Annotated in this window: 58 protein-coding genes (1 of these 58 running past the window's edge); 31 read left to right on the top strand and 27 right to left on the bottom strand. The window is 62.4% G+C overall.

The window, feature by feature from the left end; genetic code table 11:
- Window positions 1-32: 32 nt before the first annotated feature.
- The 6 genes from mdcE to BFP99_RS01420 form a co-directional block, all read right to left on the bottom strand.
- A complete protein-coding gene (gene mdcE / locus BFP99_RS01395; protein WP_065946509.1) occupies window positions 33-803 on the bottom strand; it encodes a biotin-independent malonate decarboxylase subunit gamma in 771 nt (256 codons plus the stop codon).
- Window positions 800-1,642, bottom strand: coding sequence for a biotin-independent malonate decarboxylase subunit beta (locus BFP99_RS01400; protein ID WP_065923834.1), 843 nt, complete (start codon window positions 1,640-1,642; stop codon window positions 800-802). Before BFP99_RS01400 ends, mdcE begins: the two co-directional genes overlap by 4 nt.
- Window positions 1,635-1,934: a malonate decarboxylase subunit delta gene (locus BFP99_RS01405; RefSeq protein WP_065923835.1), complete on the bottom strand. Its 300-nt coding sequence runs from the start codon at window positions 1,932-1,934 to the stop codon at window positions 1,635-1,637. Before BFP99_RS01405 ends, BFP99_RS01400 begins: the two co-directional genes overlap by 8 nt.
- Window positions 1,934-2,767 (bottom strand): triphosphoribosyl-dephospho-CoA synthase, encoded by an 834-nt coding sequence (locus BFP99_RS01410; RefSeq protein WP_065923836.1) that lies wholly within the window; start codon window positions 2,765-2,767, stop codon window positions 1,934-1,936. The genes BFP99_RS01405 and BFP99_RS01410 overlap by 1 nt, the downstream gene beginning before the upstream one ends.
- Window positions 2,768-4,438 carry a malonate decarboxylase subunit alpha gene (gene mdcA, locus BFP99_RS01415; protein ID WP_065946510.1) on the bottom strand — a complete coding sequence of 557 codons (1,671 nt, stop codon included), beginning with the start codon at window positions 4,436-4,438 and terminating at the stop codon, window positions 2,768-2,770.
- 306 nt (window positions 4,439-4,744) lie between these two features.
- Entirely contained in the window at window positions 4,745-5,005 is a 261-nt protein-coding gene (locus BFP99_RS01420) for a DUF6124 family protein (RefSeq protein ID WP_065946511.1), read from the bottom strand.
- Window positions 5,006-5,565: 560 nt separating this feature from the next.
- Here BFP99_RS01420 and BFP99_RS01425 point away from each other — a divergent pair.
- Window positions 5,566-5,844, top strand: coding sequence for a type II toxin-antitoxin system RelE/ParE family toxin (locus BFP99_RS01425; protein WP_065923839.1), 279 nt, complete (start codon window positions 5,566-5,568; stop codon window positions 5,842-5,844).
- Between the two features lie 14 nt (window positions 5,845-5,858).
- Window positions 5,859-6,146, top strand: coding sequence for a HigA family addiction module antitoxin (locus BFP99_RS01430; RefSeq protein WP_065923840.1), 288 nt, complete (start codon window positions 5,859-5,861; stop codon window positions 6,144-6,146).
- A 164-nt stretch (window positions 6,147-6,310) separates the two neighbouring features.
- Here the strand turns inward: BFP99_RS01430 and BFP99_RS01435 are convergent, their stop codons facing one another.
- The 6 genes from BFP99_RS01435 to pilG all read right to left on the bottom strand — a co-directional run bounded on the left by BFP99_RS01435 (window position 6,311) and on the right by pilG (window position 16,080).
- Window positions 6,311-6,766 (bottom strand): chemotaxis protein CheW, encoded by a 456-nt coding sequence (locus BFP99_RS01435; protein WP_065946512.1) that lies wholly within the window; start codon window positions 6,764-6,766, stop codon window positions 6,311-6,313.
- Window positions 6,759-12,578 (bottom strand): Hpt domain-containing protein, encoded by a 5,820-nt coding sequence (locus BFP99_RS01440; RefSeq protein WP_065946513.1) that lies wholly within the window; start codon window positions 12,576-12,578, stop codon window positions 6,759-6,761. Before BFP99_RS01440 ends, BFP99_RS01435 begins: the two co-directional genes overlap by 8 nt.
- Window positions 12,579-12,675: 97 nt before the next feature.
- The gene (locus BFP99_RS01445) at window positions 12,676-14,727 is read right to left on the bottom strand and encodes a methyl-accepting chemotaxis protein (RefSeq protein ID WP_065923843.1); all 2,052 of its coding nucleotides are present in this window, start codon (window positions 14,725-14,727) and stop codon (window positions 12,676-12,678) included.
- Complete coding sequence (locus BFP99_RS01450; protein WP_065923844.1) at window positions 14,724-15,248, bottom strand: chemotaxis protein CheW; 525 nt, start codon at window positions 15,246-15,248, stop codon at window positions 14,724-14,726. The genes BFP99_RS01445 and BFP99_RS01450 overlap by 4 nt, the downstream gene beginning before the upstream one ends.
- Window positions 15,249-15,260: 12 nt before the next feature.
- Window positions 15,261-15,626 carry a twitching motility response regulator PilH gene (gene pilH / locus BFP99_RS01455; RefSeq protein ID WP_014720320.1) on the bottom strand — a complete coding sequence of 122 codons (366 nt, stop codon included), beginning with the start codon at window positions 15,624-15,626 and terminating at the stop codon, window positions 15,261-15,263.
- 46 nt (window positions 15,627-15,672) lie between these two features.
- Window positions 15,673-16,080 carry a twitching motility response regulator PilG gene (pilG, locus tag BFP99_RS01460; RefSeq protein WP_027606081.1) on the bottom strand — a complete coding sequence of 136 codons (408 nt, stop codon included), beginning with the start codon at window positions 16,078-16,080 and terminating at the stop codon, window positions 15,673-15,675.
- Window positions 16,081-16,320: 240 nt separating this feature from the next.
- Here pilG and gshB point away from each other — a divergent pair, with 240 nt between their 5' ends.
- The 7 genes from gshB (at window position 16,321) to BFP99_RS01495 (ending at window position 22,309) form a co-directional block, all read left to right on the top strand.
- Window positions 16,321-17,274, top strand: coding sequence for a glutathione synthase (gene gshB / locus BFP99_RS01465; RefSeq protein ID WP_065923845.1), 954 nt, complete (start codon window positions 16,321-16,323; stop codon window positions 17,272-17,274).
- 77 nt (window positions 17,275-17,351) lie between these two features.
- Window positions 17,352-18,257, top strand: coding sequence for an energy transducer TonB (locus tag BFP99_RS01470; protein ID WP_065923846.1), 906 nt, complete (start codon window positions 17,352-17,354; stop codon window positions 18,255-18,257).
- Window positions 18,258-18,345: 88 nt separating this feature from the next.
- Window positions 18,346-18,915 carry a YqgE/AlgH family protein gene (locus BFP99_RS01475; RefSeq protein ID WP_027606084.1) on the top strand — a complete coding sequence of 190 codons (570 nt, stop codon included), beginning with the start codon at window positions 18,346-18,348 and terminating at the stop codon, window positions 18,913-18,915.
- Window positions 18,915-19,352: a Holliday junction resolvase RuvX gene (ruvX, locus tag BFP99_RS01480; RefSeq protein ID WP_065946514.1), complete on the top strand. Its 438-nt coding sequence runs from the start codon at window positions 18,915-18,917 to the stop codon at window positions 19,350-19,352. The genes BFP99_RS01475 and ruvX overlap by 1 nt, the downstream gene beginning before the upstream one ends.
- A gap of 153 nt (window positions 19,353-19,505) precedes the next feature.
- On the top strand, window positions 19,506-20,012 hold the full coding sequence (gene pyrR, locus BFP99_RS01485) for a bifunctional pyr operon transcriptional regulator/uracil phosphoribosyltransferase PyrR (RefSeq protein WP_065923847.1): 507 nt from the start codon (window positions 19,506-19,508) through the stop codon (window positions 20,010-20,012).
- A 24-nt stretch (window positions 20,013-20,036) separates the two neighbouring features.
- Window positions 20,037-21,041 carry an aspartate carbamoyltransferase catalytic subunit gene (locus BFP99_RS01490; RefSeq protein ID WP_027606086.1) on the top strand — a complete coding sequence of 335 codons (1,005 nt, stop codon included), beginning with the start codon at window positions 20,037-20,039 and terminating at the stop codon, window positions 21,039-21,041.
- Entirely contained in the window at window positions 21,038-22,309 is a 1,272-nt protein-coding gene (locus BFP99_RS01495; protein ID WP_065923848.1) for a dihydroorotase, read from the top strand. The genes BFP99_RS01490 and BFP99_RS01495 overlap by 4 nt, the downstream gene beginning before the upstream one ends.
- Window positions 22,310-22,435: 126 nt before the next feature.
- Here the strand turns inward: BFP99_RS01495 and BFP99_RS01500 are convergent, their stop codons facing one another.
- Window positions 22,436-22,864 carry an NINE protein gene (locus BFP99_RS01500; protein WP_027606088.1) on the bottom strand — a complete coding sequence of 143 codons (429 nt, stop codon included), beginning with the start codon at window positions 22,862-22,864 and terminating at the stop codon, window positions 22,436-22,438.
- Window positions 22,865-23,114: 250 nt separating this feature from the next.
- On the opposite strand from BFP99_RS01500, the gene BFP99_RS01505 reads away from it, so the two are divergent.
- Window positions 23,115-23,750, top strand: a complete 636-nt coding sequence (locus tag BFP99_RS01505; protein ID WP_027606089.1) for a C40 family peptidase — start codon at window positions 23,115-23,117, stop codon at window positions 23,748-23,750.
- A gap of 78 nt (window positions 23,751-23,828) precedes the next feature.
- Here BFP99_RS01505 and BFP99_RS01510 read toward each other — a convergent pair whose 3' ends face one another.
- Complete coding sequence (locus BFP99_RS01510) at window positions 23,829-24,863, bottom strand: type IV pilus twitching motility protein PilT (RefSeq protein ID WP_065946515.1); 1,035 nt, start codon at window positions 24,861-24,863, stop codon at window positions 23,829-23,831.
- A gap of 57 nt (window positions 24,864-24,920) precedes the next feature.
- On the opposite strand from BFP99_RS01510, the gene BFP99_RS01515 reads away from it, so the two are divergent.
- The 9 genes from BFP99_RS01515 (at window position 24,921) to BFP99_RS01555 (ending at window position 31,556) form a co-directional block, all read left to right on the top strand.
- Window positions 24,921-25,607, top strand: a complete 687-nt coding sequence (locus BFP99_RS01515) for a YggS family pyridoxal phosphate-dependent enzyme (RefSeq protein WP_065923850.1) — start codon at window positions 24,921-24,923, stop codon at window positions 25,605-25,607.
- Between the two features lie 33 nt (window positions 25,608-25,640).
- Entirely contained in the window at window positions 25,641-26,459 is an 819-nt protein-coding gene (proC, locus tag BFP99_RS01520; protein WP_027606092.1) for a pyrroline-5-carboxylate reductase, read from the top strand.
- A 25-nt stretch (window positions 26,460-26,484) separates the two neighbouring features.
- Window positions 26,485-27,072, top strand: a complete 588-nt coding sequence (locus BFP99_RS01525) for a YggT family protein (protein WP_065923851.1) — start codon at window positions 26,485-26,487, stop codon at window positions 27,070-27,072.
- A gap of 126 nt (window positions 27,073-27,198) precedes the next feature.
- Complete coding sequence (locus BFP99_RS01530; RefSeq protein WP_027606094.1) at window positions 27,199-28,338, top strand: homoserine O-succinyltransferase MetX; 1,140 nt, start codon at window positions 27,199-27,201, stop codon at window positions 28,336-28,338.
- Window positions 28,339-28,345: 7 nt separating this feature from the next.
- Window positions 28,346-28,966: a methionine biosynthesis protein MetW gene (gene metW, locus BFP99_RS01535; RefSeq protein WP_017735309.1), complete on the top strand. Its 621-nt coding sequence runs from the start codon at window positions 28,346-28,348 to the stop codon at window positions 28,964-28,966.
- Window positions 28,967-28,987: 21 nt separating this feature from the next.
- Window positions 28,988-29,422: a DUF4426 domain-containing protein gene (locus BFP99_RS01540; RefSeq protein WP_027606095.1), complete on the top strand. Its 435-nt coding sequence runs from the start codon at window positions 28,988-28,990 to the stop codon at window positions 29,420-29,422.
- Window positions 29,419-30,015 (top strand): RdgB/HAM1 family non-canonical purine NTP pyrophosphatase, encoded by a 597-nt coding sequence (gene rdgB / locus BFP99_RS01545; protein ID WP_027606096.1) that lies wholly within the window; start codon window positions 29,419-29,421, stop codon window positions 30,013-30,015. Before BFP99_RS01540 ends, rdgB begins: the two co-directional genes overlap by 4 nt.
- The gene (gene hemW, locus BFP99_RS01550; protein WP_065946516.1) at window positions 30,012-31,214 is read left to right on the top strand and encodes a radical SAM family heme chaperone HemW; all 1,203 of its coding nucleotides are present in this window, start codon (window positions 30,012-30,014) and stop codon (window positions 31,212-31,214) included. Before rdgB ends, hemW begins: the two co-directional genes overlap by 4 nt.
- Window positions 31,215-31,232: 18 nt before the next feature.
- Window positions 31,233-31,556, top strand: a complete 324-nt coding sequence (locus tag BFP99_RS01555) for a DUF3392 domain-containing protein (RefSeq protein ID WP_010207241.1) — start codon at window positions 31,233-31,235, stop codon at window positions 31,554-31,556.
- A gap of 81 nt (window positions 31,557-31,637) precedes the next feature.
- Here the strand turns inward: BFP99_RS01555 and trmB are convergent, their stop codons facing one another.
- From trmB to BFP99_RS01575, 4 genes are all read right to left on the bottom strand, one after another.
- The gene (gene trmB / locus BFP99_RS01560) at window positions 31,638-32,363 is read right to left on the bottom strand and encodes a tRNA (guanosine(46)-N7)-methyltransferase TrmB (protein WP_065946517.1); all 726 of its coding nucleotides are present in this window, start codon (window positions 32,361-32,363) and stop codon (window positions 31,638-31,640) included.
- Window positions 32,364-32,372: 9 nt separating this feature from the next.
- A complete protein-coding gene (locus tag BFP99_RS01565) occupies window positions 32,373-33,167 on the bottom strand; it encodes a thiazole synthase (RefSeq protein ID WP_065946518.1) in 795 nt (264 codons plus the stop codon).
- A gap of 60 nt (window positions 33,168-33,227) precedes the next feature.
- Complete coding sequence (gene thiS / locus BFP99_RS01570) at window positions 33,228-33,428, bottom strand: sulfur carrier protein ThiS (protein WP_049711100.1); 201 nt, start codon at window positions 33,426-33,428, stop codon at window positions 33,228-33,230.
- Window positions 33,429-33,507: 79 nt separating this feature from the next.
- Window positions 33,508-33,882: a DUF423 domain-containing protein gene (locus BFP99_RS01575; RefSeq protein ID WP_065923855.1), complete on the bottom strand. Its 375-nt coding sequence runs from the start codon at window positions 33,880-33,882 to the stop codon at window positions 33,508-33,510.
- 74 nt (window positions 33,883-33,956) lie between these two features.
- Here BFP99_RS01575 and mtgA point away from each other — a divergent pair, with 74 nt between their 5' ends.
- Window positions 33,957-34,679 (top strand): monofunctional biosynthetic peptidoglycan transglycosylase, encoded by a 723-nt coding sequence (gene mtgA / locus BFP99_RS01580; RefSeq protein ID WP_065923856.1) that lies wholly within the window; start codon window positions 33,957-33,959, stop codon window positions 34,677-34,679.
- A 46-nt stretch (window positions 34,680-34,725) separates the two neighbouring features.
- Here mtgA and rpoH read toward each other — a convergent pair whose 3' ends face one another.
- The 4 genes from rpoH to ftsY all read right to left on the bottom strand — a co-directional run bounded on the left by rpoH (window position 34,726) and on the right by ftsY (window position 38,776).
- On the bottom strand, window positions 34,726-35,580 hold the full coding sequence (gene rpoH, locus BFP99_RS01585) for an RNA polymerase sigma factor RpoH (RefSeq protein ID WP_003176698.1): 855 nt from the start codon (window positions 35,578-35,580) through the stop codon (window positions 34,726-34,728).
- Window positions 35,581-35,709: 129 nt separating this feature from the next.
- Window positions 35,710-36,732 (bottom strand): permease-like cell division protein FtsX, encoded by a 1,023-nt coding sequence (gene ftsX, locus BFP99_RS01590; protein WP_065923857.1) that lies wholly within the window; start codon window positions 36,730-36,732, stop codon window positions 35,710-35,712.
- Window positions 36,729-37,400: a cell division ATP-binding protein FtsE gene (gene ftsE / locus BFP99_RS01595; protein ID WP_003213784.1), complete on the bottom strand. Its 672-nt coding sequence runs from the start codon at window positions 37,398-37,400 to the stop codon at window positions 36,729-36,731. The genes ftsX and ftsE overlap by 4 nt, the downstream gene beginning before the upstream one ends.
- Window positions 37,397-38,776, bottom strand: a complete 1,380-nt coding sequence (gene ftsY, locus BFP99_RS01600; protein WP_065946519.1) for a signal recognition particle-docking protein FtsY — start codon at window positions 38,774-38,776, stop codon at window positions 37,397-37,399. Before ftsY ends, ftsE begins: the two co-directional genes overlap by 4 nt.
- 498 nt (window positions 38,777-39,274) lie before the next feature.
- Here ftsY and BFP99_RS01605 point away from each other — a divergent pair, with 498 nt between their 5' ends.
- The 4 genes from BFP99_RS01605 (at window position 39,275) to BFP99_RS01620 (ending at window position 43,787) form a co-directional block, all read left to right on the top strand.
- On the top strand, window positions 39,275-40,630 hold the full coding sequence (locus tag BFP99_RS01605; protein ID WP_065923859.1) for a M16 family metallopeptidase: 1,356 nt from the start codon (window positions 39,275-39,277) through the stop codon (window positions 40,628-40,630).
- Entirely contained in the window at window positions 40,623-42,113 is a 1,491-nt protein-coding gene (locus BFP99_RS01610; protein ID WP_065946520.1) for a M16 family metallopeptidase, read from the top strand. Before BFP99_RS01605 ends, BFP99_RS01610 begins: the two co-directional genes overlap by 8 nt.
- Window positions 42,113-42,730 (top strand): 16S rRNA (guanine(966)-N(2))-methyltransferase RsmD, encoded by a 618-nt coding sequence (rsmD, locus tag BFP99_RS01615; RefSeq protein WP_027606107.1) that lies wholly within the window; start codon window positions 42,113-42,115, stop codon window positions 42,728-42,730. Before BFP99_RS01610 ends, rsmD begins: the two co-directional genes overlap by 1 nt.
- 61 nt (window positions 42,731-42,791) lie before the next feature.
- Window positions 42,792-43,787 (top strand): hydrolase, encoded by a 996-nt coding sequence (locus BFP99_RS01620; RefSeq protein ID WP_065946521.1) that lies wholly within the window; start codon window positions 42,792-42,794, stop codon window positions 43,785-43,787.
- A gap of 57 nt (window positions 43,788-43,844) precedes the next feature.
- On the opposite strand, the gene BFP99_RS01625 is transcribed toward BFP99_RS01620, so the two are convergent.
- Together BFP99_RS01625 and BFP99_RS01630 are read right to left on the bottom strand one after the other, a co-directional pair.
- Window positions 43,845-44,699: a sulfurtransferase gene (locus BFP99_RS01625; protein ID WP_065946522.1), complete on the bottom strand. Its 855-nt coding sequence runs from the start codon at window positions 44,697-44,699 to the stop codon at window positions 43,845-43,847.
- 33 nt (window positions 44,700-44,732) lie between these two features.
- Window positions 44,733-45,404, bottom strand: a complete 672-nt coding sequence (locus BFP99_RS01630; RefSeq protein WP_065946523.1) for a TetR/AcrR family transcriptional regulator — start codon at window positions 45,402-45,404, stop codon at window positions 44,733-44,735.
- Between the two features lie 146 nt (window positions 45,405-45,550).
- Here BFP99_RS01630 and BFP99_RS01635 point away from each other — a divergent pair, with 146 nt between their 5' ends.
- The 5 genes from BFP99_RS01635 to BFP99_RS01655 all read left to right on the top strand — a co-directional run bounded on the left by BFP99_RS01635 (window position 45,551) and on the right by BFP99_RS01655 (window position 50,145).
- Window positions 45,551-46,978 carry a coniferyl aldehyde dehydrogenase gene (locus BFP99_RS01635; protein ID WP_065946524.1) on the top strand — a complete coding sequence of 476 codons (1,428 nt, stop codon included), beginning with the start codon at window positions 45,551-45,553 and terminating at the stop codon, window positions 46,976-46,978.
- A gap of 28 nt (window positions 46,979-47,006) precedes the next feature.
- Window positions 47,007-47,552, top strand: a complete 546-nt coding sequence (locus BFP99_RS01640; RefSeq protein WP_065946525.1) for a twin-arginine translocation pathway signal protein — start codon at window positions 47,007-47,009, stop codon at window positions 47,550-47,552.
- A 37-nt stretch (window positions 47,553-47,589) separates the two neighbouring features.
- Window positions 47,590-49,185 (top strand): GMC family oxidoreductase, encoded by a 1,596-nt coding sequence (locus BFP99_RS01645; RefSeq protein ID WP_065923865.1) that lies wholly within the window; start codon window positions 47,590-47,592, stop codon window positions 49,183-49,185.
- 114 nt (window positions 49,186-49,299) lie between these two features.
- On the top strand, window positions 49,300-49,779 hold the full coding sequence (coaD, locus tag BFP99_RS01650) for a pantetheine-phosphate adenylyltransferase (protein WP_003176711.1): 480 nt from the start codon (window positions 49,300-49,302) through the stop codon (window positions 49,777-49,779).
- Window positions 49,780-49,893: 114 nt separating this feature from the next.
- Window positions 49,894-50,145 (top strand): YfhL family 4Fe-4S dicluster ferredoxin, encoded by a 252-nt coding sequence (locus tag BFP99_RS01655; protein ID WP_003195146.1) that lies wholly within the window; start codon window positions 49,894-49,896, stop codon window positions 50,143-50,145.
- Window positions 50,146-50,256: 111 nt separating this feature from the next.
- On the opposite strand, the gene mutM is transcribed toward BFP99_RS01655, so the two are convergent.
- Both mutM and BFP99_RS01665 read right to left on the bottom strand, forming a co-directional pair.
- Window positions 50,257-51,069 carry a bifunctional DNA-formamidopyrimidine glycosylase/DNA-(apurinic or apyrimidinic site) lyase gene (gene mutM / locus BFP99_RS01660; protein ID WP_065946526.1) on the bottom strand — a complete coding sequence of 271 codons (813 nt, stop codon included), beginning with the start codon at window positions 51,067-51,069 and terminating at the stop codon, window positions 50,257-50,259.
- Window positions 51,070-51,090: 21 nt separating this feature from the next.
- Window positions 51,091-51,903, bottom strand: a complete 813-nt coding sequence (locus BFP99_RS01665; RefSeq protein WP_169898796.1) for an HDOD domain-containing protein — start codon at window positions 51,901-51,903, stop codon at window positions 51,091-51,093.
- A 187-nt stretch (window positions 51,904-52,090) separates the two neighbouring features.
- On the opposite strand from BFP99_RS01665, the gene BFP99_RS01670 reads away from it, so the two are divergent.
- Both BFP99_RS01670 and BFP99_RS01675 read left to right on the top strand, forming a co-directional pair.
- Complete coding sequence (locus tag BFP99_RS01670) at window positions 52,091-53,287, top strand: class I SAM-dependent rRNA methyltransferase (protein ID WP_065938099.1); 1,197 nt, start codon at window positions 52,091-52,093, stop codon at window positions 53,285-53,287.
- A gap of 207 nt (window positions 53,288-53,494) precedes the next feature.
- Window positions 53,495-54,670 carry an MFS transporter gene (locus tag BFP99_RS01675; protein WP_065946527.1) on the top strand — a complete coding sequence of 392 codons (1,176 nt, stop codon included), beginning with the start codon at window positions 53,495-53,497 and terminating at the stop codon, window positions 54,668-54,670.
- A 108-nt stretch (window positions 54,671-54,778) separates the two neighbouring features.
- On the opposite strand, the gene BFP99_RS01680 is transcribed toward BFP99_RS01675, so the two are convergent.
- Window positions 54,779-54,983, bottom strand: the end of a protein-coding gene (locus BFP99_RS01680; protein ID WP_065923869.1) for an REP-associated tyrosine transposase. 254 nt of this gene lie beyond the right edge of the window; the window shows 205 of its 459 coding nt (coding positions 255-459); its start codon lies off the right edge, out of view — the gene reads right to left on this strand; it ends in the stop codon at window positions 54,779-54,781.

Here is a 54,983-nt window from a genome sequence, read left to right on the forward strand (position 1 = left end):
CGGGGTCATGCCCCAGAGCAAGTCGTGGGCGTTCACCATTGTTCCCGCAGCAGTTGGCGAACCTGGCTGGAGGCTGCCCGATTAGTCGCGCCGAGGCGTCCGCGCAGATCGGCGCTGCCGATGTCCTTGATCGCATTCACCAGGCAATCACTGACCCGCGCTACATCGTCCGCCGTGGGCTGTTCAATCTGGCTGACCGACAAGGTCTCCCACAGCAAGCCGAGGCTGGCATAGCTGTCGATGTCATAGGCCATGGGCGGCACACTGGCGGCCAGGGCTTCCAGCTCTTCGACGCTGCGCAGGGTCACCCGCGCGGCCGAGGCCTTGCCCATGGCGTGCACCATTACGCCGGGGTCGCGCAGGGCAATCAGGCGGTTGGCCTGGTAGCCATGGGCCAGGAACGCACCGGACATGGCCTTGCCCACCAGCAGCGCAATCACTGGGTGGCCGGCGAGGCGCGCGCGGGCATAGCTGTCGGCCGCAGCGGCCAGGGCCTGGTGGATGCCGAGGGCTTCTTCGCGACGGCCATAGGCTTGGCTGGGCACATCGACGATGGCGATGATCGGGCGCTTGTCGCCGCGGGCGATGGCCTCATCGACGGCCTTGGCCAGGCCCCAGCCCTCGAGCAGGCCGACTTCGCCATTGCGCGCCCGAGGGAAGCGGTTTTGCGCGTCGGTCACCACGGCGACAAAGCGCACCTGTTGCTCACCCAATACACCGTCGGCCACCCTCAGCGACGCCGGCAAATCGTCTACAACTGGAGCGCCGGCGCTCAATGCGTTGAACCACTGCAAGCCTCTCATGAGCGTTCTCCCTGATACAGCTCGCGCACCGTCGCCGGGTCGATTTGCGCTACGGCGTCCAACTCGGCCAAGCGTGTGAGGTAATAATCAGCCTGGCGACTGCGTTGTTGGGCGGGCACGCCTTGCTGCAACAACGCGCTGACCGTCTGCTGGATCTGCGCCGCATCGTCGGCCACGTAACGGTCGGCCAGGCCGCTGTTGAAACGCTGTTCGCCGCCCGTGAGGCTCCAGATAAAAGGACGGTCGCGAGAGTCGTACTCTTCCAACCCGGCTTCCTGTTCGATCACCTGCGGACCGTTCAGGCCCAGGCGCGCTTCGCGGGTGACGACGAGGTAGCTGCACAGCCCGGCGGCGATGGACATGCCACCGAAACAGCCAACGCTGCCCGCCACTACGCCGATCACCGGCTGGTACTGGCGCAGGTCGACAATCGCCGCGTGTATATCGGCAATCGCGGCCAGGCCGAGGTTGGCTTCCTGCAAGCGCACGCCGCCGGTTTCCAGCAGCAGCACGGCGCGGGTCGGGATGCCCTTGCGGTTGTCTTCGGCGGCCAGTTCCAGGGCGCCGGCGATTTTCGCGCCGCCCACTTCACCGAGGCTGCCGCCCTGGAAGTTACCTTCAATGGCCGCAATCACTACGGGCAAGTCGCCGATGCTGCCCTTGGCGATCACCACGCCGTCATCGGCCTGGGGCACCACCCCTTGGCGGCTGAGCCAGGGCGACATGACCCTCTGGAACGGGTCGATCAGTTCGCGAAAGGTGCCGGCATCCAACAAGGCCTTGGCCCGCTGCCGCGCACCCAGTTCCACGAAGCTGTGTTTAGCCAGCAAGTCAGTCATGGCCGATCTCCTCGAATCCCTGTTCCAGGCGCAAACGCACCACGCCGGGGGTGGCGCCGAAATCGTGGATATCAATGTTCAGGGCCGGTGGCGTCTGCTCTTGGAAAATGCGTTCGAACAGGTGCTGCCAGCGTTGTTCGGCGCCATTCACCGAGGTCTGTACCTGGATGGTCAACGTGCCGGCCGTGCCCGGCTCCAGCAGCACTTCCAGGTCGCCCGAGCCGACGCAACCCACCAGCGCACGGCCTGTTGGCGGCTGCCCGGCGGGGAATTCAAAGGATAAGGTTTCCATCACAACGCTCCGTCGAGGCGGTCGATAAACAGGCAGGCGGCCAACAGGTCGGCGGCGCCACCGGGGGAGGCATTCAGGGCCAGCAGTTGATGGTCCAGCTCATGCAGTTGGCGGCGCCCGGCGAGGCTTGCGCTGCCGCCGGCGTCGAGCACGGCCTGGGCACCGCGCTGCATGGCATGCAGGCCTTCCAGGCCGGCGCGATAGAGCACGCAGGTGTCGGCCAGGTCGGTCATGATCGCGAGCAAGGCGTCAAGACGCGCGTTCTGTTCACCGACGTTCTGGCGGCGGCTCTGGCGCAGTTGCGGCAGACCGCGTTGGGTCACGGCGGGGAAGCCCAGTTGCGCTTCTTCACGGGCACCACGTGCGCCGTAGCGTTGCGCGACCTGGGCGCCGTGGCTCATCGATTGGGGCGCGTAACGGTCGTTGAGCAGGGCCAGTCTGGCGGCGTTCAGCGTTATGGCACGCGGTTCCAGGGCAGCCGCTGCAGTCAGCAGGCCGAGGGCCCAGATCGCGCCGCGATGGGTGTTCACGCCGTGGGTGGTGACGAGCATCGCCTGCTCGCCTTCGCGCCCGATACGGCCGAGGGCTTCGCGCAGGGGCAAGCCGACTTCACCGAGTTCAAGCGCCGCCTCGGCCATTGCCTTGAACATCGGCCACAGCGACAGCGCCGAGGCGTGCATCAGCCCCAGGTGCAAATCACTGTGGGCGCCGTTGCCGCGACGGTCCACCAGGGCGGGCTTGGGCGACAGGTCGGCTTCATCGATCAGCGCATCGACGGCCATATCCGCCAGGCGATCCGCGAGGCTGAGTTCGTGCAGTTTAAGGGCGCGCATTTACCAGCTCCTGAATTTGGCGGGCGGGTTGTACAGGCCACCGGACCACTCCACCAGGTCGGCCACGCTCTTGGCGGCCAACAACTCGCGGGTGGCGTCGGTGCGGCGGATGCCCAAATCTTCGGGCAAGGCGATCAGGCCTTCGCGACGCATGCGTGCGGTGTCCTTGGGGTTGTGGCGCATGCCGATGGCGGTCACCCCGGCGACGGCGGCGATCATCGCCTGGCGCTCTTCCAGGGACCGCGCCTTATACAGGTAGGCGATGCCTTCTTCGGTGAGCAGGTGGGTGACGTCGTCACCGTAGATCATGATCGGCGCCAGGGGCATGCCGCTTTTGCGCGCCACTTCGACCGCATCCAGGGTGTTGACGAAGGTGGGCTTGCCGCCTTCCTGGAAGGTCTCGACCATCTGCACCACAAGCTTTTTGCCGCGCTCCAGCAGCGCTTCCGGCGCGTCGCCGTGGCGCATGTCCAGCCATGCCGGCGTACCGTGACGACGGCCACGCGGGTCGTGGCCCATGTTCGGCGCCCCGCCAAAGCCGGCGAGGCGGCCACGGGTCACGGTGCTGGAATGGCCGTCGCCGTCGACTTGCAGGGTAGCGCCGATAAACAGGTCCACCGCGTATTGGCCGGCCAGCTGGCAGAACATTCGGTTGGAGCGCATCGAACCGTCGCGGCCGGTGAAGAACACATCCGGGCGCGCGGCGATGTAGTTCTCCATGCCCAGTTCGGTGCCGAAGCAATGCACGCTTTCCACCCAGCCGCTTTCGATGGCGGGGATCAGCGTGGGGTGCGGGTTGAGGGTCCAGTTGCGGCAGATCTTGCCCTTCAAGCCCAGGGATTCACCGTAGGTGGGCAGGATCAATTCGATGGCGGCGGTGTTGAAGCCGATCCCATGGTTGAGTGACTGCACATTGTGTTTTTCGTAGATGCCGCGGATCGCCATCATCGCCATCAACACATGCACCGGCTTGATATGGCGCGGGTCGCGGGTGAACAGCGGCTCGATGTAGAACGGCTTGTCGGCCACCACCACAAAATCCACCCAACTGGCGGGGATGTCGACGCGGGGCAAGTCGCTGACGTCATCCACCAACTGGTTGACCTGCACGATCACGATGCCATCGCTGAACGCGGCGGGTTCGATCAGCGCCGGAGTATCTTCGGTGCTGGCGCCGGTGTAGATATTGCCGGCACGGTCAGCCATGAAACCGGCGGAGAGTACGACGTTGGGGATCAGGTCCACCACCAGCCGTGCATAGAGTTCGATGTAAGTGTGGATCGCGCCGATTTCCAGCAAGCCGTCTTCGAGCAGTTGGCTGATGCGCAGGGATTGGGTGCCGGCGAAGGAAAAGTCCAGCTTGCGCGCGATGCCCTTTTCAAACAGGTCCAAGTGCTCGGACCGCCCGACGCTGGGCATGATCATGTGCAAATCGTGGAGTTTGGCCGGGTCAGTCTGGGCCAGGGAGCGCGAGAGGAAGTCGGCCTGCTTCTGGTTGTTGCCTTCCAGCACCACGCGGTCGCCGGGGAGGATCAGCGCCTCAAGCGCCTCGACAATCCTGTCACTGGGCAACACGGCCCCGTCTGCGATTTTTTTGACCAGCCCCAGCCGCCGCTGCTTCTCGTCGCGCCGCCGCGTCCAGCGCGAGTCGGGGTTTATTGTTGTTGTCATGGTCGCTCCACGGGTTTGCTGTCGTGGGCTGTACCTTAGGAGTGATTCAGGGGGCCATCAATCAAGCTGGGCGGCGGATCGTTACGGTTGGAGTAATGGAGCATCAGCAAATGCTGACCCGAGCCAAAAGATGATCTAAATGTGGGAGGGGCGGTGCGACGATTCGACTTGCCCCCGATGGCGGTGGGTCAGCTAAGTGATGTATCAACTGACACTCAGCCATCGGGGGCAAGTCGAATCGTCGCACCGCCCCTCCCACATTTGTTCAGTGATGCCTGTTAGATAGCGGTCCCAAACAGGGGCTGATCAGTCCCTGTTTGGGACCTTTTCCAGCGAAGGGCTGACCTGCTCCAGCGCCCGATCCACCAGCAACTGCCCCAACTCGGTCATTTGCTGGATCCCGAGCATGATGGCGCGCTGGGAAGTGTCCAGGTCGAAGGCCAGGTTGCAGGTGAGTGCGTTGAGGGAGGACAGGGTTTCGCTGGCGTTGACCAGCAGGGTTTCGGTGTTTTGGTGGAGGTTTACGGTGAAGAGGCTTGCGGGCGGATTGGGGGTAGGTTTAACCATGATTTACAACTCCGATATGTGATGGAGACTGCCCTTTTCCGCTTGCACGCGAATTAAGGTGGCAGCTGTGCGCAGGTGTGCAAGACCGGGCATATCGGACCCCGGCAGACCCCGAAGGATCTCCCACGCACAGCCGCCATAACAAATACAGCAGGCATAAAAAACGCCCGTTGAATGGCTATGGGCGTTGGTGCGCCGACATGTAACCGGACTTGCACGTCCGTGTCACCGTTTTTTGCGATGACGGGACGAAGACTAGGCGCGCTGACTGCACGCGACAAGTTCATGCACAACCCAAAATCTTGCAGGAAAAATCCGAAGCCCCAGCCGCAGCCGCCAGCCAGCGCAAGACCAAAGCCCTGCAATAGGGTGACGCGGAGCGTGGGAACGATCATCGACACTCAGAAGAGAATTATCTGACAGACTTTTCAGGTTGTTGCTCGGAACCGTTGTCCCTAGGCTTTTCGCTCCGAATAGCTACGGGCAGGCATCATGAACCCGATCGTTAATCCCGATGCAAGGCCATTGCAGAGCGTGATGTATCACATCACAATCGCGCCATGATCGTCAGCTGGAAACATAAAGGACTCAGGGCGTTCTATGAGACCGGTTCAACCAGAGGCATCAACGCAAATCATGCAAAGCGCTTGCGCCGCATGCTGCTCATTCTGGACAAGGCCGAGCACCCAGATGCACTGGATCTGCCCGGCTGGCGCTTCCACCGTTTGAAGGGCGACCTGATCGACTACTGGTCAGTCAGCATAAGTGGTAACTGGCGCATCATTTTTCGGATGTTCGACGATCAGGTCGAACTGGTTGATTATCTTGATTACCACTGAGTAGAGGTATCGATATGGGTATGCACAACCCACCTCACCCAGGTGAAATTCTGCTTGAGGACGTGGTCCCAGCCTTGGGCATCACCATCACCGAAATGGCTAAACGTCTTGGCTTTGCCCGCGAAACTTTTTCAAGGATCTTGCATGGCCACGCTCCCGTCAGCCCGGACCTTGCCGTCCGGTTGGAGCGAGCCGGCGTAAGTACTGCACAACTATGGCTATCGATGCAAAGTGCCTACGACTTGTGGCAGGCCGAGCATCGGGAGCAGCCGTTAATTGAGCGGTTTGCGCGGATTGATTGAGGGCTTGAGCAAGTCTCCCTGCGTAGCAGCTGTCGAGCCCTGGCGAGGCTGCGTCAGCGGTGTGTCAGACGGGCCGCAAACGCAGCCTCGCCGGGGCTCGACAGCTGCTACGCAATATCACATTCAGATGCCCCTCCCACAGGGGATCCTCACATGACTTAGATTCACGCCAACCCGGACTCCGCCAGCAACGCCTCGAGCCCCATCAAATCCGGCACCTTAGCCACATGTTCCCCCACCTGCACCGCCGCCAGTTCCAGCGGGCACAGCGGCACGTCCACGTAGCTCAATTCGCTATCGAGCTTGTACGACCGTGGAATACCCTGGATCACCAGCGCAATAAACTTCAACGTCGGTCGGCCGCCCAGTGCATTCAACACCACGATCCGCGAGCGTTCGCCGGTCACGCCGGCCTCGCCGCACGCCGCTTCAAAGCTGATCAACGGGATTTGCCGATCCCGCCACGTCACTTGCCGCAAATACCACGGCGGCGCATCGCTGGCCGGTTCGCCGCGTTGGAAGTCGATCAACTCGGCGATGGCGACGTTGGGCAGTATCAGGTGGCGGTCGGCCAGGGGCAGGAGCAGGCCGGTGAGTTGGCTGGTGCGGTGGTCAAGCACGGGATTTGCTCCAGTAGGCGATGCTTTCGAGCAGCACCGATTCCTGGTACGGCTTGCCCAGGTAGTCGTTGACGCCGATGGCCATGGCGCGGTCGCGGTGTTTCTGGCCGGTGCGGGAGGTGATCATGATGATCGGCAGGCGCATCAGCCGGGGGTCGTTGCGCACCTGGATGGCGACTTCGAAGCCGTCCATGCGCGGCATTTCGATGTCGAGCAGCATCAGGTCGGGGGTATGTTCCTCGAGCACGGCAAGGGCGTCGATGCCATCCTTGGCGGTGAGTACGTTCATGCCGTTGCGCTCCAACAGGCGGCTGGTGACTTTGCGCACGGTGACCGAGTCGTCCACCACCAGCACCAGCAGCGGGCGCTTTTTCAGCGGGTCGTTGAGGATCAACGGAGCATCCACCGCCTGGGCCGGCAAGGCCGGTTGCCGGGCGCGGATGTGCGCGAGCAGGTCGATGATCAACACCACGCGCCCATCCCCCAGGATGGTCGCGCCGGATAACCCCTGCACCCCGGAAAACTGCGGGCCCAGGCCCTTGACCACAATCTCCCGGGTGCCGGCCATGGCGTCCACATGCACCGCCACACGGCGCTCGTTGCACTGCACCAGCAACACCGGCACGGGTTGATACTGGCCCAGTAATTTCGGGCGACCGACGGTGTGCAGCAGGTCACCCAGGTAAAACAGCTCGTAGCGTTGGCCGGCATATTCATAACACGGCGGATCCTGCTGGTAGTGCCCCGCCAGCTCATGGGGCAGCACCCGCACCAGCCCTTCGATGGTGTTGAGCGGGATCGCGTATTGATCGTCCGCGCAGTGCACCATCAACGCCCGATTGACCGACACGGTAAACGGCAGGCGGATGCGAAAGTGCACGCCCTCCCCCGGTGTCGAGTCAATGAACATCGAGCCGCCGAGCTGGCGCACTTCTTCGTGCACCACGTCCATGCCCACGCCGCGCCCGGAAATCTGCGTGATCTTTTCCGCCGTGGAGAACCCCGGCTGCAGGATGAACTGCAACACATCGCGGTCGCTCATCTCTTGATGAGGGGCGAGCAAACCGCGCTTGATCGCCTTGCGCCGCACCGCTTCCAGGGGCACGCCGGCACCGTCGTCGCGCATGTCGAAAACGATATCGCCGCCTTCGTGGGTCAGGTCCAGGGTGATGCGGCCCTTCTCCGGCTTGCCGGCCAACAGCCGCGCATCGCGGGACTCCAGGCCATGGTCGACGGCGTTGCGCAGCATGTGTTCCAGCGGTGCCGCCATGCGCTCCAGCACATTGCGGTCCATCTCGCCCTCGGCATTGCCGACGATGAATTCCACGTCCTTGCCCAACTCGCCCGCCACCTGGCGCACGATGCGTTTGAGGCGCGGCAGCATGCGTTCGAAGGGCACCATGCGCGTGCGCATCAGGCCTTCCTGCAACTCGGTGTTGATGCGCGCCTGTTGCTGCAACAGGCCATGGGCGTCCTCGTTGCGGCGGTCGAGGGTGTCCTTGAGGTCGAGCAGGTCGGAGGCCGATTCCGACAGCGCCCGGGACAGTTGCTGCAACTGCGAATGACGGTCCATTTCCAGCGGGTCGAATTCTTCATAGCCCAGGCGCTCGGCCTCGGCCTGTTGACGACTGAGGATGCGCCCCTGGGTTTCGGTGTCGAGGCGGCGCAGTTGGTCGCGCATGCGTTCGATAGTGGTTTCCACCTCATGCAGGGCAATGCGTGCGTCGTTGACTTGCTGCTCGATACGGCCACGGAAGATCGAGGTCTCGCCGGCCAGGTTGACCAGGTCGTCCAGCAGGTCAGCGGAAATCTTCACCATGTCGGCGCCGGGATCAACCACCGCTTCGACCTTGCCTGCGGGCAGCGCCACGGGCGTCACGGGCTCATCGCTGGGGTGCACCAGGCTCTTGATACGTTCGATGAGCTTGTCCACCGACCCCACCGGCAGCCCATCCGCCACGGCGTCGATCATCTGCGCCAGGCGGTCGTGGCAGCCCTGCAGCAACGCGAACAGTTCGGCGGACGGCGCGAGCAAACCGGCGGACAGCCCTTCGTAGAGAAATTCCAGCTCATGGGCCAGGTCACCGATCGGCCCGATCTCGACCATGCGCGCGCCGCCCTTGAGGGTGTGCAGGTCGCGCAGCAGGGTTTCGACTTCCTGGCGATTGTTCGGCTCGGCCTGCCAGCGCAGCAAGGCGCTGCCGGAGCTGTCGAGAATGTCGGCGGCTTCTTCGAGGAAGATGTCCAGCAACTCGGGGTCGGTGCCCGGCGTTTCCGCAGGTGGAGCGGCCTGTGCAGCCGGCATGCCGCCCTGGCGTAGCGCGCGCAACCTGGCGACCAGTTCGGCGCTGTCGCTCAAGGGTTGATGGTGCTGCAGTTCCTCCAGTTGCAAGGCCAGTCGCTCATGGCTGGCCATCAGCACCTGCGACAGCTCGCTGGAGTAGCTGTAGCGCCGATCCACCAGGCCTTCGTACACGCACTCCAATTCATGGGCAAGGTCGGCCACCGGTCCGATGTCGGCCATGCGCGCGCCGCCCTTGAGGGTGTGCAGGTCGCGCTGCAGGGACGACAACGGCGCGGCACTGTCCGGCTCCAGCAGCCAGCGCTTGAGCGACTGCCCCGCACTGTCGAGGATATCCACGGCTTCTTCGAGGAAGATCTCCACGAGTTCATCGTCGATCCACGTTTCATCCTGCAGTTGCGCGGTGGCGGCGCCCAGTTCGGAGATGCTCAGGGTACGGCTGCCGTCGCTTTTGATCAGGCCGGTGGCAGAAGGGTCCAGCGCATCGTCCAGCAGTTCGCGCAGGGCGTGTACACGTGCCGGAGCCGGGATGATTTCCTGGCCGGCGGCCAATTGATCGAGCATGCTGATCAGCGCCTCATGGGCCTGTTCGGCCTCATGGAAAAACCGTTCGCTGACCGCCAGGCTGCTTTCTTCCACGGCGCCGTAGAGGTCGAGCAAGGCTTCGCAGAGTTCATCGATGGCGTGCAGGTCAGCAACATGCGCGCCCTCCCCCAACGTGGTCAATTCATCCAGCAGCGCGGTGAGTTCCTGGCGTTCGCCGGGGTGTTGCTGCCAGCGGCGCAGCAGGCTTTCGGCGTCGAGCAGAATGTCCATGCCCTGGGCCAGGAAGTTGGCAATCAGTTGCGGGTCGCGCTTGATCCGCAACCCCGTGTTGGGGGCGTCGAGCAGCGCGGCCAGTTGATGGTCGAGCAGGGCCTGGGTACGGCGGATCAAGTCATCCGCGCCCTTGATCGGCACCAGGGGATCGCGGTCCAGTTGACGCAACCCGCGCTGGAACAGGCCTTCGGCTTCCAGCAGCAACTCGACTTCGTCCAGGTCCAGCGGCAGGCGATGGGCCTTGTATTCGCGGGTCAGGTGATCCAGTGGGCGCACCAGCTCGGCGATGGGCAACACGCCAGCCATGTAGGCGCTGCCCTTGAGGGTGTGCAGGGCCCGTTGCAGTTCATCGCTGACTTGCAGCGGCACATGCTCGGCGGCCTGTTGCAGGAAGTGGTTGAGGCTGTCCAGATGGCTCTGGGCTTCGTTGCGGAAGATCTCCAGCAACATCGGATCGTGGGGTTCGGCGCCTGACCCTGCGCCGTTGGCCCAGGCGTGGGCGCGGGCGGCCAGGGCGTCGACCTCATCGCGCTGGTGTTGCTCGCCCGTCGCGAAGTCGGCGATCAATGCCGGCAGCAGGGCCACGGCGTCATCCAGCACCTGTTGGATCTCGGGGCCGAGGGCCACACTGCGCTCGAGCACACGGTTCAGCAGGTTTTCCACGGCCCAGGCCAGCTCCGCCAGCACCAGGGCGCGTACCATGCGGCCGCTGCCTTTCAGGGTGTGGAAAGCGCGGCGCATTTCGCCCTGGGCGGTTTTGTCCGCGCTGTTGGGCAGGTGACGGTGCAGCACCTCAAGGACTTCCTCGGTTTCTTCGAGGAAGACATCGCGCAGTTCATCGTCGATGGGCGCTTCATCGGCCGGCGGCGGCAGCAGGCTACCGGGGCGTTGCAAGGCCGGCGGATTGAGGCCCGAAGTGGGGTTGGCCAGTGCGTCGAACTGCGACTGGCTGGGCGCAACCTCGCTCGACAGCGCGCCATCGGGTGCTGCCAGCGCCTGGCGCCAGGGTTTTTCGGCAGGCAGGTAGCCCAGCGCAGCCAGGCTTTGGGTGGCCATTTCCAACACCCGTTCACCGGCGGCGTCCGGGTCCTGGAGCATGCGCTCGAGGTAATACTCCAGGCTGCTGATCACGTCAGCGAAATGCCCCAGTTGTACCTCCGACGGCGGGTTGTCGTTGACCATCAACTGTTCGTCGACATAATCGGTGCAACCGCGCATCAGGCTTGCCGCGCGGGGCAAGGGGATCATCGCCAGCGCGCCGCGCACCTGGCTCAGCAGTTCCGGCAGGGATTCCAGGCGCTGGCGGTCCCAATCGGCTTCGATACAGTCGATCACCAGCTCCTTGGCTTGCTGCAGGCACTGGCAGGATTCGCGGATGACCAACTGGTGGATCTGGGTCAGGTCGGTGGTGGGCAGGCGGCTCTCTTCATGGCCTTCCGGCTCGACGGTGCCGACCATTCCCGCCAGCGTGGCTTCCACATAGAGCAGCGCGCCGGCGACGTCCATCAACACCGCATCGTTGGGCTCGCGATGCCCCTGGGCCAGGCTCAATACCACGGCCAGCTGGTCGATGATGACTTTGCGCGGCTGGCCAAACCCCAGCACCGCGAGGGTATCGGCAATCTGTCGCAGGGGCGCCAGCAGCGCGTCGAGGTCGCTCGTGTGCTGGCGGTCGCTGCGCACGAACAGGTCGAGGCGCTCTTTGACCCGGACCAACTCTTCACACAACGCACCGAGCACCGAGCCCATGGCGTTGCGATCCGGCCCGGCAAGGCGCGCGCGTTCGGCGTCCACCACCGTGCTGTCGGGCAAGGCCTCATCCAGGCTGTAGCGCTCTTTCAGACTCTGCATGCGCGGGGTCGGTCGGGTGACTTTGGCGACGTAAAACAACAGGCTCTTGAGCAGTTCATCCGGTGCGGGTTGGTTGATCCCGCCGATGCCCTGTGCCAGCAGGCGCTTGAGCTGCTTGTCGCTGGCCTTGAGCAGGCTGCGCAGCGCCGGGCTGTTGGCGACTACGCCGGTGAGCATGCCCTCGACCAGCGCCGACGCCACTTGCCACAGCGGCAACAGCGGCGCGCCCTGGCACAGCGCCTCAAGGCGCGCGAACACCCGCGCCATATCTTCCAGGTTGCTCGGCCCGTGGTCTTCACGCAGCAGCCCGGCGAGGGCTTGCTGCAACAGTTGATGCCACTGGCGCAGTTGCGCCTGGAGGTCGGCCGGCGCTCGTTGAGCCAGGGCGTCATCGGGAAGCGGCGCAATCGACAGCAGTTGCGGGCTGAACAAGCTGGTTTCCGACAGCAGGCTTTCGCCGTGGGCACTGCGCAGGTCGTTGAGCAGCGGCAGCACCACCAGCGGTAAATCACGGCGAGCGCTGTGCACCCGGTCAAGGTACAACGGCAGTTGGCCCAGGGCCTGTTGCAGCAGGCGGATACTTTCCTCGCGCTGGCCGACATGCCCGGCCTGGAGCGCCAGGGCCAGTTCTTCGATCTCTTCGGCCAGCAGCGCCGCGCCGTAGAACTCGACCATTTGCAGCGCACCATGCACCTGGTGGATAGCGTCCAGGCACTGGCTGATCACGCCATCGTCGTGGGTCTCGACAAATGCATCCAGCGCCGAACGGGCCTGTTTCAGGGTTTCGGCAATGTCGCCCTTGACCCATTCGAGGGCCACGTAGTCGTGCCGATCAACCATAACTGCTCCGCTTAGAATTCGTGGGTTGCCTGGATCTCAAAGCCAATGGAGATCGAGTGTGGGAGGTGGCAAGCCCCTCCCACATTTTGACTGCATTTCAATCATCAGCCTGTTTGGCCGCTGGCAGGGTGAAACCCGACACCGACCTGCGCAACTGGCTGGCCATCTTCGCTAAGTTGCCGATGCTTTCGGCGGTAGCGGTGGAGCCCGATGACGTCTGCGTGGTGATCTGCTGGATCACGTTCATGGTCAGGGAGATCTGTCCCGCCGATGAGGTCTGTTGCTGCGCCGCGTTGGAGATGCTCTGGATCAGCGCGGCCAGGGTTTTCGATACGCCTTCGATCTCTTCCAGCGCCACCCCGGCGTCCTGGGCCAGCCGTGCACCGCGCACCACTTCGGTGGTGGTCTGTTCCATGGAGATGACGGCTTCGTTGGTGTCGGCCTGGATCGCGCGCACCAGGGTTTCAATCTGCCGGGTGGCCGCCGACGAACGTTCGGCCAGCCGCTGCACTTCATCGGCCACCACCGCAAAGCCGCGTCCGGCATCACCGGCCATGCTCGCCTGGATCGCGGCGTTGAGGGCGAGGATGTTGGTCTGGTCGGCAATGTCGTCGATCAGGCTGACGATGTCGCCAATCTCCTGGGACGACTCGCCCAGGCGCTTGATGCGCTTGGCGGTGTCCTGGATCTGTTCGCGGATGTTGTCCATGCCGTGGATGGTGTTGTGCACCACCTCGTTGCCTTTGTTGGCGATTTCCACCGAACGTTCCGCCACCGCCGATGATTCGGCGGCGTTGGCCGACACCTGGTCGATGGACTGGGCCATCTGGTTGATCGCGGTGGAGGCTTCGGCGATCTGCTGGGCCTGATGCTCGGAGGCCTGGGCCAGGTGCATGGCGGTGGCCTGGGTCTCTTGCACGGCACCCGCCACTTGCCCGGCGGTGAGGTTGATGGTGGCCACCAGGTCGCGCAGCTGGTCCACGGAATAGTTGATTGAGTCGGCGATGGTGCCGGTGAAGTCTTCAGTCACCGAGGCGGTCACGGTGAGGTCGCCGTCGGCCAGGTCTTCGATTTCATCGAGCAGGCGCATGATCGCGTTCTGGTTGCGCTCGTTCTTCTCGGCGGTCTCGTGTAGTTGGCGGTTGGTTTCGCGCACCATCACCAGGCCGATCAGGATGATCGAGGCCAGCGCCAACAGGCCCAGCACATAGCCGCCGATGGTGTCGAAGCTGCGTCCGCTGGCGAGGTTTTCAAAACCGGTGGCCAGGTGCGAGGCTTCATCGAGCAGGGTTTGCGACAGGTTGAAAATATTGCTCGCCGAGGCGCGGACCTGGAACAGCTGCGGCGAGGTTTCGAGGATTTCATCCACGGAGCCGGAGACAAACTCGAACAACTCGGCGATTTCCGCCAGCCGCGCGCGGGCATCGCGGTCTTCTACCTGAGTGATGCGCAGCCCGGGGTTGCCGTTGAGCATGCCATTGAGCACCTGCCCGAAGCGATTGGCGTCGCGGCCAAAGGTGTCGGCGGCCTGGACGGCGGTTTCGTCACCGGCCAGCACCGTGTTGACCGCGCCCAGGATACGCTCGGCCAGCAGCGACTGGCGCTGGGCCAAGGCCACCTGGCTGGCCGGCGCGCCGCGTTGCAGCAGGATGTCGACGACCTTTTCCGACTCCATCTGCAATTGCGGTACGGTTTCGGCGAGGGTCGCGGCCACTTGGTGCAGGGACAGCACGGTCTGTTCGCTGGCGAGGATCGCGTCGGTGTTTTTCAACAGCGCTTCCCAGTCCGTCTGCACCGCGCGCATTTCGGCGCGGACCGCACTGGGCGCAGCGGGCAGGCCGGTTTCCGGGTCGCCTTTTTTCAGGTAACCCCAGCGCTGGGCAAAATCGTTGCGCGCGTCGCCCAACAGCTTGAATGCGGCGGCCTTGCCGGCGGCGGCCTCGGTAGCGTTCTTGGCGATGCGTTGGGACAGCACGCGCAGTTCACCGGCGTGGCCGATGTACTGCTTGTCGTAGGTGGACTGGGTGTTGAGGTAAGCAAAGTTGGCGAACAGCAGCATGATGAATACGATCAGCGCGATAAACAGCACGATGATCTGTGAACGGCTGCGCGAGCCGGCCTGGGGTTTGGGCGTAGTAGCGGTGGTCATGCGGCGACATCCATGAAGCCAGGGGCCTGGGCCAGGGCGAAGGGGCTGAAGACCTGCCACAGCGGCTCGCCGTCGAATTGGCCCTGGATAAATGGCGCGCCGGGGCTGGGGCTCGCCAGCAAGGCGTCTTGTGCAAAATGCTGCATCCCCACCACCTCGTCTACCAACAGCCCGACAAACAGATCGTTGTATTCCACCACCAGCACCCGCCGTTGCTTGCGCGCCTTGGACAGCTCAAGGCCAAGGAAGCCGCCGAGGTCCATCACCGGCAGCAAACGCCCGCGCAGGTTAGCAACACCCCTGACCCAGGCCTTGACCCCGGGCATTAAAGTGCAACGCGGCTCATGCAGGACTTCGGCGACTTCGCCCATGGGCGCGACATACCAATGCTGCCCCAGGCGAAAGCCAATCCCGCTCCAGCGTTGCAGGCGGGTTTCCTGGGACGGCAGGTCGGCGGCCAGCAGGCGGCAGCGGCGGTCGATGTCCAGCAGCAACTCGAAGGCGGTTTGCGACTCGGTCATGATGGCGTGCCGTCAGCCGGCCAGCACCTTGTTCAGGGTGGCGATCAGGGTTTCCTCGTCCACAGGCTTGGTCAGGTAATCCTTGGCACCCTGGCGCGCGCCCCAGATCTTGTCGGTTTCCTGATCCTTGGTAGTGATGATGATGATCGGGATGCCGTTGGTTTCCGGCTCCTTGGACAGCTGGCGGGTGGCCTGGAAGCCATTGAGGCCCGGCATCACGATGTCCATCAGCACGGCGTCAGGCTTTTCCTGGCGGGCCAGGGCCACGCCGTCGGCGCCGTTTTCGGCCTTGAGGACCTGGTGGCCGTGCTTTTCCAGCATGCCGGTCAGTTTGTACATTTCGGTCGGCGAATCGTCGACGATCAGAACACGTGCCATGGTTTTCCCCACTACATTGGTCGGCGCCGGCCCTTGTGAGGCGGCGTCAGTGTGCTTGTTCCACTGCGGCGAACCCGGGCACATAGGCCTTGATCGCACTCAGCAGTTCTTCCTTGCTGAAAGGCTTGGTCAAAAACTGATCGACACCCACGATGCGCCCCTTGGCCTTGTCGAACAGGCCGTCCTTGGAGGACAGCATGATCACCGGGATCGACTTGAACACCGGGTTGTTCTTCACCAGGGCGCAGGTCTGATAGCCATCCAGGCGCGGCATCATGATGTCGACAAAGATAATGTGCGGGTGATGATCCACAATCCGGGCCAGGGCATCGAAACCGTCGATGGCCGTGATGACATCGCAGCCCACGTTCTTCAACAGCGTCTCGGCGGTGCGGCGGATCGTTTTCGAATCGTCGATCACCATCACTCTCAAGGCGTTGGAATGCTGTTCCATATCTGCTCTACCATCGCCACAGCGAATCGGTTTTCGGTGTGTACTGCCTGATGTTGCACAGGATGAGCGCCGCAGGCCTTGGAATTCAAGGGCTGCTGCGCCGTGGCAGTCTTTTTAGCACAGTCTCGGGGAGCAATCTATCGAGGCACCCGCCCGGTGGTTTTTCCTTGACCCACAACAGCCGCAGCGCCACTCTGACGCCACTTTTATGCGCCCCAATTTTGCTAGAGGAAATCCCCCATGAGCGTTCGCGTCGGCATTGTCATGGACCCTATCGCCAGCATTTCCTATAAAAAGGACAGCTCGCTGGCCATGCTCCTGGCCGCCCAGGCCCGCGGCTGGAGCCTGTTCTATATGGAGCAGCGCGACCTTTACCAGGGCGACGGCGAGGCCCGTGCACGCATGCGCCCGCTGCAGGTGTTTGCCAACCCCGAGAAGTGGTTCGAACTGCAGGACGAAATCGACAGCCCCCTGAGCGACCTCGACGTGATCCTGATGCGCAAGGACCCGCCGTTCGACATGGAGTTCGTCTACTCCACCTACCTGCTGGAGCAGGCCGAACGTGCCGGCGTGCTGATCGTCAACAAGCCGCAAAGCCTGCGTGACTGCAATGAAAAGCTGTTCGCCACGTTGTTCCCGCAGTGCACACCGCCCACCGTGGTCAGCCGTCGTGCCGACGTGCTGCGTGAATTTGCCGCCAAGCACGGCGATGTGATCCTCAAGCCGCTGGACGGCATGGGTGGCACCTCGATCTTCCGTCACCGCGCCGGCGACCCCAACCTGTCGGTGATCCTCGAAACCCTGACCGCCCTGGGCACCCAGCAAATCATGGGCCAGGCCTACCTGCCGGCGATCAAGGACGGCGACAAACGCATCCTGATGATCGACGGCGAGCCGGTGGATTACTGCCTGGCGCGTATTCCGGCGGCAGGCGAGACCCGTGGCAACCTGGCGGCAGGCGGTCGAGGCGAAGCGCGGCCGTTGTCCGACAAAGACCGCTGGATCGCCAGCCAAGTTGGCCCGACCCTGCGGGAAAAGGGTTTGCTGTTTGTAGGCCTTGACGTAATTGGGGAAAACCTCACCGAAATCAATGTCACCAGCCCGACCTGCATTCGCGAGATCGACAACGCATTTGGCACGAACATCGGCGAAATGTTGATGGCCGCCATCGAACGCAAGCTGCAGGCCAAGTGATATAGAACAGCCGGACACACACCAACATTGCGCTATCATGCCCGACCTGTGAAACGCGCGATGTTGGTTTTCTTGTCATGACACTCCCGTCCGATCTGCCCTCCGAACTCTCCCACAGCGGCGTGCGCCCGGCTGATCGGCTCGGATTTACCCTGTTTCTTGCGGCATTGATTCACCTGGCCTTGATCCTCGGCGTGGGTTTCACCATGGTCGAGCCCAAGCAGATCACCAAGACCCTGGAAATCACTCTCGCCACGTTCAAGAGCGAAAAGAAGCCCGAGAAGGCGGACTTTATCGCCCAGGACAACCAGCAGGGCAGTGGCACCCTGGACAAGAAGGCGATCCCCAAGACCACCGAAGTGGCGCCCTTCCAGGACAACAAGGTCAATAAGGTCACACCGCCGCCGGCGCCCAAGCCTGAAGTCAAACAGGCCACGCCCAAGCCCACGGTGACCACCGTCGCACCCAAGCCGCAAAAAGCCCCGGTCCAGCGCGAGAAAACCAAGACCGAGCCGCAACCCGAGCCCGTGAAGCCGGCACCGACGTTCGACAGCTCGACACTGTCCGACGAAATCTCCAGCCTGGAAGCCGAACTGGCCCATGAACAACAGCTTTACGCCAAGCGCCCACGCATTTACCGCCTGAACGCCGCCTCGACCATGCGCGACAAGGGCGCCTGGTATAAGGACGAGTGGCGTAAGAAGGTCGAGCGCATCGGTAACCTGAACTACCCGGAAGAGGCACGGCGCCAGCAGATCTACGGCAATTTGCGTCTTTTGGTGTCGATCAACCGCGACGGCACCTTATATGAAGTGCAGGTGCTGGAATCGTCCGGTCAGCCGCTGCTGGACCAGGCCGCCCAACGCATCGTGCGCCTGGCCGCGCCCTTTGCCCCGTTTACCGGGGACTTGAACGATGTGGACCGCCTGGAAATCATCCGCACCTGGAAGTTTGCCAAGGGTGATCGCCTTTCCAGCAACTGAACGCGCCGTCCTACAGAAAAGCCGACAGCACTGTATTCGGGTCACGTCCAGCTTGTCAGTTCGCCCCTCCAACGCCACACTAGCGGACATGAAAAATGTCAGCCCGACCTACCTCAAGCACCAATTCCTGATCGCCATGCCCCATATGGCCGACCCGAACTTTGCGCAGACCTTGACCTACATCGTCGAGCACACGGCCAATGGTGCCATGGGGTTGGTGGTGAACCGCCCGCAGGCGCTGAACCTGGCCGATATCCTTGAACAGCTGCGTCCGGAGGTCGACCCGCCGGCCCGTTGCCAGGGCGTGCCGATCTACATCGGCGGGCCGGTGCAGACCGATCGCGGCTTTGTGCTGCACCCCACCGGGCCGAAGTTCCAGGCCACGGTGGACCTGGACGGAGTCTCGCTGTCCACCTCCCAGGACGTGCTGTTCGCCATCGCCGACGGCGTGGGCCCTGAGCAAAGTGTAATCACCCTGGGTTACGCCGGCTGGGAAGCCGGGCAGCTGGAAGCCGAACTGGCCAGCAATGCCTGGCTGACCTGCCCGTTCGATGCCGACATCCTGTTCAACACCGCAAGCGAACTGCGCCTGGAAGCCGCCGCGGCCAAGCTGCGGGTCAACCTCAGCCTGCTGACCAGCCAGGCGGGGCACGCCTGATGGCCTTGCGTTTGATCCTCGGCTTTGACTACGGCACCAAGCAGATCGGCGTAGCGGTCGGCCAGGTCATCACCGGCCAGGCCCGCGAGCTGTGCACCCTCAAGGCCCAGAACGGCATACCGGACTGGAACCAGGTCGAAGCCCTGATCAAAGAGTGGAAGCCCGATGCCGTAGTGGTCGGCCTGCCCCTGAACATGGACGGCACCCCCAGCGACATGTGCCTGCGCGCCGAAAAGTTCGCCCGCCGTCTTAACGGCCGCTACAACCTGCCCTTCTATACCCACGATGAACGCCTGACCACCTTTGAAGCCAAGGGCGAACGCCGCGACCGTGGCGGCCAGAAAGGCAGCTACCGCGATAACCCGGTGGACGCCATCGCCGCCGCCTTGTTGTTACAGGGCTGGCTGGACGGAAACACTGCTTTATTTGAATCCTGACTGACGCGGCCTGCCTGTCGCTTTTTGTAGGAGCGAGCTTGCTCGCGAAAAACGTCAACGATAACGCATGAAACCTGGATGAACACGGTGCCTGTGAGTTCTTCGCGAGCAAGCTCGCTCCTACACACTATCGCCTGCCTTGAAGGAGCCACCATGAGCCTGCCAAACCCCGCCGAACTGATCCGCCAGATGGCGGTTAGCCTCAAGACGCACCTGGAACACCGTGGCATCAGCGAACCGCGCTTTATCGGTATTCGCACCGGCGGTGTGTGGGTCGCCCAAGCGTTGCTGGACGAACTGGGCAGCGACTCACCCTTGGGTACCCTGGACGTGTCCTTCTACCGCGACGACTTCAGCCAGAACGGCCTGCACCCGCAAGTGCGCCCGTCTGCCCTGCCGTTCGAGATTGAAGGCCAGCACCTGGTGCTGATCGACGATGTGCTGATGAGCGGCCGTACCATCCGCGCCGCCATGAATGAATTGTTCGATTACGGGCGCCCGGCCAGCATCACCCTGGTCTGCCTGCTGGACCTGGACGCAGGCGAACTGCCCATCAGCCCGGACGTGGTTGGCGCCACGCTGTCCCTTGAGGCCAGCCAGCGAGTAAAATTGTCCGGTCCCACGCCGCTCGAACTCGAACTGCAAGACCTTGCCCTTTAAACCGCCTTGTAAAGAGTCCCCGCGATGACGCCTCTAGATGCCAAGCGCCCGCTGCAGCTCAATGCTCAGGGCCAGTTGCAACACTTCTTGTCCCTCGACGGTTTGCCCCGCGAACTGCTCACCGAAATCCTCGACACCGCCGACTCGTTCCTCGAGGTTGGCGGCCGGGCGGTGAAGAAAGTCCCGTTGCTGCGCGGCAAGACCATCTGCAACGTGTTCTTCGAGAACTCCACCCGTACACGGACCACCTTTGAACTGGCGGCCCAACGGCTGTCGGCCGACGTGATCACGCTGAACGTGTCCACCTCGTCGGCGAGCAAGGGCGAGACCCTGCTCGACACCCTGCGCAACCTGGAAGCGATGGCCGCCGACATGTTCGTGGTGCGCCACGGCGACTCCGGTGCCGCCCACTTCATTGCCGAGCACGTGTGCCCGCAGGTGGCGATCATCAACGGCGGCGACGGCCGTCACGCCCACCCGACCCAGGGCATGCTCGACATGCTCACCATACGTCGGCACAAGGGCAGCTTCGAAAACCTCTCGGTGGCCATCGTCGGCGACATCCTGCACTCACGGGTGGCACGCTCGAACATGCTGGCCCTGAAAACCCTGGGTTGCCCGGACATCCGCGTGATCGCACCGAAAACCCTCTTGCCCATCGGCATCGAGCAATACGGCGTGAAGGTCTACACCGACATGACCGAAGGCCTCAAGGATGTGGACGTGGTAATCATGCTGCGCCTGCAACGCGAACGCATGTCGGGTGGCCTGCTGCCGAGCGAAGGCGAGTTCTACCGCCTGTTCGGCCTGACCACCGCACGCCTGGCCGGCGCCAAGCCGGACGCCATCGTGATGCACCCGGGGCCGATCAACCGAGGCGTGGAGATTGAGTCGGCGGTGGCCGACGGCAGCCAGTCGGTGATTCTCAACCAGGTCACGTATGGCATCGCCGTGCGCATGGCGGTGTTGTCCATGGCCATGAGCGGACAAACCGCGCAACGTCAATTCGAGCAGGAGAAGGCCCAGTGAAGCTCAGCATTCTCGGCGCCCGAGTCATCGATCCGGCCAGTGGCCTGGATCAGGTTACCGATCTGCACCTGGAGGCCGGCCGGATCATCGCCATCGGCGCCGCGCCCGGTGCTTTCAGCCCCAGCGAGACCATCGATGCCAAAGGCCTGGTGGCCGCGCCCGGCCTGGTGGACCTGAACGTCGCCCTGCGCGAGCCGGGCTTCAGCCGCAAAGGCAATATCACCAGCGAGACCCGCGCGGCCGCAGCCGGTGGCGTCACCAGCCTGTGCTGCCCACCGCACACCAAGCCGGTGCTCGACACGTCGGCCGTGACCGAGCTGATCCTCGACCGTGCCCGTGAGGCCGGCAATTGCAAAGTGTTCCCCATCGGCGCCCTGAGCAAAGGCCTGGAAGGCGAACAACTCGCCGAACTGATCGCCCTGCGCGATGCCGGTTGCGTGGCGTTCGGCAACGGCCTGGAGAGTTTCCGCAGCACCCGCACCCTGTGCCGCGCCCTGGAATACGCGGCCACCTTCGACTTGACGGTGATCTTCCACTCCCAGGACCGCGACCTGGCCGAAGGCGGCCTGGCCCATGAAGGTGCGGTCGCCAGCTTCCTCGGCTTGCCGGGCATTCCGGAAACCGCTGAAACCGTAGCCCTGGCCCGTGACCTGCTGCTGGTGGAACAAAGCGGCGTGCGTGCGCACTTCAGCCAACTGACCAGCGCCCGGGGCGTGGCCCTGATCGCCCAGGCCCAGGCCCGTGGCCTGCCGGTGACGGCAGACGTGGCGTTGTATCAGTTGCTGCTGACGGATGAGGCGCTGATCGACTTCTCCAGCCTTTACCACGTGCAACCGCCGCTGCGCACACTGGCCGATCGTGACGGTTTGCGTGCGGCAGTGAAATCGGGGGTGATCTCGGCGATTTCCAGCCACCACCAGCCCCATGAGCGCGATGCCAAGCTGGCGCCGTTCGGCGCGACGGAGCCGGGCATCAGCAGCGTGGAGCTGTTGCTGCCGCTGGCGATGACGTTGGTGGAAGACGGTTTGCTGGACCTGCCGACACTGCTGGCGCGCCTGAGCGCAGGCCCGGCCGAGGCCTTGCGCCTGCCGGCGGGCAAGCTGGCGGTGGGGGCGGCGGCAGATCTAGTGCTGTTTGATCCGGCCGGCTCCACGGTTGCGGGCGAGCACTGGCTGTCCAAGGGTGAAAACTGCCCGTTCATCGGCCATAGCCTGCCGGCGAGCGTGCGCTACACCTTGGTGGACGGGCGCATCAGCTATCAGGCTTGAGCCACTAAAACCTGTAGGAGCGAGCTTGCTCGCGAAGAACGAATAGACAATGCGGGCTACCTGATAGCGCTGCGTTATCGTTAACGTTCTTCGCGAGCAAGCTCGCTCCTACAGGTTATTTATGATCTACCGGCCGCCGTTGCGCTCGGCATTGCGGATCGAAACCTGGGTATTCAAGGTCCAGAAGTCATACAGCACTCCCACCAGGAACAAGCCGCCGGTCAGCAGGTAGATCAGGCCGGTGATCCATTTGCCCTGGTACATGCGGTGCACGCCGAACACCCCCAGAAACGCCAACAGAATCCATGCCACGTTGTATTCGATAGGCCCAGCGGTAAAACGCAGGTCCGCTTCACGGTCCATGGCCGGAATCAGGAACAGGTCGATCAGCCAGCCGATCCCCAGCAAGCCGAGGGTGAAAAACCAGATCGTTCCAGTGACCGGTTTGCCGTAATAGAAACGATGGGCCCCGGTAAACCCGAAAATCCAGAGCAGGTAACCGATCACCTTGCTGTGGGTGTCTTGCTGCGGACCAACCTGTTGATAGGTGTTCATGGAGTACCTCTTTTGCTTCGATAGATAAATTTTTTCACTTTCTTTGTGACTTTTTTACAGGCGCCCGACGTACGGCAAATGGTATCTTCCCTCCCCTGAAAGCCTTATGCCACCTGACTTGTGTAGGACAATCGCGGCGAATCGTCGCGTTTTTCCTGAGTTTGACCCCAAGGTTCAGTCGACAAACGGCCTGAGAACGACACAAAAAGCTGTTATAAAGTTGCGCGCAAACCCATAAGAGCCACGCCTAATGCGACCATTTTTAAAGACATGGCTAACCATTTGCCTATTAATGCCACTGGCCGCCCACGCCACCAATCGTGAGCAACGACTTCCGAACGTCAACGGTTTCACCCCTAAAGTCCACAGCGCGCCCAGCACTGCCAAATCGGCAAAGCCGACCGTCAGCCGCCCGACTCAACTGAGCAAGGCCCACGGTAAAGCAGTTCCAGGCCTGATGGCAGTCAACACCAGGCAAAGCAGCACCGTCCTCAGCCGCGCCGTAAACGTGCTCGGTACTCCTTATCGTTGGGGCGGCAGCAGCCCAAGTAAAGGGTTCGACTGCAGCGGCCTGGTGAAATATGCGTTTAACGACGTAGCGGCCGTGGATCTGCCGCGCACCTCCAACGCCATGGCCGCCGGTCATGGGCAGAAGGTTGAGCGCAAGGACCTGAAACCGGGTGACCTGTTGTTCTTCAAACTGAAGAGCCGCCAGGTGAACCACGTAGCCATCTACCTGGGCAACGACCGCTTCATCCACGCACCGCGCCGTGGCAAGTCGGTCAGCATCGACACTCTGAAAAAGCCGTTCTGGGACAAGAACTACGTGATTGCCAAGCGGGTTCTGCCGAAAGAGCAGAATACCTTGCGGGTAGTACAACGCTGATCTGAAGCTGGAATGCAGTAGTACATGTGGGAGGGGAGCAAGCCCCCTCCCACATTTGATGTGTGTCGTCCACACCCCTCAGATATCCCCAGGCACCCTCGCCTTCTCCCGCGCCTCTTCCCGGCTGATCACGCCTTCCGTGACCAACGCCTTCAAGCTCATATCCAACGTCTTCATGCCCAACGCGCCGCCGGTCTGAATCGCCGAGACCATCTGCGCCACCTTGTCTTCGCGGATCAAGTTACGAATAGCCGGCGTGCCCAGCATGATTTCATGGGCCGCCACCCGCCCGCCGCCAACCTTCTTGACCAGCACCTGGGACACCACCGCCTGCAACGACTCCGACAGCATCGAGCGGACCATGGCCTTTTCCCCCGCCGGGAACACGTCCACCAGCCTGTCCACGGTCTTTGCCGCCGAGGTGGTGTGCAGGGTGCCAAATACCAGATGCCCGGTCTCAGCCGCCGTCAGGGCCAGGCGGATGGTTTCCAGGTCGCGCAGTTCGCCCACCAGGATCACGTCGGGGTCTTCGCGCAGCGCCGAACGCAAGGCCAGCGAGAAACTATGGGTATCTCGATGCACCTGGCGCTGGTTGATCAGGGCGGTTTTCGGCGTGTGGATAAACTCGATGGGGTCTTCCAGCGTGAGGATGTGCTGGCGCCGATGCTGGTTGAGGTAATCGATCATCGCCGCCAGGGTAGTGGACTTGCCGGAGCCGGTGGGGCCCGTCACCAGCACCAGGCCGCGCGCAAGCTGGGCGATACGCTGGAACACTTCCCCCAGGCCGAGGTTTTCCAGGCTCTGGACCTCGGCCGGGATGGTGCGAAACACCGCGCCCATGCCGCGATCCTGCTGGAATACGTTCGCCCGGAACCGCGCCACGCCCGGCAACTCGAAGGCAAAATCCGTTTCAAGAGATGTTTCGAAATCCTTTTTTTGGTAGCGGTTGAGCAACGGGCTCAATAAATCCGCTACTTGCGGGGGTGAAAGCACCGGCCAATCCAACGGCCAGACCTCACCATCAATACGCAGCATAGGCGCCATACCGGCCGACAGATGCAGGTCGGAAGCGCCGCGACGCACGCCGGCCTGCAGTAATTCAGTGATATCCATAGGGCTTTCCATTTCCAGTAGAATGCCGCGGACTCCATATCCACGGGCGCATCTTGAATGTCGACGATAGCAGACAACATCGGCCAGGTTAGCCAGCGCATCCGCGCCGCAGCCGACGCCGTGCAACGTGACGCAAACAGCATCCACCTGCTGGCCGTGAGCAAGACCAAACCCGCCCAAGCCGTGCGTGAAGCCTATGCCGCCGGGATGCGTGATTTTGGCGAAAACTATCTGCAGGAGGCCCTGGGCAAGCAGGCCGAATTAACCGACCTGCCCTTGAGTTGGCACTTCATCGGCCCCATTCAATCGAACAAGACTCGCGCCATCGCCGAGAATTTCGCTTGGGTGCATTCCGTGGACCGTCTCAAAATTGCACAACGCCTGTCCGAGCAACGCCCGGTGGACCTGCCTGCGCTGAATATCTGCATCCAGGTCAATGTCAGTGGCGAGGCCAGCAAGTCCGGCTGCACCCCCGCCGACCTGCCGGCCCTGGCCAACGCCATCAGCGCCCTGCCGCGCTTGAAGCTGCGGGGCTTGATGGCGATTCCCGAGCCGACGGACGATCGGGCCGAACAAGACGCCGCGTTTTCCAGCGTGCGCGACCTGCAAAACAACCTGAACCTGCCGCTCGACACACTTTCCATGGGCATGAGCCACGACCTTGAGTCGGCCATCGCCCAAGGCGCCACCTGGGTGCGGATCGGTACCGCCCTGTTTGGCGCCCGCGACTACGGCCAGCCATGAAATGGCTGACATCCATCTAAGTAAGGACCTGTCATGAGCAACACGCGTATTGCCTTTATCGGCGCCGGCAACATGGCGGCCAGCCTGATCGGCGGCCTGCGGGCCAAGGGCCTGGAAGCGGCGCAGATCCGCGCCAGCGATCCGGGCGCCGAGACCCGTGCCCGCGTCAGCGCCGAGCACGGTATCGAAACCTTCGCCGATAACGCCGAAGCCATCCAAGGTGTCGATGTGATCGTACTGGCGGTCAAGCCACAGGCCATGAAGGCCGTGTGCGAAAGCCTGCGCCCAAGCCTTCAGCCACACCAACTGGTGGTGTCGATCGCCGCCGGTATCACCTGCGCCAGCATGAACAACTGGCTCGGCGCGCAACCGATCGTGCGTTGCATGCCCAACACCCCGGCGCTGCTGCGCCAGGGTGTGAGCGGTTTGTACGCCACCCACGAGGTGACCGCCGAGCAACGTGACCAGGCCCAGGAACTGCTGTCCGCCGTGGGCATCGCCCTGTGGCTGGAACAGGAGCAGCAACTGGACGCGGTCACCGCCGTGTCGGGCAGCGGCCCGGCTTACTTCTTCCTGCTGATCGAGGCCATGACCGCCGCCGGCGTGAAACTGGGCCTGCCACAGCAAGTCGCCGAGCAACTGGCCGAGCAAACCGCCCTGGGCGCCGCGAAAATGGCTGTCTCCAGTGAAGTGGACGCTGCCGAGTTGCGCCGTCGCGTCACCTCCCCCGGCGGCACCACGCAGGCTGCCATCGAATCGTTCCAGGCCGGGGGCTTTGAAGCCCTGGTGGAAAAAGCACTGGGTGCCGCAGCACATCGTTCGGCTGAAATGGCCGAGCAGCTGGGCAAATAGTCGTCCCCCTACAAAGGAATAAATGATGCTTGGACTCAATGACGCCGTCATCTTCATCATCCAGACCTTGGGCAGCCTGTACCTGCTGATCGTGCTGATGCGTTTTATCCTGCAACTGGTGCGGGCGAACTTCTACAACCCGCTGTGCCAATTCGTGGTGAAGGCCACCCAACCGCTGCTCAAGCCCCTGCGTCGAGTGGTCCCGAGCATGTTCGGCCTGGACATGTCGTCGCTGGTGCTGGCGCTGCTGCTGCAGATCCTGCTGTTCGTGCTGGTCTTGATGCTCAAGGGCTACCTGCCTTACACCGTGCTGCTGTTGCCATGGGCACTGATCGGGATCTTCTCGTTGTTTTTGAAGATCATCTTCTGGTCGATGATCATCAGCGTGATCCTGTCCTGGGTCGCGCCGGGTAGCCGCAGCCCAGGTGCCGAGCTGGTGTCTCAGATCACCGAGCCGGTGCTCGCGCCGTTCCGCCGCTGGGTGCCCAACCTGGGCGGCCTGGATATTTCGCCGATCTTCGCGTTTATCGCGATCCAACTGATACAAGGCTGGGGCATCCCGTACCTGGCTGACTTCGCGAACATGCCCAAGGAACTGTTCGGACTGATCTGACAGGCGGAGCAAATGCAGGAGGGGCGGGGCGACGATTCGACTTGCTCCCTCCCACATTTGGCCTTTGCTTGCCGCTGGGTGCATCGGTCTTTAGACTTACGCCTCATTTAAACGAGAGCAGGGTCGATGCCAACTGCCTTCCCCCCCGATTCTGTTGGACTGGTCGTGCCCCAAGTGGCGCACTTCAGCGAACCACTGGCCCTGGCCTGTGGTCGTTCGCTGCCTGCCTATGACCTGATTTATGAAACCTACGGCCAACTGAACGCCACGGCGAGCAATGCCGTGCTGATCTGCCACGCCCTCTCCGGTCATCATCACGCCGCTGGTTTCCACAGCGTTGACGAGCGCAAGCCTGGCTGGTGGGACAGTTGCATCGGCCCCGGCAAGCCCATCGACACCAACAAGTTCTTTGTCGTCAGCCTGAACAACCTCGGCGGCTGCAATGGCTCCACCGGCCCCAGCAGCCTCAACCCGGAAACCGGCAGGCCGTTCGGCGCCGACTTCCCCGTACTCACCGTGGAAGACTGGGTGCACAGCCAGGCGCGCCTCGCCGACCTGCTGGGTATCCGGCAATGGGCCGCGGTGATCGGCGGCAGCCTGGGCGGCATGCAGGCCCTGCAATGGACCATCACGTATCCGGATCGCGTGCGCCATTGCCTGGCCATCGCCTCGGCGCCCAAATTGTCGGCGCAGAACATCGCCTTCAACGAAGTGGCGCGCCAGGCCATCCTCACCGATCCCGAGTTCCACGGCGGTTCGTTCCAGGAAGCCGGTGTGATCCCCAAGCGCGGCTTGATGCTGGCGCGAATGGTCGGGCACATCACCTACCTGTCCGATGACTCCATGGGCGAGAAATTCGGCCGTGGCCTCAAGAGCGAGAAGCTCAACTACGACTTCCACAGCGTCGAGTTCCAGGTGGAAAGCTACCTGCGTTATCAGGGCGAGGAGTTCTCCGGGCGTTTCGACGCCAACACCTACCTGCTGATGACCAAGGCCCTGGACTACTTCGACCCGGCAGCCAACCACGACGATGACCTGGCGAAAACCTTCGAGGGCGCCACGGCCAAGTTCTGCGTCATGTCGTTTACCACCGACTGGCGCTTCTCGCCGGCCCGCTCCCGAGAGCTGGTGGATGCGCTGATGGCGGCCAAGAAAGACGTCTGCTACCTGGAGATCGATGCACCGCAAGGCCATGACGCCTTCCTGATTCCGATCCCGCGCTACCTCCAGGCTTTCAGCAACTACATGAACCGCATTACTTTGTGAGAACGCCATGAGAGCCGACCTGGACATCATCCAAGACTGGATCCCCGCCGGCAGCCGCGTGCTCGACCTGGGCTGCGGCGATGGCGAACTGCTGAGCTGGCTGCGCGACAACAAGCAAGTCACCGGCTACGGCCTGGAAAACGACCCGGACAACATCGCCCAGTGCGTGGCCAAGGGCATCAACGTGATCGAGCAGGACCTGGACAAGGGCCTGGGCAACTTCGCCAGCAACAGCTTCGATATCGTGGTGATGACCCAGGCCCTGCAAGCGGTGCACTACCCGGACCGCATCCTCGACGAAATGCTGCGCGTGGGTCGCCAGTGCATCATCACCTTCCCCAACTTCGGGCACTGGCGCTGCCGCTGGTACCTGGCGACCAAGGGCCGCATGCCAGTCTCGGATTTCCTGCCGTACACCTGGTACAACACGCCGAACATCCACTTCTGCACCTTCGAAGACTTCGAAGCCCTGTGTGGCGAGCGTGAAGCCAAGGTGATCAACCGCCTGGCCGTCGATCAACAGCATCGTCACGGCTGGGCAAGCAAGCTATGGCCCAATCTGTTGGGCGAAATTGGTATCTATCGGGTCAGCAGCCCTGGCCTGACGGATCACAAGATTGCCGTCTAATCATTTTCAAGAGGGACGATCATGAGTCGCTTGGCTATTTTTCTACTGACTGCATGCCTGGGCGCCAGCGCCATGGCGGCGGACACTATCGACGCTAATCGCAAGAAAGACTTCGGTGATATCACCGTTCATTACAACACCTTCACCTCCAGCTTCCTGCAGCCGGAAACCGCCCAGAAAGTCGGCGTGGTGCGCAGCAAGGAGAAGGGCTTGATCAATGTGACCGTGATCAAGGGCGTAACCCCGGTGGCAGCGCAGGTGACAGGCACCATCAAGGACCTGGGCGGCAAGAGCGAGATCCTGACGTTCAAGCAAATCGACGAGAAAGGCGGGATCAATTACCTCGCGCCGTACTCCGTGACGCAGCGGGAATACAAGACGTTTACCATCAATGTGGAAACCGGCGGCAAAGCCCATAGCTTCCAATTCAACCAGGAACTGTTTCCGGCGGAATGATGAACCTTACTCAACTCGTATTGGCCAGCCATAACGCCGGCAAGCTCAAAGAACTCCAGGCCATGCTCGGCGAATCCGTGCAGCTGCGCTCCATCGGCGAGTTCAGCCAGGTGGAGCCGGAAGAGACCGGCCTGTCGTTCGTCGAGAACGCCATCCTCAAGGCGCGCAATGCCGCACGCATCTCGGGCCTTCCGGCGCTGGCGGACGACTCTGGCCTGGCGGTGGACTTCCTCGGCGGCGCGCCGGGTATCTACTCGGCGCGTTATGCCGATGGCAAGGGCGATGCGGCCAACAACGCCAAGCTGCTGGACGCGCTCAAGGACGTGCCGGACGCGATGCGCGGCGCGCAGTTCGTCTGTGTGCTGGCCTTGGTACGGCATGCCGATGACCCGCTGCCGATCCTCTGCGAAGGCCTGTGGCACGGGCGCATCCTGCACGCGGCCAGCGGTGAGCACGGTTTTGGCTATGACCCGCTGTTCTGGGTGCCGGAGCGCAATGTCTCCAGTGCCGAATTGAGCCCGGCCGACAAGAACCAGATCAGCCACCGTGCCCGCGCAATGGATTTGCTGCGCCAGCGCCTGGGCTTGAAATGACCCGGAACACCTCCGCGCAGCCGCTGATCCACGGTGGCGCGCAAACACCTCGGGCGGCGCTGCCGGTGCTGCCGCCCCTGGCGCTGTACATCCACATCCCGTGGTGCGTGCGCAAATGCCCTTACTGCGACTTCAACTCCCACACCGCCAGCAAGGTGCTGCCGGAAGAAGAGTATGTGGACGCCTTGCTGGCCGACCTCGATCAGGACCTGCACGCGGTGTATGGGCGCGAACTGAGTTCGATCTTCTTCGGCGGCGGCACGCCAAGCCTGTTCAGCGCTGCGGCGCTGGGCCGATTGCTCAAAGGCGTGGAAGCACGCATCCCGTTTGCCGGCGACATCGAGATCACCCTGGAAGCCAACCCCGGCACGTTCGAGCAAGAGAAGTTCGTCGCCTACCGCGCGCTGGGGATCAACCGGCTGTCCATCGGCATCCAGAGCTTCCAGCAGGCAAAGCTTGAGGCCCTGGGCCGCATCCACAACGGCGACGAAGCCGTACGCGCCGCCGGGATGGCGCGCCAGGCCGGGTTCGACAACTTCAACTTGGACCTGATGCACGGCTTGCCCGACCAGTCCCTGGACGATGCGTTGAGCGACCTGCGCCAGGCCATCGCGCTCAAACCCACACACCTGTCCTGGTACCAGTTGACCCTGGAACCCAACACCGTGTTCTGGAACCAGCCGCCCGCGCTGCCGGAAGACGACACCCTGTGGGACATCCAGGAAGCCGGCCAGGCGCTGCTGGCCGAACACGGTTACGCACAATACGAAGTGTCGGCCTACGCCCAGCCCGGGCGCCCGGCGCGACATAACCTCAACTACTGGAGCTTCGGCGACTTTATCGGCATCGGCGCCGGGGCCCACGGCAAGCTCAGCCATCCGGACGGGCGCATTGTGCGCACCTGGAAGACCCGCGCGCCGAAGGACTACCTCAACCCGGCCAAAAGCTTCCAGGCCGGGGCGAAGGAGCTGACCAACGAAGAGTTGCCGTTCGAGTTCCTGATGAACGCCCTGCGCCTCACCGAGGGCGTCGACGCCACGCTCTACGCCGAACGCACCGGCCTCGACCTGGCGAGCCTCGACGAGGCGCGGCGCGAGGCAGAACAAAGTGGCTTAATGCAGGTCGAACCGTCACGCCTGGCGGCCACCGATCGCGGGCAACTCTTTCTCAATGACCTGTTGCAGAAGTTTTTGAGCTGATCGCTCTAAGGAAATCGAATGGATCTGGTACTCGACCTGCTCGCCACGGTATCCCGCTGGAGCCGCAGCAACCTGTCGGAAATCTCCCTGGCCCTTGTGGGCTGTTTGCTGGTGCTGTTTGGCGCCGACATCAAGGGCTGGGTCGAAGCACGCCTGGGCAGCGTTGCCGGCGCGTTGCGCGTACCGTTGATGGCCCTGCTGTGCATGATCGGCAGCGGTGCGGCGCTGATCTATGCGACGCCGTGGATTGTGCGGGGATTGAGCCAGTTCAATAACTACAGCCTGGCGCCGGTGCTGGTGGTGGTGCTGGTGTTGATTGGCGTCGTCGCCGATCGCCGCTGACCTCAAATCCAACACAAAACAACTGTGGGAGGGGGCAAGCCCGCTCCCACATTTTTTACTGCATTCCAAGCCAGGGACTTGTCAGTCGACTTTCTCGAACTTCAAATCCCAAACCCCATGCCCCAGCCGCTCACCACGCCGCTCGAACTTGGTGATCGGGCGTTCGGCCGGGCGTGGTACGCATTTGCCGTCTTGCGCCAGGTTGCGGTAGCCAGGGGCAACGTCCATCACTTCCAGCATGTATTCGGCATAGGGTTCCCAGTCGGTAGCCATATGCAGGACACCGCCGACTTTCAGCTTGCTGCGCACCAGTTCCGCGAAGGAGGCCTGGACGATGCGGCGCTTGTGGTGACGGCTCTTGTGCCATGGGTCGGGGAAGAACAGCATCAGGCGGTCGAGGCTGTTGTCGGCGATGCATCGGTTGAGCACTTCGATCGCGTCGCAGTCATAGACCCGCAGGTTGGTCAGGCCTTGTGTCAGCACGCCATTAAGCAGCGCACCGACACCTGGGCGGTGGACTTCCACGCCGATGAAATCCTGTTCCGGCGAGGCCGCGGCCATTTCCAGCAGGGAGTGGCCCATGCCGAAACCGATTTCCAGGGAACGCGGGGCCGAACGGCCGAACACCTGGTCATAGTCCACCGGCGCATCGGCCAGGGGCAGGACGAACAGCGGCGTACCTTGCTCCAGGCCCTTTTGCTGGCCCTCGGTCATGCGGCCGGCGCGCATCACAAAACTCTTGATGCGGCGGTGCTTGGACTCGTCGCCTTCTTCCACGGTGTTCGGCGTTTCGTTTGATTCAGTCATCAATGGCTCTTACTTGATCAGACCATCCAGCGGCGAAGAGGCGCTGGCGTAGAGTTTTTTTGGCATGCGCCCGGCAAGGTAGGCCAGGCGGCCGGCGACGATGGCGTGTTTCATGGCTTCGGCCATCAGCACCGGGTGCTGGGCGTGAGCGATGGCCGAGTTCATCAGCACCGCGTCACAGCCCAGTTCCATGGCGATGGTGGCGTCGGAGGCGGTACCGACACCGGCGTCCACCAAGACCGGGATCTTGGCTTCTTCGAGGATTATCTGCAGGTTGTACGGATTGCAGATACCCAGCCCGGAACCGATCAGGCCGGCCAGCGGCATCACGGCGATACAGCCGATTTCGGCCAGTTGGCGGGCGATGATCGGGTCATCGCTGGTGTAGACCATCACGTCAAAACCTTCCTTGACCAGGGTTTCGGCGGCCTTGAGGGTTTCGATCACGTTGGGGAACAGGGTTTTCTGGTCAGCCAGCACTTCCAGCTTGACCAGGTTGTGGCCGTCGAGCAGTTCACGGGCCAGGCGGCAGGTACGCACGGCTTCGATAGCGTCGTAGCAACCGGCGGTGTTCGGCAGGAAGGTGTAGCGATCCGGCGACAGCACGTCGAGCAGGTTCGGCTCGCCCTCGATCTGGCCGAGGTTGGTGCGGCGCACGGCGAAGGTCACGATCTCGGCGCCCGAGGCTTCGATGGCCTGGCGGGTTTCTTCCATGTCGCGGTACTTGCCGGTGCCGACCAGCAGACGGGACTGGTAGGTACGACCGGCCAGGACGAAGGGCTTGTCGTTGCGAACGATGCTCATGGGAAATCCTCGAAATGGGGTGAGGTTCTGCAGAATCCGGGGCTACATAAACGCGCGGGACTAGCCGCCGCCGATGGCGTGGACCACCTCGACCTGGTCACCCTCGGTGAGCGTGGTCTCGGCGTGCTGGCTACGCGGGACGATATCCAGGTTGAGTTCCACTGCGACGCGACGCCCGGTCAGGTCCAGGCGGGTCAGCAGGGCCGCAACGGTTTCACCGTCGGGCAGTTCAAGGGATTCGCCGTTCAACTGAATGCGCATACCAGGGGCCGCCATCGTTTTTAGGGGCCAGCATTCTAGCGCGATTGGGACCTGAAGGTCAGCTTCAAGCGTCAAGCGGTCACAGTTGCAAGCGCCATGCTGCCAGCCCCAACAGGAACCAGCCAGACAGGAAGGCCAGGCCCCCGAACGGCGTGATGATGCCGAGCTTGCTGATGCCGGTCATGGTCAGCACATACAAGCTGCCGGAGAACAACAGGATCCCGACTACGAACGAGATGCCAGCCCACGTTACCAGCCGGCCCGGCAGGTGCGCGGCCAGCAACGCCACGCCGAACAGCGCCAGGGTGTGCACCAACTGATAAGTCACGCCGGTGTGAAAGATCGCCAGGTACTCGGCGCTGAGGCGGCTTTTCAGGCCATGGGCGGCGAACGCACCGAGGGCGACACCGGTGAAGCCGAAAAAGGCAGCCAGCATCAGAAAGCTACGCAGCATGAGGAACTCCAGTCAGACTCATTGGACAGGGTCTGTATAATGGCCCGCTCAACGGGTTCGGCCAAGCCATCTCTATGCTGCGTGTCCTCTTCAAACGCCTTCTCAACGTCGTGAAATGGTTTGCCATCGGCAGTGTTCTGCTGGTGCTGCTGTTCCGTGTCGTCCCGCCGCCCTTCACCGCGCTGATGGTGGAGCGAAAGGTCGAATCCTGGTTCGACGGCGAACCCATTGACCTGCAACGCACCTGGGTGCCGTGGGACGAGCTCTCCGACGACCTGAAAGTGGCGGTGATGGCCGGTGAAGACCAACGCTTCCCGCAGCATTGGGGCTTTGATTTCGGCGCGATCCAGGCAGCGCTCCTGCACAACGAGCGCGGCGGTTCGATCCGGGGCGCGAGCACGCTGAGCCAGCAGGTGTCGAAAAACCTGTTCCTGTGGGCGGGTCGCAGTTATTTGCGCAAAGGCCTGGAAGCCTGGTTTACCGGGCTGATCGAGGTGTTGTGGCCCAAGCAGCGGATTCTTGAGGTGTACCTCAACAGCGTGGAATGGGATGAAGGCGTGTTTGGCGCGCAAGCGGCGGCGCGACATCACTTTGGCGTAAGTGCCAAGGGGTTATCACGGCAGCAGGCCAGCTACCTGGCGGCGGTGTTGCCTAATCCACGGGTGTGGAGTGCCAGCCATCCGACCGCGTATGTGGCGCGACGGGCAGCCTGGATTCGCCAGCAGATGAGCCAGCTGGGCGGAGAGGGTTACTTGGTGGAACTGAACAATTCCCGCAAAGCGCCTTGGTCCGACTGATACAACACAAAACAAATGTGGGAGGGGCTTACCCCCTCCCACATGTTCAGGCGGCGATCGACAACTTCAGCTTGTTCATCGCGCTTTTCTCAAGCTGGCGAATGCGCTCGGCCGACACGTTGTACTTCTGCGCCAGGTCGTGCAGCGTGGCTTTTTCTTCCGCCAGCCAGCGCTGGTAGAGGATGTCACGGCTGCGGTCGTCCAGCACTTCCAGCGCTTCGTGCAGGTTGTGGTTGGAGTTGTCGCTCCAGTCGGCGTCTTCCAGTTGACGCGCCGGGTCGTACCGGTGGTCTTCCAGGTAATTGGCCGGCGATTGGAAAGCGCTGTCGTCGTCCGCTTCGGCGGCCGGGTCGAAGGCCATGTCATGGCCGGTCAGGCGGCTTTCCATCTCGCGCACTTCACGGGGCTCCACGCCGAGGCTTTCGGCCACGCGGTGGACTTCCTCGTTGTTCAGCCACGCCAGGCGTTTTTTCTGGCTGCGCAGGTTGAAGAACAGCTTGCGCTGGGCCTTGGTGGTCGCGACTTTCACGATGCGCCAGTTGCGCAGGATGAACTCGTGGATTTCCGCCTTGATCCAGTGCACGGCAAACGACACCAGGCGCACGCCCATCTCAGGGTTGAAGCGCTTTACAGCCTTCATCAGGCCGACGTTGCCTTCCTGGATCAGGTCAGCCTGGGCCAGGCCGTAGCCGCTATAGCTACGGGCGATATGTACGACAAAACGCAGGTGGGCGAGCACCATCTGCCGAGCCGCCCCCAAATCCTGCTCATAGTAGAGACTCTCGGCCAGTTCACGCTCCTGCTCGGGCGTCAGCAATGGAATGCTGTTGACCGTGTGCACATAGGCTTCCAGGTTCGCACCCGGGACCAAGGCATAAGCAGGTTGCAAAGAAGTGGTCATACGAAAAAACCTCCGACTCACATAACTCGTGCAGTTCAGCACTGCGAAAATTGACCGGGAACCGTAGGACAAGTTCCCTAAACCACTGATACGGTCAATACAAACGAAACCACATTACCCTGACATTAACTACTTCGGTGCCAGCTCGCGTAAATGCCGTGCGACCGCAATCCAGGCACCGATATAACCCAACAATACCGCGCCAAGCAAGAGCGACAGACCATCGGCAACCGGCACCCCGGCCAGGGCAAAATCGCTGCCGTACAAGCCGGCAAGCCCGACAACCGCGTCGTTCAGCCAGTTCAGGCCGAATGCCAGCACGCCCCAGGACAAAATCCCCGCACCCAGGCCATAAAGCGCGCCCATGTACAGAAAAGGCCGACGCACATAGCTGTCCGTGCCGCCGACCAGTTTAATCACTTCTATCTCGGTGCGACGGTTTTCAATATGAAGACGAATGGTATTACCTATCACCAAAAGTAATGCAGACACCAACAGCACCGTCAGGCCGAATACAAAGCGGTCGCCCAGCTTGAGGATCGCCGCCAGGCGCTCCACCCAGACTAGATCAAGTTGCGCCTGTTGCACCTTCGGCATCTCTGCGAGTTTTTGTCGCAGGGCTTCAAGGCCCGCCTTGTCGACTTCATTCGGCGTCACCAGCACCACGCCCGGCAGCGGGTTCTGCGGCAGCTCTTTCAGCGCCTCGCCCAGGCCGGACTGTTGCTGGAACTCCTCAAGGGCCTGGTCGCGGCTGACGTACTCGGCGTCCGCGACGCCCGGCATGTTCTTGATATCGTCCCGTAGTGCTTCGCCTTCCTTGGTGCTGGCATCCAGGTTCAGGTACAGGGAAATCTGTGCCGCACGCTGCCAGGAACCGCCCAGGCGCTCGACATTATTAAGCAGCAGCGACAAGCCCATCGGCAGGCTCAGGGCCACGGCCATCACCAGGCAGGTAAAAAAGCTGCCGATCGGCTGCTTGCCCAGGCGACGCAGGCTGTCCAGCAGGCTGGCGCGATGGCTTTCGATCCAGGCGCGCAGCAGGGTACTGAAGTCCGGGCCGTCATCGTCGTCGTGTTTTTTCTTTTTCGGCTGCGGATCGGCCGGTTTCGGCGCCACGCGCTCGGAAACCTTGGGGCTACGTGTTGCACTCATACGCCAGCCTCCCCGTCACCGATCAGGCGACCGCGTTGCAGGGTCAGCATGCGATGGCGCATGCGGGCGATCAGCGCCAGGTCATGGCTGGCGATCAGTACGCTGGTGCCCAGACGGTTGATGTCTTCGAATACGCCCATGATCTCGGCCGCCAGGCGCGGGTCGAGGTTACCGGTGGGTTCGTCCGCCAGCAGCAAGGCCGGGCGATGGACGATGGCGCGGGCAATGCCGACGCGCTGTTGCTGGCCGGTGGACAGGTCGCCGGGGTAGAGGTCGGTCTTGTCCGACAGCGCCACGCGCTCCAGGGCCGAATCCACGCGCTTGACGATTTCGGCCTTGGACAGCCCAAGAATCTGCAACGGCAGGGCAATGTTGTTGAACACCGTGCGATCGAACAGCAACTGGTGGTTCTGGAACACCACGCCGATCTGGCGGCGCAGGAACGGGATCTGCGCATTGCTGATGGTGGCCAGGTCCTGGCCCGCCAGCAGCAACTTGCCCGTGGTCGGGCGTTCCATGGCCAGCAGCAGGCGCAACAGCGTACTCTTGCCGGCCCCCGAGTGACCGGTGACAAACAAGAACTCGCCGCGACGCACTCGAAAGCTCAGCTCATGCAAGCCCACATGCCCGTTGGCATAGCGTTTACCGACCTGTTCGAATCGAATCATGAACGCTCCCGCTCGGCAAACAGTGCCTGGACAAAGGGTTCGGCTTCAAAGGTGCGCAGGTCGTCGATGCCTTCACCGACGCCGATATAACGAATCGGCAACCCGAACTGCTTGGCCAGGGCGAAGATCACGCCACCCTTGGCCGTGCCGTCGAGCTTAGTCAAGGCCAGGCCGGTCAGTTGGACCGTCTGGTTGAATTGCTTGGCCTGGCTGATAGCGTTCTGGCCGGTACCGGCGTCCAGCACCAGCAACACCTCGTGCGGGGCGTCTGCGTCGAGCTTGCCGATCACGCGGCGGACTTTCTTCAGCTCTTCCATCAGGTTGTCTTTGGTGTGCAGGCGACCGGCGGTATCCGCGATCAGCACGTCGATGTTACGAGCCTTGGCGGCTTGCACGGCGTCGAAGATCACCGAGGCGGAATCGGCACCGGTGTGCTGGGCGATGACCGGGATCTTGTTGCGCTCCCCCCAGACCTGCAATTGCTCGACGGCAGCGGCGCGGAAGGTGTCACCGGCGGCGAGCATGACTTTCTTGCCTTCCGACTGCAGCTTCTTGGCCAGTTTGCCGATGGTGGTGGTCTTGCCGGCGCCGTTGACACCCACGACCAGGATCACGAACGGCTTGTTCGGGGTGATCACCAACGGTGCTTCCACGGGTTTGAGCATCGCAGCCAGCTCGGCCTGCAAGGATTTGTAGAGGGCGTCGGCATCGGTCAGCTGCTTGCGTGCGACTTTCTGAGTCAGGCTCTGGATGATCACAGCGGTGGCTTCGACGCCAACGTCAGCGGTCAGCAGGCGGGTTTCGATGTCTTCCAGCAGCTCATCGTCGATGACTTTCTTGCCGAGGAACAGGCTGGCCATGCCTTCGCCGATGCTGGCGCTGGTCTTGCTCAGGCCTTGCTTGAGGCGGGCGAAGAAGCCGGTCTTGCTGGTTTCGGTGGAGGCGACGGGCGGTTCGATGACGGCGGGAGCGGCAACCCCCGGCTCCACTAGCGCAGGCACGGGGGCGGGCGCTTCGACAACGACCGGCTGCGGCTCAACGGTCACCGGAATCGGCGGCACCACATGCTCGGCCTGCACATCTTCAACCAGCGCCACAGCCTCTTCGGGCACCGGCAGCTCAGGCCACGGCTTGTGTTCGGGCTCAGGCTCCACCTCGGCCACCGGCTGCAACACCGGCTCAGCCATCGGCAACACCACCGGCGCCGGCGCTTCGGCAACGGGCTCGGCTTCTACTATAGGCTCGGGGATCGGCTCAGCTTGAACCTGTGGCTGTTCAGCGACGGTTTCCTGCGGCTTTTTGCGCAGCCATCCGAACAGGCCTTTCTTCTCGCCAGCCGCAGCTGGGGTCTTCTTGTCGTCGTTGGAACCAAACATGGAGACGGCTATCTCAAGGTAGCGACGCGCCAAGGGGCACATCGGTAAATAAAATTCGATGCGTAACAGACTGTTTTTTAGCCAGCTCGTTCATGCGCAACATTTTGTAAGGCCTAAATAGGGCCTCAACAAGACAGCCGCAGTGGCCGTCCCTTAGTCGGATCAGTATCCTAGGGCGTGTCATTCATCATTACCAGTGCCGCGTTGTCGCCTAAAAGCCAGCCAGGCAAGGCGCAGGCCGCTGGGAATGTCTTTTCCTTGCCAAGGCCTGCAACGCAGCCTGGCTGACTTTTAGGCACAACCCGAAGGGCCGGGCCTGCTAGTGTGCAGGGCTGCGTTACTCGGAGCTTATTTGGAAAAACCAAACTGCGCTCCTCGCGCCTTGCCCTGCACACTAGCAGGCTCCGGCGCGGCACTGGTAATGATGAATGACACGCCCTAACCTCCTCGCCCGCCGACGCTAAGACCAAGCGGGCAGCCCAACAGGTTTAAAAACGAATGAATGCTCTAGCCCGCCACGCCGCAGGCCTGCTGTTCAGCACAGTTTGTCTGCCCCTTTCAGCCTTGGCTGCCGACCCACAACCCACCCATGAATTCACCCTGGATAACGGCCTCAAGGTGGTCGTGCGCGAAGACCATCGCGCGCCGGTGGTGGTTTCCCAGGTCTGGTACAAGGTCGGTTCGAGCTATGAAACCCCGGGCCAGACCGGTTTGTCCCACGCCCTGGAGCACATGATGTTCAAGGGCAGCGCCAAGGTCGGCCCCGGCGAAGCCTCGCTGATCCTGCGTGACTTGGGCGCCGAAGAAAACGCCTTCACCAGTGATGACTACACCGCCTACTACCAGGTGCTGGCCCGTGACCGCCTGGGCGTTGCCTTTGAACTGGAAGCCGACCGCATGGCCAGCCTGCGCCTGCCGGCCGACGAGTTCAGCCGCGAAATCGAGGTGATCAAGGAAGAACGCCGCCTGCGCACCGACGACAATCCCATGTCCAAGGCCTTCGAGCGCTTCAAGGCGATGGCCTTCCCGGCCAGCGGCTATCACACCCCGACCATCGGCTGGATGGCCGACCTCGACCGCATGAAGGTCGAGGAGCTGCGCCACTGGTACCAGTCCTGGTATGTACCGAACAACGCCACGTTGGTGGTGGTCGGCGACGTCACCCCGGACGAGGTAAAAAACCTCGCCCAGCGCTACTTCGGCCCGATCCCCAAGCGTGACGTACCGCCCGCCAAGATTCCGATGGAGCTGGCCGAGCCCGGCGAGCGCCTGCTGACGATGCATGTGCAGACCCAATTGCCGAGCGTGATCCTGGGCTTCAACGTACCTGGCCTGGCCACCGCCGAAGACAAGCGTTCGGTCCAGGCCCTGCGCCTGATCTCGGCCCTGCTGGACGGTGGCTACAGCGCACGGATCTCCGAGCAACTGGAGCGTGGCGAAGAGCTGGTATCCGCTGCGTCCACCAACTACGACGCCTACACCCGGGGCGACAGCCTGTTCACCCTTTCGGCCACCCCGAACCAGCAGAAGAAAAAGACCGTTGCCCAAGCCGAAGCCGGCCTGTGGCGCCTGCTGGAAGAGCTGAAGGCCAAGCCACCGACCGCCGAAGAACTGGAACGCATCCGTGCCCAGGTCATCGCCGGCCTGGTGTACCAACGCGATTCCATCACCAGCCAGGCCACGGCCATTGGCTCCCTGGAAACCGTGGGCCTGTCCTGGAAACTCATGGACACCGAACTGGCCGACCTGCAAAGCGTGACCCCGGAAGATATCCAGAAGGCCGCGCGCACCTATTTCACCCGCGAACGTCTGAGCGTCGCCCATGTTTTGCCTGAGGAGACCGCTCATGAGTGATCGCAAAAGCAGCCGCCTGATCCTGCCGGGCCTGATCGCCGTGACCCTGGTCGCGGCGAGCGCCGTGTATTTCCTGCGCCCGAGTGAGTCCGTTGCCAGCCAGGCGCTGGACAAGGCTCAATCGGCCAACAAACTGCAATCCCTGGCGGAGCTGGACGGCAAGGCGCCGACCAACCGCAAGCTCGACGTGCAAACCTGGACCACCGCCGAAGGTGCCAAGGTGCTGTTCGTCGAAGCCCATGAGTTGCCGATGTTCGACATGCGCATCCTGTTCGCCGCCGGCAGCAGCCAGGACGGCAACGTGCCGGGCCTGGCGCTGATGACCAACGCCATGCTCAACGAAGGTGTACCGGGCAAGGATGTGAGCCAGATTGCCAGTGGTTTTGAAGGCCTGGGCGCCGACTTTGGCAATGGCGCTTATCGCGATATGGCGCTGGTGTCCCTGCGCAGCCTCAGCGACAGCGCTAAACGCGACGCCGCCCTGGCGCTGTTTGACGAGGTGATCGGCAAACCGACCTTCCCCGCCGACTCCCTGGCGCGGATCAAGAACCAGATCCTCGCCGGCTTTGAATACCAGAAGCAGAACCCCGGCAAACTGGCGAGCCTGGAGCTGTTCAAGCGCCTGTACGGCGATCACCCCTACGCTCACCCGAGTGAAGGCACGCCGCAAAGCGTTCCGAAGATTACCCTCGCGCAGTTGCAGGCGTTCCACGCCAAGGCTTATGCGGCGGGTAATGCGGTGATTGCCGTGGTCGGCGACTTGACCCGCGCCGAAGCCGAAGCGATGACGGCCAAGGTGTCGGCCGCGCTGCCCAAGGGCCCGGCCATGGCGAAAATCACCCAGCCAACCGAGCCCAAGGCCGGCCTGAGCCATATCGAGTTCCCGTCCAAACAGACTCACCTGCTGTTCGCCCAATTGGGTATCGACCGCGCCGACCCGGACTACGCAGCCCTGTCCCTGGGCAACCAGATCCTCGGCGGCGGCGGCTTCGGCACCCGTTTGATGAGCGAAGTGCGCGAAAAACGCGGCCTGACCTACGGTGTTTACTCCGGTTTCTCGCCGATGCAAGTGCGTGGCCCGTTCATGATCAACCTGCAGACCCGCGCCGAAATGAGCGGCGGCACCCTGCGCCTGGTCGAAGACGTGCTCGCCGACTACCTCAAGACCGGCCCGACGCAAAAGGAACTGGATGACGCCAAGCGCGAGCTGGCCGGCAGCTTCCCGCTGTCCACCGCCAGCAACGCCGATATCGTCGGGCAGCTGGGCGCCATGGGTTTCTACAACCTGCCGCTGAGCTATCTGGAAGATTTCATGAAACAATCCCAGGCCCTGACCGTAGAGCAGGTCAAGGCGGCCTTGAACAAACACTTGAGCGCCGACAAGATGGTCATCGTGACCGCCGGCCCAACGACTGCGCAAAAGCCACTACCGCCCCCCACTGATAAACCTGCCGAGCAGCCGCTCGGGGTTCCGGAGCATTAATGGCCAGTTCATCTCGCCCGAAAAAACCTGTCCACAACGTGCATAACGGTGTGGGCCAGCTGCGCATCATTGGCGGCGAATGGGGCAGCCGCAAGCTGAGCTTCCCCGACGTCGTGGGCCTGCGCCCGACGCCGGACCGCGTACGTGAAACCCTGTTCAACTGGCTGGCGCCGTACATTGCCGGCGCCAAGGTGCTGGACCCGTTCGCCGGCAGTGGCGCGCTGTTCCTGGAGGCGCTGTCCCGTGGCGCGGCCCAGGCCCAGGCGCTGGATGCCAGCAATGTCGCGGTGTCCAGCCTCAAGGAACACCTGGGCACCCTGCGCTGCACCAATGGCCAGGTGCAGACCGCCGACGCCCTGCGCTACCTGGAAACCCAGGCGCCCAGTGCCTACGACGTGGTGTTCCTCGACCCACCGTTCAACCAGAACCTGTTGCCGACCGTGTGCGCCTTGCTCGAAGAGCGCCAATGGCTGGCACCGGACGCGTGGATCTACACTGAAAGCGAGACCGCGCCGTCTACCCTGGGTTTGCCGGGCGCCTGGCGCCTGCACCGGGAGCAGAAATCCGGTCGTGTGTATTACGCGCTGTGGCATCGATTGGTCGAAAGCGTCGCTTAAAATCTGTGGGGAGCAAGCCCGCTCACCACAGACAGTGAGTCAGCTCAAAACTGAGAGTGTCATGACACCGTCCTCCGACCTGTTCACCCCCGCCTTCGGCCTCGGCAACCCTCACCTGCAAACCCTGTGGGGGCCGCTGTGGCGCCCGACTACCCATATCGAACGCCAACGCGAACGCCTGTGGCTGGAAGACGGCGACTTTCTCGACCTCGACTGGCATGGCCCCCATGACGCGCAGGCGCCGTTGGTGCTGGTGCTGCATGGGCTGACCGGCTCATCCAATTCCCCCTATGTGGCCGGCCTGCAAAAAGTCCTCGGCGCCCACGGCTGGGCCAGTGCGGCCTTGAACTGGCGCGGCTGTTCGGGCGAGCCCAACCTGCTGGCGCGCAGCTATCACTCCGGCGCCAGCGAAGACCTCGCCGCCGCGATTGCGCACCTGCGCGCCAAGCGGCCGTTGGCGCCGCTGTATGCGGTGGGTTATTCGCTGGGGGGCAATGTGCTGCTCAAGCACCTGGGGGAAACCGGCGAGGCGTCCGGGCTGCAAGGCGCAGCGGCGGTGTCGGTGCCATTTCGCCTGGACCAGTGTGCAGACCGGATCGGGATAGGTTTCTCGCGGATTTATCAAAAGCACTTCATGAGTGAAATGCTCGCGTATATCCGCGTCAAACAAAGCCGTTTTTTACAGGATGGCCGCGCGGACGGGCTGAAAACCCTGGAAGCGCTTGGCTCGCTGGAGAAGATGCGCACCTTCTGGGACTTCGACGGCCGGGTCACCGCGCCGCTGCATGGGTTCTTGAGTGCCGAGGACTATTACCGTCGCGCGTCGAGTCGCTACTACCTGGGCGCGATCCGCACACCGACGCTGATTATCCAGGCGGCCGACGACCCGTTCGTGTTTGCCCACAGCTTGCCCGAGGCCAGTGAGCTGTCGGCGTGCACCGAGTTTGAGCTGACGGCCAAGGGCGGGCACGTGGGCTTCGTCGATGGCTCGCTGAAACGCCCAGGCTACTACCTGGAGCGGCGCATACCGCAATGGTTATTGGCACGACACGGTTAAACATGTGAGAGGGGCAGGCCCCTCCCACATTCGGATTGGGTTTACACGACCGGGAACTCAGTCCCCCGTAGCGATTGCCCGCGTCGGATCGGTAATCCACTCGCTCCACGACCCCGCATACAACTTGCCCAACGGGTAACCCGCCAGGCTCAGGGCGAACAGGTTGTGGCAGGCCGTCACGCCCGAGCCGCAATACGCCACCAGTTCCTCCGGCGAGCGCCCCTGCAACTGCGCGGCGAAGCGCTGCTTGAGTTGCTCGGCCGGGAGGAAACGCCCGTCACTGCCCAGGTTTTCGTTGAACGCCGCACATTGCGCACCGGGGATATGCCCGGCAATGGGGTCGATAGGCTCCACCTCGCCGCGAAAACGCGCTTGAGCGCGGGCATCGATCAGGGTCAGGCCGGGTTGGCCCAGGCGTTTTTGCAGATGTTCGGCATCCAGCAGCAAGTGATTGTCCGGCGTGCCATCGAAAGTCCCACGCTCGATTACCGGCGCATCCAGGCTCAACGGGAAACCCGCGGCATGCCAGGCCTTGAGGCCGCCGTCCAGGATAAACACACCGTCACGCTTGCCCAGCCAGGCCAGCAGCCACCAGGCACGAGCCGCATAAGCGCCAGGGCCGTCGTCATACAGCACGATATCGGTGTCAGCATGGATACCCCATGCCCGCAGTTGCTCGGCGAAGGTGCCCGCCGCCGGTAACGGGTGACGACCGGTCACACCTTTGATCACCGGCCCGCTGAGATGGCGCTCCAGGTCGGCATATTGCGCACCGTCGATATGCCCTTCAGCGTAGCTGCAACGCCCGTAATCCGGGTCTTCCAAGGCAAAACGGCAATCCAGGATCACCAACCCCGCCGACGCCTGGCGCTCGGCCAATTGCTGGGGGCTGATCAGTTGGGCAAGCGGCATGATGGACTCCTGTGAACAGATTCGGGAAAGGTCCTACTTCACGTCTTCCAGTGCCTGGTTCAACGGCACGTAAAATTCTTTGAACAATGCATCCACCGCCTCTTTTGCCTGGGGCGTGACAAAGCCCGCCTCCAGCACCAGCACCTGATACACCCCGCGCTTGATGGCTTCGGCGCTCAGGTGGGCGGAATTTTCATTGGTGGTGCACAGGAAACGCACCCAGGAGGTGAGGATGATCCAGGCATTGAGGGTCAGGGCTTCGGTTTGCACCGGGTCCATGTTCAGGATGCCTGCATCGACAAACCCCTGGTAGATGGCGCCGCCCTGGATCAGGCAACGCTGGGAAAAACGCCGATAGCCGGTGGCCAGGTCCGGGTCGCTCTCCAGCAGGTGTTCAAGGTCGCGGTGCAGAAAACGGTAGCGCCACATGCCGGCCAGTACGGCCTGGAGATAAAAGCGCTTGTCCTCCACGACCATTGCACGCCCCTGGGGCGGACGCAGGAAACTGTCCACCAACGCTTCATATTCGCGAAACAGCACGGAGATGATCGCTTGCTTGTTGGGGAAGTGGTAGTACAGGTTGCCCGGCGAAATTTCCATATGGGCGGCGATATGGTTGGTGCTGATACTGCGCTCGCCCTGCTGGTTAAAAAGCTCCAGGCTGGTTTGCACAATACGCTCGCTGGTCTTTACTCGTGGTGCCATAGGGGAATCAGCTTCTGTACACGTGATAGGGCATCTTACGGCCTATCCTTGCCAGGATAAATCTGCATGTTGCTGCAATGTTATTTGACAATTTAGAGTAATGACTCTAAAAATCCACGCAGACCAATAACAATCGGTGCTGCGCCATGTCTGCCAACGTTGCCTACCTGCAAGATGCCCAGGCGCTGGATCAACTCCAGGACCTGTTCGACGCCCAACGCCGCGCCTACGCCGCCAACCCGATGCCGCCAGCTGCACAGCGCCAGCAGTGGCTGAAGGCCTTGCGGGATGTGCTCAGTGACGAGCGCCAGGCACTGATCCATGCGATCAGCCAGGATTTCAGCCCGCGCAGCGCCGACGAAACCCTGTTCGCCGAACTGATGCCCAGCCTGCATGGCATTCACTACGCCAGCAAACACCTAAAAGGCTGGATGAAACCTTCCCGCCGCGCTGTAGGCCTGGCCTTCCAACCCGCGTCAGCCAAAGTCATTTACCAACCCCTGGGCGTGGTCGGCGTGATCGTGCCGTGGAACTACCCGCTGTACCTGGCCATCGGCCCACTGGTCGGTGCGTTGGCGGCAGGCAACCGGGTGATGCTCAAGCTCAGCGAATCCACGCCCGCTACCGGCGAACTGCTCAAGGCGTTACTGGCGAGGGTTTTCCCCGAGGACCTGGTGTGCGTGGTGCTCGGCGAGGCCGAGGTGGGCATGGCGTTTTCCAAGCTGCGCTTCGATCACCTGCTGTTTACCGGCGCGACCAGTATTGGCAAGCACGTGATGCGCGCCGCTGCCGAACACCTCACGCCGGTCACCCTGGAACTGGGCGGCAAGTCGCCGGCCATTGTCTCCGCCGACGTACCGCTCAAGGACGCCGCCGAACGCATCGCCTTCGGTAAAGCCTTGAACGCCGGGCAAACCTGCGTGGCCCCGGACTACGTGCTGGTGCCGGAGGACCGCGTGGAGGGTTTCGTCGAGGCCTACAGCAAGGCGGTTCGCGGGTTTTATCCGACGCTGGCCGACAACCCGGACTACACCGCCATCATCAATGAGCGTCAATTGGCCCGGCTCAATGCCTACGTCAAGGACGCCACCGACAAGGGCGCCACCCTGATCCGGCTGTACGACCAGGGCCAGGCACGGCGCATGGCCCATAGCCTGCTGCTGAATGTCAGCGATGACATGACCGTGATGCAGGACGAAATCTTCGGCCCGGTGCTGCCGATCGTGCCTTATCGCGGCATCGACCAAGCCTTTGCCTACATCAACCAGCGCCCTCGCCCGCTGGCCCTGTATTACTTCGGCTACAACAAGCGCGAGCAGGACCGGGTCCTCCATGAGACCCATTCCGGCGGTGTCTGCCTGAACGACACCCTCCTGCACGTGGCCCAGGACGACATGCCCTTTGGCGGCATCGGCCCGTCGGGCATGGGCCACTACCACGGCCATGAAGGGTTCCTGACGTTCAGCAAGGCCAAGGGCGTGCTGGTGAAACAGCGCCTGAACGCGGCGAAATTGATCTACCCGCCCTACGGCAAATCGATCCAGAAACTGATCCAGAAGTTGTTTGTCCGCTGACACCGCCACCCACGGGATAACAATAACAATGAACCCTAGCCTCACGGATTCACCCGCGCTATCACGGCGCGGCGTCTTGAAAATCGGTCTGTGTGCCAGCGCCTTCCTGGCCACGGCCGGATTGGGCGCCAGCCTCAGCGGCTGCTCCAGCAGCACCCCGGCCAGCGGCTTTGCCATGTTGCGCAGCAGTGACCTGCCGTTTCTGCGCGCGGTGATCCCGGTGCTGCTCGAAGGCGTGGCCAGCGCCCAGGATGTGGTCGCCGGGATTGAAGACACGCTGAAAAAACTCGACTACAGCCTGCAGCACCTGTCGCCGGAGATGTTCAAGCTCACCCAACAGTTGTTCGATGTGCTCGGCATGGGCATTACGCGTGGCCCGTTGACCGGCATCTGGGGCAGTTGGGAAAACGCCAGCGCGGAACAGATCCGCAACTTCCTGTACCGCTGGGAAAACAGCTACCTGAACCTGCTGCGCATGGGCCAAGGCTCGCTGCTCAAGCTGGTGATCATGGCCTGGTACTTCCGGCCCGCCGCCTGGGCGCATTGCGGCTACCCCGGCCCGCCGAAGATCTGATTTGCATCCCTCACAATAAAAACAAGAGACGACCCTGATGCCCGTACCCGATCTGTTCCGCGACGGCCTGGCCCGCGGCTGGAAAACCCACAATGGCGCCGCCCTCGACAGCGACCTGACCCTGGAGGCCGACGTGGCCATCATCGGCAGCGGCGCCGGTGGCGGCACCACTGCCGAGATCCTCAGCGCCGCCGGCTACAAAGTGCTGTTGATCGAAGAAGGCCCGCTCAAGACCAGCAGCGACTTCAAGCTGCTGGAGGACGAGGCCTACGCCAGCCTGTATCAGGAAGGTATCGGCCGCATGAGCAAGGACGGCGCCATCACCATCCTGCAAGGCCGCGCGGTGGGCGGTACCACGCTGATCAACTGGACCTCCAGCTTCCGCACCCCGGACGCCACCCTCAGCCATTGGGCCAGCGAGTACGCGGTAAAAGGCCACAGCAGTGCAGAGATGGCACCGTGGTTCGAAAAGATGGAGCAGCGCCTGGGCATCGCACCGTGGGCCATCCCCCCGAATGCCAACAATGATGTAATCCGCAAAGGCTGCGAAAAGCTCGGCTACAGCTGGCATGTGATCCCGCGCAACGTCCGTGGCTGCTTCAACCTGGGTTATTGCGGCATGGGCTGCCCGGTCAACGCCAAGCAGTCGATGCTGGTGACCACCATCCCGTCTACCCTGGAAAAAGGCGGCGAGCTGCTGTACCTGGCGCGCGCCGAGCAGCTCAAATACAGCGGCGACACCATCAGCAGCCTGGAATGCGTAGCGATGGACGCGCGCTGTGTGGCGCCTACCGGGCGCAGGATCAGCGTGAAGGCCAAGCATTACGTGCTGTCGGGCGGCGGCATCAACAGCCCGGCGCTGCTGATGCGCTCGGGTGCCCCCGACCCGCATTCGCGGCTGGGCAAGCGGACCTTTTTGCACTTGGTGAACTTCTCCGCCGCATTGTTCGACGAGGTGATCAACCCGTTCTACGGCGCGCCGCAGTCGATCTACTCCGACCATTTCCAGTGGCAGGACGGCACCACCGGCAAAATGTCCTACAAGCTTGAAGCGCCGCCCTTGCATCCAGCATTGGCCAGCACCTTGTTCGGCGGCTATGGCACGCAGAACGCCCTGGACATGGGCCAATTGCCCCATACCCACGCCATGCTCGCGCTGTTGCGTGACGGCTTTCACCCCGACAGCCAGGGCGGCAGCGTGGACTTACGCGGTGACGGTACGCCGGTGCTCGACTATCAGGTCTCGCCCTACGCCTGGGATGGCCTGCGCCGGGCCTTCCACAGCATGGCCGAAATCCAGTTCGCGGCGGGCGCCAAATCGGTCAAGCCCATGCACCATGACGCACGGTTCGTGAACACCTTGGCCGAGGCACGCAGCGTCATTGAGGGTTTGAATCTGGAATTGCACCGGACAACCCTGGGCAGCGCCCATGTGATGGGCGGTTGTGCCATGGGCGAAGATCCCAAAAATGCGGTGGCTGACAGCCTCGGTCGCCATCACCAATTGCGCAACCTGTCGATCCACGACGGTTCGTTATTCCCCACCAGTATTGGGGCCAACCCGCAATTATCGGTGTACGGATTAACCGCTCAACTGGCGACAGCCTTGGCCGAACGTCTGAAAACAGCGTGAAAAAACACGCTATTCACGGTGTCTATACGGCTTTCTTATGCATAAGTTGACTTGGCCGACCGGGATGGCTGCGATACCATCCGGTTCCCCAACGGACTCCGCCAGGACGACGCGATGAACCGAGTGTTGTACCCAGGTACCTTCGACCCGATTACCAAAGGCCATGGCGATCTGGTCGAACGCGCCTCTCGTTTGTTCGACCATGTGATCATCGCAGTCGCGGCCAGCCCCAAGAAAAACCCGCTGTTCCCCCTGGAACAGCGCGTGGAGCTGGCGCGTGAGGTCACCAAGCACCTGCCCAACGTGGAAGTGGTGGGCTTTTCCACGTTGCTCGCGCATTTCGCCAAGGAGCAGAACGCCAATGTGTTCCTGCGTGGCCTGCGCGCGGTGTCGGACTTCGAATACGAATTCCAGCTGGCCAACATGAACCGCCAACTGGCGCCGGACGTGGAAAGCCTGTTCCTCACGCCGTCGGAGCGTTATTCGTTCATTTCCTCGACGTTGGTGCGTGAAATTGCCGCTTTGGGCGGGGATATCACCAAGTTCGTGCACCCGGCCGTGGCTGATGCGCTGACGCTGCGCTTCAAGAAGTAATGTGGTGAGCGGGCTTGCCTCGCTCACCACGGCTCGCACTGCGGGCGCCAATGCGGCACAATTGCGCGCATTAGTTTTCAGATGCCTTGGCTGACAGCCCTGGCAGGAGTTTCCATGTCCTTGATCATCACCGACGATTGCATCAATTGCGACGTCTGCGAACCCGAGTGCCCGAACGCCGCCATCTCCCAGGGCGAAGAGATCTACGTGATCGACCCCAACCTGTGCACCCAGTGCGTCGGTCACTACGACGAGCCACAGTGCCAGCAAGTGTGCCCGGTGGATTGCATTCCGCTGGATGAAGCCCATCCGGAGACGGAAGAGCAGTTGATGGAGAAGTACCGGAAGATTACCGGTAAGGCCTGAGGTCCTTCAGGGACTCATCGGGGGCAAGCCCTCTACCACTTGATTTGTGAATACGTTCAAAATGTGGGAGGGGGCTTGCTCCCGATAGCGATATCAGCCCTCACACAGCAATCAGCTCTGGCACCTGGGGCAAAACACACTCGCCCGCTGCCCCAGCACCACATTGCGCAGTTCAGTCCCGCAAACCTTGCACGCCTCGCCACCGCGGCCGTAGACGAACAACTCCTGCTGGAAATACCCCGGCTGCCCATCGCCACCGATAAAGTCCCGCAGCGTGGTGCCGCCACGCTCGATTGCCGCCGCCAGAATGCGCTTGATCTCGATCGCCAGCTTCAAATAACGCCCGCGTGAAATGCCGCCGGCCGCGCGACGTGGATCAATCCCCGCCGCAAACAACGCCTCAGTCGCATAGATATTGCCTACGCCCACCACCACCGCGTTATCCATGATGAACGGTTTCACCGCCATCGACTTGCCGCGGGACAGCTGGAACAACCGCTCACCGTCAAACAGCTCGGTCAACGGCTCCGGCCCCAGGCGAATCAGCAGTTCATGGTTGTGCGGGTCCTGGCTCCAGAGCATCGCGCCGAAACGCCGAGGGTCGGTGTAGCGCAGGGCCAGGCCGGACTCCAACTCGATATCCACATGTTCATGCTTGGCCGCCGGCATGCCGACTTCGACCAGGCGCAAGTTGCCCGACATGCCCAGATGGCTGATCAAGGTGCCCACTTCGGCATTGATCAACAGGTACTTGGCCCGCCGCTCCACCAGCACGATGCGCTGGCCGGACAGGCGCACATCCAGGTCTTCCGGGATCGGCCAGCGCAGGCGCCGCTCACGCACCACCACGCGGCTGACACGCTGGCCTTCCAGGTGCGGCGCAATCCCACGCCGGGTGGTTTCGACTTCTGGTAACTCGGGCATGTGTACCTCGTGAAGGGGGGATCAGTGCGCGCCCAGTTCGCGGATCGACAACTTCAGGCTTTCGAAGTCGTAGTCCGACAGGCCCACGTAGTCCAGCACCAGGTGGCCGATGGCATTCCACTCATGGTCCACCGACTGGTTGCCCAGCACGCGGCAGGACGAGCAGATGTGCTCGGCCATCTTCAGGATCGCCAGCAGGTTCTTCAACTGAGGATTGCGCGACGTCTCATCGCTGAAGATCGCCAGGGCATTGTGGTGGTTGGCGATGGCGTCGGTCACATGCTCCGGCAGGCGCCAGGACTTGGCGGTGTAGTAGCCGACCACCGCATGGTTGGTGTTGAACGCATTGTTTTCGGTGTCGACCACGCGGCAGTCGGGGCCGGCATTGGCGTAGGCCTCTTCGAGCACCGTCATGTAGTTGGGGAAACGCTTGAGCATCAGCGGCACGCCGCAGTCGTGGAACAGCCCCAGGGCATAGGCCTCGTCCACCGCCTGGGCGCCGGTGCGCTTGGCCAGGGTGAGGCAGGTCATGGCCACGTCCTGGGCGGTGTCCCAGAAGCGGTTGAGGGTGACGATGGTGTCGTCGCTCATCTCGCCCCTGATCGACAGGGCGTTGATCAGGTTGATGATCGAGCGGCTGCCCAGCAGGTTCACCGCGCGCTGGATCGAGGCGATCTTGTTGCTCAGGCCGTAATAGGACGAGTTGACGATCTTCAGCAGCGCGCCGGAGAGGCCCGGGTCCTGGGAGATCAACCGCGCGATCACTTCCAGGTCCGGGTCGGGCATGTACTGCTCCATCTGCAAATCCACCATGATTTGCGGCTGGGGCGGCACGCTGATGCCTTGGAGGGCCTGCTGGATCTGTTCGGCGGAAAGCTCTTGGGACATAAGTACACACTCTGGGCTAGGTGGGGATTCTAACCCTTATCTCCCCCCGGCTGACACCTCCCCGCACATCCGGCAGTCCGGCCATTTCCTACACAACAAGGTATACTCCCGCTCTTTTTTCCGGAGCGACGTCATGTCCCTGCCAAGCCTGCGTCTCAAAGCCAACGCCGATCGTCGTTTGCGCAACGGCCACCTGTGGGTCTACAGCAACGAAATCGACGTGGCCGCCACCCCTCTGCACGGCTTCCAGGCGGGCGACCAGGCCATCCTGGAAGCGGCCGGCGGCAAGACCCTGGGCATCGTGGCCATGAGCCCGAACAACCTGATCTGCGCACGCCTGCTGTCGCGCGACATCAAGTTGCCACTGGACAAGTCGCTGCTGGTGCACCGCATCAACGTCGCCCTGTCCCTGCGTGATCGCCTGTTCGACAAGCCGTTCTACCGCCTGGTCTACGGCGATTCCGACCTGCTGCCGGGCCTGGTGGTCGACCGTTTCGGCGATATCCTGGTAGTTCAGATCGCCTCGGCGACCATGGAAGCCCATAAAGACGACGTGATCGCCGCCCTGACCCAAGTGCTCAAGCCGAGCGGCATCCTGTTCAAGAACGACTCCGCCGCGCGCGACGCCGAAGGCCTCAACCGCTACGTCGAAACCGTGTTCGGCCTGGTGCCGGAGTGGGTCGCACTGGAAGAAAACGGCGTGAAATTCGAAGCCCCGGTGATCCAGGGCCAGAAAACCGGCTGGTTCTACGACCACCGCATGAACCGCGCGCGCCTGGCCCCATACGCCAAAGGCAAACGCGTACTCGACCTGTACAGCTACATCGGCGGCTGGGGCGTGCAAGCCGCGGCCTTCGGCGCCAGTGAAGTGTTCTGCGTCGACGCCTCGGCCTTCGCCCTCGATGGCGTGGAGCGCAACGCCGCGCTGAACGGCGTCGCCGAGAAGATGACCTGCATCGAAGGCGACGTCTTTGAAGCCCTCAAGGAGCTGAAAGCCAGCGAAGAGCGCTTCGACGTGATCGTCGCCGACCCACCGGCCTTCATCAAGCGCAAGAAAGACATGAAGAACGGCGAAGGCGCCTATCGCCGCCTGAACGAGCAAGCCATGCGCCTGCTCAGCAAGGACGGCATCCTGGTCAGCGCCTCGTGCTCCATGCACCTGCCGGAAGACGACCTGCAGAACATCCTGCTGACCAGCGCCCGCCATCTGGACCGCAATATCCAGATGCTGGAACGTGGCGGCCAGGGCCCGGATCATCCGGTGCATCCGGCGATTGTCGAGACGCGGTATATCAAGAGCATTACGTGCCGGTTGTTGCCCAATAGCTAAGACGTGAACCCTCTGTAGGAGCGAGCTTGCTCGCGAAAAACGCATATACAACGCGGGCTACCTGATAGCGCTGCGTTATCGTTGACGTTCTTCGCGAGCAAGCTCGCTCCTACATTGCTACGGGAAGCCTCCCACAGTAGTTTTGATTGAATTCCACTTTTCGCAGACTAGTATCGTTTTCTGGTTTTACTCCGGAAAACAAAAACAATGTCTGGGCCCACCCTCTCCCGCTTCATCCTCATCACCTGCATTTCACTGATCAGCTTTTTCCCGATCAATATCCTCCTCCCGTCGTTCCCCGCCCTGTCCGCCCGGTTCGACACGCCCAGCGCAGACATCGCACTGTCCATCAGCCTGTTCACCCTGGTCTTTTCCATCTCCCAACTGCTCGCCGGTCCGCTTTCGGATAAATGGGGGCGCAAGGAAGTCCTGCTCGGCTGTATCACGCTGTCGATCCTCGGGGCGATAGGTTGCGCCATGGCGCCGGATTACCTGACCTTCCTGCTGTTCCGCACGGTCCAGGCCATGGGCTGCGGCTTCTTCGTACTGGGCCATGCACTGGTGGAAGACCTGTTCGACGAACAGGACCGAGCCCGGGTGCGCCTCTATTACATGACCCTGAGCGGCTCGTTTGTCGCGCTGTCGCCGCTGATCGGCTCCTGGCTGCAAACCACCTTCGACTGGCAAGGGAGCTTCTATGGGTTTGCGCTGATGGCATCGGGCATGTTGATCCATGCGCTCTGTATCCTGCCGTCGAAGTCCTCCAGCCCACACCGCGAACCGGTATCCATCATCGGCACACTCAAGGCCGTGGCGCGCAATCGGGACTTCCTGCGCTATTGGTGGATCGCCGCCCTGGTATTTGCCTGCTACTTCGCCTTGATCAGCGTGACGCCGCTGATTTTCATGGATGCGCTGAAGCTGTCCGAATACCAATATGCGCTGGTGCTGATGGTGTACGGCCTGGCCTACCTGCTCGGCGGCGTTGCTGCCTCGTACCTGCAAAAACGCATGGCGCTGTCCCGGCAAATCAATATCGGTCTTGGACTATTGCTCGTCGCGGGTGTGTTGCTGACGTTGATCATTATTTTTGAAGCCATCACCACCTTGACTCTGCTGATCCCGATACTGATCAGCGCCCTGGCCGTCACCCTGGTTCGTCCGGCGGCGATTTCGGCGGCGATGCGGCTGTTCTCAAGGAGCGCGGGCACCGCTGCATCGGCCGGGAACAGCATCATGTTCCTCACGGCCGCCATCAGCAGTGCGGCCTTGGCACAAACCGGAACGCATCTGCTGCTGACCATCGCGGTCAGCTTCATCGTGTTCAGCCTCTGGGGCTGGTTGACTAATTTACGGAGCGGGCACTCACGCTTTCCCCTGTAGGAGCGAGCTTGCTCGCGAAAAACTCATACACGACGCGGGCTACCTGATAGCGCTGCGTTATCGTTGACGTTCTTCGCGAGCAAGCTCGCTCCTACAAGTGAAGGTGCGTCATATCCAGATGGCATCCCATAGCGGGTACTGACCAATGTGCTCGACCAGACCAGCACGCAAAGGATTCGCGACGATATAGCGGGCCATTGCTTTCAAGTCCTCCTCACGACGCAGTGCCCGATCGAAATAGCCTTTTTGCCAAAGCGTCCCGTAGGAACCCCTCGCACTGTTTATCGCGCGGGCACTTCGCGACTTGGTTATT

The organism is Pseudomonas sp. 1 R 17 (assembly GCF_900067035.1).
In the GTDB taxonomy this organism is placed as follows: Bacteria; Pseudomonadota; Gammaproteobacteria; order Pseudomonadales; family Pseudomonadaceae; genus Aquipseudomonas; species Aquipseudomonas marginalis.

Bases quoted from the DNA above. Each gene is read 5' to 3' on its own strand.
- mdcE (WP_065946509.1), bottom strand. From the start codon at position 803: ATGAGAGGCTTGCAGTGGTTCAACGCATTGAGCGCCGGCGCTCCAGTT.
- BFP99_RS01400 (WP_065923834.1), bottom strand. From the start codon at position 1,642: ATGACTGACTTGCTGGCTAAACACAGCTTCGTGGAACTGGGTGCGCGG.
- BFP99_RS01405 (WP_065923835.1), bottom strand. From the start codon at position 1,934: ATGGAAACCTTATCCTTTGAATTCCCCGCCGGGCAGCCGCCAACAGGC.
- BFP99_RS01410 (WP_065923836.1), bottom strand. From the start codon at position 2,767: ATGCGCGCCCTTAAACTGCACGAACTCAGCCTCGCGGATCGCCTGGCG.
- mdcA (WP_065946510.1), bottom strand. From the start codon at position 4,438: ATGACAACAACAATAAACCCCGACTCGCGCTGGACGCGGCGGCGCGAC.
- BFP99_RS01420 (WP_065946511.1), bottom strand. From the start codon at position 5,005: ATGGTTAAACCTACCCCCAATCCGCCCGCAAGCCTCTTCACCGTAAAC.
- BFP99_RS01425 (WP_065923839.1), top strand. From the start codon at position 5,566: ATGATCGTCAGCTGGAAACATAAAGGACTCAGGGCGTTCTATGAGACC.
- BFP99_RS01430 (WP_065923840.1), top strand. From the start codon at position 5,859: ATGGGTATGCACAACCCACCTCACCCAGGTGAAATTCTGCTTGAGGAC.
- BFP99_RS01440 (WP_065946513.1), bottom strand. From the start codon at position 12,578: ATGGTTGATCGGCACGACTACGTGGCCCTCGAATGGGTCAAGGGCGAC.
- BFP99_RS01445 (WP_065923843.1), bottom strand. From the start codon at position 14,727: ATGACCACCGCTACTACGCCCAAACCCCAGGCCGGCTCGCGCAGCCGT.
- BFP99_RS01450 (WP_065923844.1), bottom strand. From the start codon at position 15,248: ATGACCGAGTCGCAAACCGCCTTCGAGTTGCTGCTGGACATCGACCGC.
- pilH (WP_014720320.1), bottom strand. From the start codon at position 15,626: ATGGCACGTGTTCTGATCGTCGACGATTCGCCGACCGAAATGTACAAA.
- pilG (WP_027606081.1), bottom strand. From the start codon at position 16,080: ATGGAACAGCATTCCAACGCCTTGAGAGTGATGGTGATCGACGATTCG.
- gshB (WP_065923845.1), top strand. From the start codon at position 16,321: ATGAGCGTTCGCGTCGGCATTGTCATGGACCCTATCGCCAGCATTTCC.
- BFP99_RS01470 (WP_065923846.1), top strand. From the start codon at position 17,352: ATGACACTCCCGTCCGATCTGCCCTCCGAACTCTCCCACAGCGGCGTG.
- BFP99_RS01475 (WP_027606084.1), top strand. From the start codon at position 18,346: ATGAAAAATGTCAGCCCGACCTACCTCAAGCACCAATTCCTGATCGCC.
- ruvX (WP_065946514.1), top strand. From the start codon at position 18,915: ATGGCCTTGCGTTTGATCCTCGGCTTTGACTACGGCACCAAGCAGATC.
- pyrR (WP_065923847.1), top strand. From the start codon at position 19,506: ATGAGCCTGCCAAACCCCGCCGAACTGATCCGCCAGATGGCGGTTAGC.
- BFP99_RS01490 (WP_027606086.1), top strand. From the start codon at position 20,037: ATGACGCCTCTAGATGCCAAGCGCCCGCTGCAGCTCAATGCTCAGGGC.
- BFP99_RS01500 (WP_027606088.1), bottom strand. From the start codon at position 22,864: ATGAACACCTATCAACAGGTTGGTCCGCAGCAAGACACCCACAGCAAG.
- BFP99_RS01505 (WP_027606089.1), top strand. From the start codon at position 23,115: ATGCGACCATTTTTAAAGACATGGCTAACCATTTGCCTATTAATGCCA.
- BFP99_RS01510 (WP_065946515.1), bottom strand. From the start codon at position 24,863: ATGGATATCACTGAATTACTGCAGGCCGGCGTGCGTCGCGGCGCTTCC.
- BFP99_RS01515 (WP_065923850.1), top strand. From the start codon at position 24,921: ATGTCGACGATAGCAGACAACATCGGCCAGGTTAGCCAGCGCATCCGC.
- proC (WP_027606092.1), top strand. From the start codon at position 25,641: ATGAGCAACACGCGTATTGCCTTTATCGGCGCCGGCAACATGGCGGCC.
- BFP99_RS01525 (WP_065923851.1), top strand. From the start codon at position 26,485: ATGCTTGGACTCAATGACGCCGTCATCTTCATCATCCAGACCTTGGGC.
- BFP99_RS01530 (WP_027606094.1), top strand. From the start codon at position 27,199: ATGCCAACTGCCTTCCCCCCCGATTCTGTTGGACTGGTCGTGCCCCAA.
- metW (WP_017735309.1), top strand. From the start codon at position 28,346: ATGAGAGCCGACCTGGACATCATCCAAGACTGGATCCCCGCCGGCAGC.
- BFP99_RS01540 (WP_027606095.1), top strand. From the start codon at position 28,988: ATGAGTCGCTTGGCTATTTTTCTACTGACTGCATGCCTGGGCGCCAGC.
- rdgB (WP_027606096.1), top strand. From the start codon at position 29,419: ATGATGAACCTTACTCAACTCGTATTGGCCAGCCATAACGCCGGCAAG.
- hemW (WP_065946516.1), top strand. From the start codon at position 30,012: ATGACCCGGAACACCTCCGCGCAGCCGCTGATCCACGGTGGCGCGCAA.
- BFP99_RS01555 (WP_010207241.1), top strand. From the start codon at position 31,233: ATGGATCTGGTACTCGACCTGCTCGCCACGGTATCCCGCTGGAGCCGC.
- trmB (WP_065946517.1), bottom strand. From the start codon at position 32,363: ATGACTGAATCAAACGAAACGCCGAACACCGTGGAAGAAGGCGACGAG.
- BFP99_RS01565 (WP_065946518.1), bottom strand. From the start codon at position 33,167: ATGAGCATCGTTCGCAACGACAAGCCCTTCGTCCTGGCCGGTCGTACC.
- thiS (WP_049711100.1), bottom strand. From the start codon at position 33,428: ATGCGCATTCAGTTGAACGGCGAATCCCTTGAACTGCCCGACGGTGAA.
- BFP99_RS01575 (WP_065923855.1), bottom strand. From the start codon at position 33,882: ATGCTGCGTAGCTTTCTGATGCTGGCTGCCTTTTTCGGCTTCACCGGT.
- mtgA (WP_065923856.1), top strand. From the start codon at position 33,957: ATGCTGCGTGTCCTCTTCAAACGCCTTCTCAACGTCGTGAAATGGTTT.
- rpoH (WP_003176698.1), bottom strand. From the start codon at position 35,580: ATGACCACTTCTTTGCAACCTGCTTATGCCTTGGTCCCGGGTGCGAAC.
- ftsX (WP_065923857.1), bottom strand. From the start codon at position 36,732: ATGAGTGCAACACGTAGCCCCAAGGTTTCCGAGCGCGTGGCGCCGAAA.
- ftsE (WP_003213784.1), bottom strand. From the start codon at position 37,400: ATGATTCGATTCGAACAGGTCGGTAAACGCTATGCCAACGGGCATGTG.
- ftsY (WP_065946519.1), bottom strand. From the start codon at position 38,776: ATGTTTGGTTCCAACGACGACAAGAAGACCCCAGCTGCGGCTGGCGAG.
- BFP99_RS01605 (WP_065923859.1), top strand. From the start codon at position 39,275: ATGAATGCTCTAGCCCGCCACGCCGCAGGCCTGCTGTTCAGCACAGTT.
- BFP99_RS01610 (WP_065946520.1), top strand. From the start codon at position 40,623: ATGAGTGATCGCAAAAGCAGCCGCCTGATCCTGCCGGGCCTGATCGCC.
- rsmD (WP_027606107.1), top strand. From the start codon at position 42,113: ATGGCCAGTTCATCTCGCCCGAAAAAACCTGTCCACAACGTGCATAAC.
- BFP99_RS01620 (WP_065946521.1), top strand. From the start codon at position 42,792: ATGACACCGTCCTCCGACCTGTTCACCCCCGCCTTCGGCCTCGGCAAC.
- BFP99_RS01625 (WP_065946522.1), bottom strand. From the start codon at position 44,699: ATGCCGCTTGCCCAACTGATCAGCCCCCAGCAATTGGCCGAGCGCCAG.
- BFP99_RS01630 (WP_065946523.1), bottom strand. From the start codon at position 45,404: ATGGCACCACGAGTAAAGACCAGCGAGCGTATTGTGCAAACCAGCCTG.
- BFP99_RS01635 (WP_065946524.1), top strand. From the start codon at position 45,551: ATGTCTGCCAACGTTGCCTACCTGCAAGATGCCCAGGCGCTGGATCAA.
- BFP99_RS01640 (WP_065946525.1), top strand. From the start codon at position 47,007: ATGAACCCTAGCCTCACGGATTCACCCGCGCTATCACGGCGCGGCGTC.
- BFP99_RS01645 (WP_065923865.1), top strand. From the start codon at position 47,590: ATGCCCGTACCCGATCTGTTCCGCGACGGCCTGGCCCGCGGCTGGAAA.
- coaD (WP_003176711.1), top strand. From the start codon at position 49,300: ATGAACCGAGTGTTGTACCCAGGTACCTTCGACCCGATTACCAAAGGC.
- BFP99_RS01655 (WP_003195146.1), top strand. From the start codon at position 49,894: ATGTCCTTGATCATCACCGACGATTGCATCAATTGCGACGTCTGCGAA.
- mutM (WP_065946526.1), bottom strand. From the start codon at position 51,069: ATGCCCGAGTTACCAGAAGTCGAAACCACCCGGCGTGGGATTGCGCCG.
- BFP99_RS01670 (WP_065938099.1), top strand. From the start codon at position 52,091: ATGTCCCTGCCAAGCCTGCGTCTCAAAGCCAACGCCGATCGTCGTTTG.
- BFP99_RS01675 (WP_065946527.1), top strand. From the start codon at position 53,495: ATGTCTGGGCCCACCCTCTCCCGCTTCATCCTCATCACCTGCATTTCA.